Source organism: Photobacterium ganghwense, from assembly GCF_003025595.1.
Lineage (GTDB): Bacteria > Pseudomonadota > Gammaproteobacteria > Enterobacterales > Vibrionaceae > Photobacterium > Photobacterium ganghwense.
Window position 1 is genome coordinate 171364 of sequence record NZ_PYMI01000005.1, and the last position, 57472, is coordinate 228835.

Consider the following 57472-nt stretch of genomic DNA (forward strand, 5'->3'; position numbering starts at 1 on the left):
GTCAATGCGGACCCGGGGTTCATGAGCCAGTTTGAAACACAGTGGCCTAACGCCAGCAATACAAATATGCGCCTGCACGCGTTCGGAATGGATGCGTACAAGATGATCACTGAACTGCCTCAGATGCGGGTAGTTGAACACTACTCCATTACCGGTCATACCGGCCAGCTGAGCCTGAATGATCAGTGTGTCGTCCAGCGCGAGCTGAGCTGGGGCGTCTTCTCTGGCGAAGGCATTGAACCTGTTCAATAAACGCCAGCAAGGCAAAACCTACGAGGTCATGGCTGAGACGCATCTGCGTCGCCATGGCCTCGTTGCCGTTGCCCGGAATTTCCAGTGCCGGGGCGGTGAAATCGATCTGATCATGCGCGATCGTCACTGCTGGGTCTTCATTGAAGTCAAATTCCGGCAACACAACCATTACGGTTCGGCCGCAGAAGCGGTAAACTGGCGCAAGCAACAGCGAATCAAACGCGCCGCGCTGTTCTGGCTCCAACAACAGGGCCATGCCATTGAGCATACTGAGTTTCGGTTTGACGTGGTGTCATTGGAAGGAACCCCACCGCAAATCGAATGGTTTACCAACATCCTAGTTGAAGGTTGATCCATGCTAGAAAGCATCAAAGAAAGTTTTACCGAAAGCATCCAAACCCAGATTGCCGCCGCCGAGGCTCTGCCCGACGCGCTGTCTCAAGCGGCCCAGCTCATGGTCCAGAGCCTGCTTAACGGTAACAAAATCCTCTGCTGTGGCAACGGCGGGTCAGCAGCGAACGCCCAGCATTTTGCTTCTTGCCTGATCAACCGTTTTGAAACTGAGCGTCCGAGTTTGCCAGCCCTTGCCCTGACCGCAGATACCACAACCCTGACCGCTGTCGCAAACGACTACCACCAGGATGAAATCTTCTCCAAACAGGTACGTGCACTGGGACAAGGCGGCGACATCCTGCTGGTGATTTCTACCAGCGGTAACAGCAAAAACATCATCAAAGCGATGGAAGCGGCCCTGACCCGTGACATGACCATTGTAGCCCTCACCGGTATGGACGGCGGTGAAATGGCCGGCTTGCTAGGCCCGCAGGATGTTGAAATCCGCATTCCTTCCCAGCGTACCGCACGTATCCAGGAAGGCCACTTACTGGCCGTACACTGCCTGTGCGATCTGATTGATAAAGTCCTGTTCCCTCATCACGAAGCCTAATGAGGGGAGATATATTCATGAAGCGTCGCCTCCTGTTCATTGCGTGTTTGTCACTGGCTCTTCAGGCGTGCGCCCTGACTAACCCGGCAGATACCCGTACCACCACGCAACAATGGTATGACCAACAGATTGAGATGGAAATCGGCGGACTGGTTAACAAGCCGCCGTTTCGCGAGCAAGTACGAGCCAATGCCATCGCGGTAGATGGCAAGGTACTGTTGATTGGTCAGGCCGCGGATCAGGCCACCAGCCAGCAACTAGAAAGTAAGGTTCGCGAATTCAAACGGGTGAAAACCGTCTTTAACCAGTTGCAAATTCGTCCGCCTGCCGCTCTGAGCGAAGTCAGCCAAGACAGTTGGCTGACCACCAAAGTCAAAACGCAGCTCATTGGCAGCAAGAAACTTCGCGATGCAACCATCCAGGTGTATACCGCGGGGCAGGAAGTGTACCTACTGGGTTATGTCACCCCAGAGCAGGGAAATGTGGCCGCCGAAATCGCGCGCAATGTATCTGGCGTGAAAAAGGTCGTGAAAGTCTTTGAGTACCCGCCGCAATAAACCGCGGATATTCGCCCTGCCCGGCAGTTTGGTTCAGCGCCCATCCCAAAATACATATATAAAAAAACGCAGCCTGGGCTGCGTTTTTTGTGGATTGGTTTCGCGTTATTTGACGACACGAAGGCTTGGGCGACCACGAGGTCGAGGCGGCTCGTCATTAGAATCTGACTCACTCACCAGTTCAGGCTCTTCATCAACCTCAACAGAACTTAATACCATCGGCGCATCATCTTCAAGCTCGATGTCATCCAGCTCTTCAATGTCAGCCATATAAGCCGGTTCTGGCTCGAACATCGTCCCTGCACCATTTTCACGGGCATAGATTGCCAGTGCTGCGTACAGTGGAACAATGACCGAATGAGGACGACCGCTGAAACGAGCATTGAAGCTGATCGCCTCGTTGCCCAGTTCCAGATTGCCTACCGCACGCGGGGCAATATTCAGCACGATCTGACCATCGCTCACGAATTCCATCGGAACTTGCACGCCAGGCTGGGTCGCATCAACCACCAAATGCGGGGTCAAATCGTTATCCACCAACCAGTCGTAAAACGCCCGAAGAATATACGGACGGCGTGGCGTCATGCGATCCATATCCATTATTTACCAGCCAGGCGCATTTCACGCTCAACTTCGGTAAGAGAAGCCAGGAATGAATCACGTTCAAACACACGGGTCATGTACGCTTTCACTTCCTTCGCACCGGCACCAGCCAGTTCGATGCCCATTTCAGGCAGACGCCACAATAGTGGAGCCAGGTAGCAATCGACCAGGCTGAACTCTTCGCTCATGAAGTACGGGAATTCAGCAAACACTGGTGCCAGAGCCAGAAGCTCTTCGCGCAGCTGCTTACGAGCTTTGTCAGCTTCGTCGGCAGAGCCGCCCTTGATCTTGTCAGCCAGGCTGTACCAGTTACGCTCGATACGGTACATCATCAAGCGGCTGTTACCTCGGGCAACCGGATATACAGGCATCAGCGGCGGATGAGGGAAACGCTCATCCAGATACTCCATAATGATACTTGCCTGATACAGAGCAAGCTCACGATCAACCAGGGTCGGCACGGAGTTGTACGGATTCAGGTCAAGCAGATCTTCCGGCAGGTTGTTTGGATCAACCAGCTCAATTTCAACACTCACACCTTTTTCCGCGAGTACGATACGCACCTGATGGCTGTAGATGTCAGAAGCATCAGAATACAGAGTCATCACAGAGCGTTTATTGGCAGCAACAGCCATTAACCCCTCCAGTATTATAGCAATACACAAAAAGCAACGGGGGCCTCTGCCCCCATTGCGAGATTCTAACCCACTAGATTACCCGATCAGTGGACATCACGCCAATATTCTTTCTTCAACAGTAAGGTTAGTACAAAGAATACGACGATGAAGCCCATCACCCAGTAACCCATACGCTGACGTTCCAGTTTCATCGGTTCAGCAGAGTACGCCAGGAAGTTCACCAGATCGCGAACCACTGCATCATACTCTTCTTTATTCAGTTCACCGCTGCCATCAGCCTCAATACCAACGAATTCCTGAACTTCTTTACCGTCAACCAGACGCGTCTCGTAAACCTTGCTTGGCACACCCTGCAGCTCTTCAAGAACGTGCGGCATACCAACACTTGGGAAGACAACGTTGTTCACGCCAAACGGACGGCTTGGGTCCGCGTAGAATGAACGCAGGTAGGTGTAGATCCAATCAGCGCCACGGACACGGGCAACCATTGTCAGGTCTGGTGCCGGCGCACCGAATGATGCCGCCGCATATTCCGTTGGAATCGCGTTGGTCATCAGATCACCGATCTTCGCATTAGGATCGAAGATCAGGTTCTCTTTCATCAACTCTGCCGGAATACCCAGATCGGTCGCGACACGCTCATAACGCTGGTACTGCGTGGCGTGACAGCCAAAACAATAGTTCATGAACGTACGAGCCCCGTTCTGCAGCGATGCTTTATCGCTCAGATCGTTATTGGCTGCATCCAGTGGTACTGCAGGACCCGCTGCCATAGCCAGAGATGGCAGCAGGGCAAATAACATGACAATCAACTTTTTCATTTGAATGTTACCCTCTCTGGTAATGGCTTAGTTGCTTCGTTCTTGCTGTAGAAGAACAGCAGGACGAAGAACATGAAGTAGCCGAAGCTGAAGATCTGTGCCATCAGTGTGTACACCGGCGTGGCAGGCAGAGCACCCAGAATTCCCAGAGCAATGAAACAGATGGTGAACTGAACAATGTTCCCCAGGTGCAGCTTGCTACGGTAACGGTACGAACGAACTTTACAGCGATCCAGCCATGGCAACAGGAACAGCGCAACAATCGACGCACCCATTGCGATAACACCCAGCAGCTTATCCGGAACCGCACGCAGGATGGCGTAGAACGGTGTGAAGTACCAAACCGGAGCAATGTGCTCAGGAGTCTTCAGCGGGTTCGCAGCTTCAAAGTTAGGTGGCTCAAGGAAGTAGCCGCCCATTTCCGGGTTGAAGAAGATCACGTAGCTGAACAGGAATGCAAACACCGCCACACCAACCAGATCTTTCACCGTACCATAAGGGTGGAACGGGATAGAGTCGATGATGTCGTATTTCTTGGTGTAGTACTCGTGGAACTTGAACTGCGTTTTGTAATCTTCGCCTTTGCTGCCTTTCGGCAGTTTGGTCTCGATACCGTCCGGGTTGTTCGAACCAACTTCGTGCAGAGCCAGAATGTGCAGCACAATCAGAAGCAGCAGAACAATCGGCAGAGCGATCACGTGCAAGGCAAAGAAGCGGTTCAGTGTAGCGCCCGAGATAACGTAGTCACCACGGATCCACAATGTCAGGTCATCACCAATAACAGGAATCGCACCAAACAGCGAGATGATTACCTGAGCACCCCAGTATGACATCTGACCCCATGGCAGCAGGTAGCCCATGAAGGCTTCAGCCATCAGTACCAAGAAGATCAGCATACCGAACAACCACAGCAGCTCACGTGGTTTCTGGTAAGAACCGTAGATCAGCCCACGGAACATGTGCAGGTACACCACGATGAAGAATGCAGACGCACCGGTAGAGTGCATATAACGCAGCAACCAGCCATATTCCACATCACGCATGATGTATTCAACAGAGGCAAACGCACCATCGCCGGAAGGTACGTAGTTCATGGTTAGCCAGATACCCGTCAGTAGCTGGTTAACCAGTACCAGCATTGCCAACGAACCGAAGATATACCAGAAGTTAAAGTTCTTCGGCATCGGGTATTCAGACATATGCTTGCGATAAGCATTCATCGCAGGCAGACGTTTTTCAATCCAACCGAGTAAGGCTTCCATTAGGCAGTCTCCCCATCTTCACCAACCAGAATGGTGTTGTCGTCCAGGAACGTGTGAGGCGGCACAACCAGGTTTAGTGGTGCCGGAACCCCAGCAAAGACACGACCCGCCATGTCAAACTTCGAGCCGTGACACGGGCAGAAGAAACCTGCCGACACACCACTGACCTGCTCACTGAAGCTGTCTGGCAGATAGGTAGGGGAACAGCCAAGGTGGGTACAGATACCTACGGCTATAAAAATTTCAGGCTTAACAGAACGATATTCATTCTGGGCATACATCGGCTGCTGTGGCTCTTCTGATGAAGGGTCACGCAGCTGGCCGTCATGGCCACCCAATTCTTTCAAAATCGCATCGCTACGGCGGACAACCCAGACAGGTTTACCACGCCACTCGACGCGAACCATCTGGCCTACTTCCAACTTGCTGATATCAACTTCAACTGGCGCACCGGCGGCTTTTGCTTTCGCGCTCGGGTTCCATGATTTGATAAAAGGCACGGCTACAGCGACTGCACCTAAGCCTCCAACAACCGAAGTCGTCGCAGTCAGGAAGCGGCGTCGGCCGTTACTTACTGGCGCATTGCTCATCCAACATTCTCCCATGTGCTCCCGCTCTGGATTATTATTATGTCCTTTTGCGTCCCTGGAGCTTACGGCTAACTTTCAACGGAAAGAAACAACAGTTACTCCTGCCCAAGCGGCAGAATTAATTCATTTTAAAGCTGTTGCTTATCACGCCAAATGATAAAGAAAACCCTACTTTATGACAAGATAAAGCTACCTTTTCGCAACAAATGTGAGAGGTATGTTCTTTTTGTTACTTGCCATCATGCAAATTGCTGTTATATGGGAAATTTCCGGGTTTCAACCAAACAAAAAACTAGGTTGATAATTATCTGATTCAGATAAGTTTGTTGCTTAGGTGTGACCAAGCTAACACATTCCTAAAACAAATATCTGGTTATTACTGATAAGAGTGACAGCGGAGGCGGGAAAGCTTTGAGATATAAAAAAAGCCCAACCCGAAGGCTGAGCTTTTTGACCACAGAAACCAGATAAAATCTGGAGCGTTGAAATTAACGCTTAGAGAACTGTGGACGGCGACGTGCTTTACGCAGACCAACTTTCTTACGTTCAACGCGACGTGCGTCACGAGTAACGTAACCAGCTGCACGTAGAGCAGGACGTAGAGTCTCATCGTATTCCATCAGAGCGCGAGTGATACCGTGACGGATCGCACCTGATTGACCAGTGATACCACCACCTTTAACAGTGATGTACAGGTCAAGTTTCTCTGTCATTTCAACAAGCTCAAGTGGCTGACGAACAACCATGCGAGCAGTTTCGCGACCGAAGTATTCTTCGATGCTACGCTTGTTGATTACGATGTTACCAGTACCCGGCTTAATGAAAACGCGAGCAGCTGAGCTTTTGCGACGGCCAGTGCCGTAGTATTGATTCTCTGCCATTGTCATCTTCCCCAATTAGATGTCTAGAACTTTAGGCTGCTGTGCAGCGTGGTTGTGCTCAGCACCAGCGTAAACTTTCAGCTTACGGTACATTGCACGGCCTAGAGGACCCTTAGGAAGCATGCCTTTAACAGCAATTTCGATAACCATTTCTGGTTTCTTAGCGATCAGCTTGTCGAAGCTGATTGACTTCAGACCACCGATGTAGCCAGTGTGGTGGTGGTACATCTTGTCAGTGCGCTTAGCACCAGTTACCGCAACTTTCTCAGCATTGATAACTACGATGTAGTCACCAGTGTCAACGTGTGGAGTGTACTCAGGCTTGTGCTTGCCACGTAGACGAGATGCGATTTCAGTTGCAAGACGGCCTAGTGTTTTACCTTCAGCGTCTACAACATACCAGTCACGTTTTACAGTTTCTGGTTTAGCAACGAAAGTTTTCATGCTAATTCTTACCCAAAATTAAATAGTTTCACTTCACTGGAGCATATTGCTCCATCTCTGTACAGAGCCCAGTCATCACCCCTTCGAGTGGTTGGCACTCCCGGCTTTTGCCGTTACAGGTACGGTGGGTCGCAAGATTATAGGGAAGGGTGGAGAAAAAATCACCTTTTTTTGAAAAAAAATTGCGATTTTTTCTCTCTGAGCATTTTTGCCTCAAATTCACCATTTTACTTCGGGATTTCCCCTGTTTTACGGCAGGAAAAGCCCCACATCAGGCTAGGTGAGGACGAGCCAGATAGTCGTGACTCTGCATCTCGACAAGCCGTGAGCAACAGCGTTTATACTCAAATGCAAGGCGTTGTCCCTGATACAGGTTTTCCCAGTTTACTTCGGCAGAAATGATCAATTTGACGTTACGTTCATAGAACTCGTCGACCAGGGCGATAAAGCGCCGTGCGGCATCACTTTCTGCCTCACCCATTTGTTTTACCTCAGACAGTAAAACCGTATGGTAAAGCCGGGCCAATTCCATGTAATCGGCCTGGCTGCGCGCGGTCTGGCACAGAGTGGCAAAATTAAAATGCACTACCCCTTCCGCCTCATGCAGCGTCGGCAACGTCCGATGATTAATCTCAATGTTTTTGCCACTGAAACGTGGTGCCACACTCAGCTGTTCGAAATACCTCAGCATATTCTGCTCGGCCGCCGCATCAAGCGGAGCATGGTAGATTTCGGCCTGCTCCAGGGTACGTAACCGATAATCCACCCCGGAATCGACATTCACCACCTCGCAGTTCGCTTTGATCAGGGCGATGGCCGGCAGGAAACGCGCACGCTGCAAGCCATTTCGGTACAGCTCATCAGGTGGAATGTTAGAGGTGGCCACCAGCGTAATACCGCGTTTAAACAGGGCTTCAAACAGCGTGCCAAGCAACATGGCATCGGTAATATCTGAGACGAAGAATTCGTCAAAGCAAATCAGGTCAGCTTCTCGCTTGAACCGATCGGCCACAACCTGCAGCGGGTCGGCCTGCTGCTCCAGGGTTCTCAATTCATCATGAACCCGCTGCATAAAGCGATGGAAGTGGACCCGCATCTTGCGTTGTGTCGGCAGACAGTCATAAAACGTGTCCACCAGATAGGTTTTACCACGACCGACCCCACCCCAGAAATAAAGCCCTTTTTCAGGCGGCGGAGGCGGCGGTGAGCGGCGCAGCACCCGATCCATCATGGTTCGTTCTGCGACCGGTTTCGGCTTAAGCAGCCGGTGATAAAGATCATCAAGGTGACGAACGGCCATTGCCTGAGCCGGGTCAGCCATAAAGTCGTCCCGTTTAAGATCTTCCTGGTATTTTTGTAGCGGCGTCATCCTTCTAACTAGACCTAATCATCTCCCTTCAGTGACCGAGATAGTACCATGCCAGCGCGTGACCATGTATAGTATCTATACGAATCTGATTAACTTGGTCACGATTCAGCGCCAATTAATCTTTTTGTTATACAACGGCCAGTTATAAACGGTGTCACGATGTTCCAAGACTGCAGGAACAATGTAACCTGCCAGACCCGTCGCGGCCCTGCTACTTAAGTCAAAAGGAGTACTTCATGGCTTGGATTTACGCGCTTCTTATCTTTATCGCCGGTGCGGCAGTCGGGGCTTTTGCGGCTCGCCTGGGCACCAAGAGTCTTAAAAATCAGAAGGAGCTGAAAAAAGAGCTCGACAAATCAAAATACGAACTCGAGCAGTTTCGTCAGGAGCTGGTTGATCACTTCGCCCAAAGCTCTGAGTTGCTGGATAACCTGGCGAAAGACTACAGCAAGCTGTACGAGCATATGGCGAAAACCTCGACAGAGCTAATGCCGAACCTGCCGGAGCAGGATAATCCGTTTGCCCGCCGCATCAGCACGCTGGAAGCCGTAAAAAACGTGGAGGCTCCGCAAGATCAGCCTCGCGATTACGCCAACGGTGCGAGTGGCCTATTGAAAGACATCCCTGAACCAGTGGTTGAGGCGCCAAAAGCCGGCTAATCATTTTCTCAGGAACTAAACACTGATTTTCAAGTCTGAGATAAAGCAGGCATATCAACATAATAGGCCCATGCCTGCCATTGGACTTGAAAATCGGAGTTTAGTGATAATGAAAAAACCTTTGCTTGTATTAAATGCTCTGGCACTAGGCATCAGTTCTGTTCTTTCTCCTGTAACTGCGTCTGCCGCCCTTCCTCAATCGGTGAATAGCCAACAATTGCCAAGCCTCGCCCCGATGCTTGAGCAAGTGACCCCTGCCGTTGTCAGTATTGCTGTCGAAGGCAAGCAGGTTTCGAAGCAACGCCTTCCGGAAACATTCCGCTTCTTCTTTGGCCCGGACTTTCCGGAAGAGCAAATTCGTGAGCGTCCGTTCCGCGGCCTGGGCTCCGGGGTCATTATTAATGCGGATAAAGGCTATGTGGTCACGAACCACCATGTGATCGGCGGTGCCGATAAAATCATGGTGCAGCTGCATGATGGCCGCGAAGTGGCTGCCGAACTGATTGGCAGTGACGAAATGTCTGACATTGCCCTGTTGAAACTCAAGAAAACCGACGACCTGACTGAAATCAAACTGGCGGATTCCGACAAACTGCGGGTCGGTGACTTTGCTGTTGCGATCGGTAACCCGTTCGGCCTCGGCCAGACGGTCACCTCCGGTATTATTTCAGCGTTGGGCCGCAGTGGTCTGAATATCGAAAACTTCGAAAACTTCATTCAGACCGATGCCGCCATTAACAGCGGTAACTCCGGTGGCGCACTGGTCAACCTGAACGGCGAACTGGTGGGTATCAACACCGCCATTCTAGGCCCTAACGGCGGCAACGTCGGGATTGGCTTTGCCATTCCGGTCAACATGGTCAAGAACCTGACCCAGCAAATTCTTGAATACGGCGAAGTCAAACGTGGTGTTCTGGGGGTTCAGGGGGGCGAACTGACCGCTGAGCTGGCCGAAGCGTTCGGCTATGACACAAATTACGGCGCCTTCGTGAATCAGGTAATGCCGGATTCTGCGGCGGCCAAAGCCGGACTCAAAGCCGGGGATATCATCACTACGGTCAACGGTAAGAAGATCCGCAGCTTTGCCGAGCTGAGAGCAAAAATTGCAACCTTGGGCGCAGGTAAAGAAGTGAGCCTGGGTATCGTGCGCGACGGTAAAGAACAAAGCGTCAACGTGACCCTTCAGGAAGCGTCACTGAATAAAGTGAAGGCGGACAACCTGCACCAGAATCTTGCCGGGGCTGAATTTGCCAACACCACCGCCGACGATGGTGTGAAAGGCGTGAAAGTTACCAGCCTGCAGGCCAATTCGCTGGCGGCACGTTACGGTCTGAAGGAAGGGGATATTATCCTGGGCGTGAATCGTCAGGCCATCCGTAACCTGGGTGAACTGCGTAAAGCGCTTGACCGCAGCGCTGGTGTCATGGCGCTTGAAGTCAAACGCGGTGACAACATCCTGTATCTGATCATCCGCTGATTCCCTCCCCTCGCAACATCCCAAGCAGCCGGCAGTGTCCGGCTGCTTTGCGCCTACGGCAATTACCGCTATATTCAACAAAATAACATCGAAATTTGGTATCTCACTGAGGTAGTGATACTCTCATCGGCTACGTTTGCCGTTTCGTGTTCAGGGGAGCATACATGCTGGCTTTTTTTAGCCGATCCATTCTGCTTGGTGTGGTCACGGCCGCAGCTCTGCTGGCCGTTTTTCCTGATCTTCGAACCCAGATGCTGGAAACCCCTCAGGTTCTGGTTCCGGCACAGCATGATCAAACTCAGGTATCCTTCAACTACGCTGTCCGGCGAGCATCTCCTGCTGTCGTCAATATTTACAACCGCCGGTATAACGCCAACGATCGCCTTCAGCTCAGCACGCAGGGACTGGGTTCCGGCGTCATCATGAGCGATAAAGGCTATATCGTGACGAACTATCATGTCGTCGCGGAAGCCGATCAGGTAATTGTAGCCCTTCAGGACGGACGCATTCTGACTGCCCAGCTCATTGGTAAAGACAAGCGCACAGATCTGGCGGTACTGAAAATTCAGGCCGAGAATCTACCGGTCATTCCGCTCAGCACCGATTACCAACCCGCGGTAGGGGATGTGGTTCTGGCTATCGGTAACCCTTACAACCTCGGCCAGACCACCACCTACGGCATCATTTCTGCCACCGGGCGTTCCGGCATGAGCTTCTATGGTCGGCAGGACTTCCTGCAAACGGATGCCGCCATCAACGAGGGGAACTCCGGCGGCGCGCTGGTCAATACGCGCGGCGAGCTGGTTGGTATTAATACCGCCTCTTTCCAACAGGCGACCGATATCGAAACCTATGGGATCTCTTTCGCGATTCCGTATGAGCTGACCCATAAAATCATGAATAAGCTGATTGCGGATGGCCGGGTAATTCGCGGTTATATCGGCCTAGAAGCCAGAGATATCAACCCAGTGATGGCACGCCTGTACGATGCAGACCAGATTAGCGGCATCATTGTAATGGGCATGGACCCGAATGGCCCGGCAGCCAAAGCCGGCTTCCAGGTGCAAGATATTTTGGTGGAGATAGACGGCAAGCCGGTGACTGACCGCCGTAATGTGCTGGATATCGTGACCGAGTTACGCCCAGGAACCCGAGTGGAAATGACCGTGCTGCGAAATGGTCAACCAACCAAGCTCAGTGTACTGATTGGGGATGACCCGCAGGATTACTGATCTGGTCGCCACTAAAAGCATTCCCCATAAAAAAAGCGAGAGCCTTGGCTCTCGCTTTTTGTTGGGTCACTTTCAGAGAGATTACTCGCTGAAGCGCTCGATATTCATACCCAGCGCGCGGAACTTATCTTCGATATGCTCGTAGCCGCGGTCGATATGGTAGATACGATCCACAATCGTCTCACCTTTCGCGATGCTGCCGGCAATCACCAGACTGGCTGATGCGCGCAGGTCAGTCGCCATCACCTGAGCGCCGCTCAGACCTTTGGTATCGCCGCAAATCACGGTGTTACCTTCGATTTCCGCTTTTGCTCCCATACGGATCAGTTCCGGGATGTGCATGAAACGGTTTTCGAAAATGGTCTCAGTGATGATCCCGGTACCTTTGGCAACCAGATTCAACAGTGAGAACTGAGCCTGCATATCTGTCGGGAAGCCCGGGTGCGGCGCAGTACGGATATTCACGGCTTTCAGCTCACGGTCGGTCATATCCAGACTGATCCAGTCGTCACCGGTTTCAATGGCGGCTCCCGCCTCTTCCAGCTTCGCCAGTGCCGCTTCCAGCAACGCAGGCTTAGTGTTACGACACACAATTTTGCCACCGGAAACCGCTGCTGCTACCAGGAATGTCCCGGTTTCAATACGGTCAGCCACAACTTTGTGATAGCCCCCGCCCAGACGTTCCACACCTTCGATGGTGATGGTGTCAGAGCCGGCACCAGTGATTTTCGCACCCAGTGTATTCAGGAACATCGCCGTATCGACAATTTCTGGCTCACGGGCTGCGTTTTCAATCACGGTCGTCCCTTCAGCCAGCGTCGCCGCAGACATGATAGTCACGGTCGCGCCAACACTGACTTTATCCATGACAATGTGAGCACCTTTCAGGCGACCGTCAACCGACGCCTTCACGTACCCTTCTTCCAGCGCGATGGTTGCACCCAGTTGCTCCAGACCGTGGATATGCAAATCCACAGGACGGGCACCAATGGCACAACCGCCCGGCAAGGAAACCTGTCCCTGACCAAAGCGAGCGACCAGCGGGCCCAATGCCCAGATAGATGCGCGCATGGTTTTCACCAGATCATAAGGCGCGCAAAATTCGTTTACCGGACCGGCATCAACATGGACAGAACCATTGCGGGTGACTTTCGCACCCAGTCGGCTCAGCAGCTCCATGGTAGTATCAATATCACGCAGTTTTGGCACATTCGCCACTTCTACCGGCTCTTCGGCCAGCAGGGAGGCGAACAAAATAGGCAATGCTGCATTCTTAGCACCAGAAATGGAGACTTCGCCGCTCAGTGGGCCACCGCCCTGGATTCGAAACTTCTGCATCATTTACCTCTTAGGACAGCGACATTAACTTTTTGTCTCGCGCCCACTCTTCCGGTGTGTACGTTTTAATACTCAGGGCGTGAATTGCATTGGTCGCGATATGTCCCATCAGCGGACCATAAATAGTCTGCTGTTTTTTCACTCGGCTCATGCCTTCGAACAGGGCGCCAACTGCAATCACTTCATAGTGGCTGCCATCGCCTTTCACGATGACTTCATCCAGCTCTACGGCATTTTCCAGGATGTTTTTGATTTCAGAGATTTCCACAAGCTATCCTCTTTACTACTCACGCCAAGCAAGCAGCGAACATTGATTCAACGTGGCTCAGGCGCAACAGCGTCATCAGCTGTTCCGGCACATTTAATAGTTTTAGCTCAGTCCCTTTCTGGCTGAGCACTTGATTGACATGCAACAGCATAACCATGCCTGCGGAGTCCACCCGGCTGACCGCTTTCAGATCGATAGTGACCGAGCCATCACGCGGCATCCACTCTTGTCTTCGCTGCCAAAAGGCGGGAACTGTGTCACGTTCCAACGCCCCTGACAAGCAGTAATACCCATTTTCCTGAACTCGCCACTCAATCTTGGGCTTACTCATTGTTTTTCGGCCTCGCGGCGAATTGGCTTGGCAGCCAGGTCACGCAGTGATTTAGTGACGGCCTCTACCCCTTCGCTGCGCAGCTGTCCGCTCCACTCGCTCTGCTTGGTTGAGATCATGCTGACCCCTTCGGCCACCATGTCATAGCCCTGCCACTCACCGGTTTTATTGTTTTTACGCAGTTTAAAATCCAGGCGGATTGGTGGACGTTTGGTGTCCAGAATATCGACGCGAACCGATACGATATTACGGTTAGCCGGTACTGACTTGGCCGATTCAACCTGAATATCCTGATTAGTGTACTGAGTCAGTACTTGCGCGTAAGACGCAACCAGGTAGTCAGAGAACGCAGACACAAAGCTGTCACGCTGTGACGGTGACGTTTGTTTCAGGTGCGGACCTAGCACTTTGTATGCTGCATAACGGGTATTCACGTATGGCAGTAATTCCTCGCGCACCACTCGGCGCAGCAACTCCGGGTTGCGCTGAATTTGGTTTTGCTCCGACTTCAGTCGGCTAAATGTCTTCTGTGAGACCTGATCAATCATGCGGTACGGATCTTTCAGATCCACGGCTGCCTGGCTGACCATTGGCAAGCTCACCAGCAAAAAGAATGCGTATTTCAACCATTTCATTAGCCTGTCCTCTTATTTACTGTCACCGCCGATGCTGTACAGCACCTGGCCGATCATATCTTCCAGTACCAGTGCAGACTTGGTGTCTTCAATCAGATCACCGTCCTGCAGCATGGCAACGTCGTCATCCACAAACCCAGGAGAAATCCCCAGATATTGCTCACCCAGCAAACCGGATGTCAAAATTGACGCCGAACTGGTCTCCGGAAAGTAGCCGTATTTTTTCTCAATCGCCATTGTCACTACCGGCAGGTAACTCTCGGTATCCAGCGTGATGCTGGTAATCTTACCTACGGTCACACCGCCCACTTTGATCGGTGAGCGGACTTTCAGCCCGCCGATATTGTCAAAATTCGCCTTCAGGGTGTAAGTCTCATTGCCGCCGATGTTCTGCACATCCGCGACTTTAAAAATCAGCACCAGGATGGCAGCAATGCCCGCCAGGACAAAGCTACCTACCCATAATTCTAGTTTTCTTGTTTGCTGCATCAGAAATTTCCCGTTTCGCCCTAGCTACCGAACATCAGAGCCGTCAATACAAAATCCAATCCAAGTACCGCCAGTGATGAATTCACCACAGTGCGGGTCGTGGCCCGGCTGATTCCCGCCGAAGTAGGTACGGCATCGTACCCGTTAAATACCGCTATCCAGGTCACTGTGATCGCGAACACCAGTGATTTGATCAGGCTGTTACCAATGTCGTAGCCCAAATCCACTGACGATTGCATGACCGACCAGAAGCTGCCGTGGTCGATCCCTTTCCAGTCGACCCCTACCAGCTGGCCGCCCCAGATGCCCACGGCACAGAACAGCATCGCCAGCAGCGGCATTGAGATCACCCCAGCCCAGAAGCGCGGCGCAATCACCCGGCGCAGCGGGTCAACGGCCATCATTTCCATGCTGGACAACTGCTCGGTGGCTTTCATCAGGCCAATTTCCGCCGTCAGCGCCGATCCCGCCCGGCCCGCGAACAGCAAGGCTGTCACTACCGGCCCGAGTTCCCGCAACAGCGACAGTGCCACCATTTGCCCCAGATTGGTCTCTGCCCCGAAATCCACCAGGACAATGTAGCCCTGCAGGCTCAGTACCATCCCGATAAACAGGCCGGAAACCAGAATAATCGCGACCGACAGCACCCCAACGGAGTACAGCTGGCGCAGCAGCAGCGGAAACATTTTCCCCGGCTGCGGCTGGCTGACCAGCGCCCCGTACAGAATGAGCGAGGCTCGTCCCAGGGTCTGGCATTTATCCAGTGCGAGACGCCCCTGACGCGCGACAAAATCCGCAATCATGTGTTAGCGCCCCTTACTATTAACATCAAACAATTCATCTTCTATTGCACCCGCCGGGAACTTAAACGGCACCGGACCATCCGCCTTGCCGTCCAGGAACTGGCGAATCCTAGGATCAGCATTGTGCTGCAGTTCGGAAGGCGAGCCCTGACCAATAATCTTACCGCCCGACAGCAGGTAAACATGGTCAGCGATCCCCATCACTTCATGGACATCGTGAGTCACAATCACCGAGGTGATATCCAGCGCCTGATTCAGATCTCGAATCAGCTTCACCAGCACCCCCATGTTGATAGGGTCCTGGCCGACAAAAGGCTCATCATACATGATCAGGTCGGGATCCAGCGCGATCGCTCTTGCCAGTGCGGCACGCCGTGCCATCCCGCCAGACAGCTCTGCCGGCATCAGCTGTGCCGCGCCCCGCAGGCCCACGGCCTCGAGTTTCAGCAGCACCAGCGTACGCAGCAGGTCATCCGGCAAATCCGTGTGTTCACGCAGCGGGAACGCCACATTATCAAACACCGTCATATCCGTGAACAGCGCACCGGACTGAAACAGCATGCTCATCTTGTTTCGTGCCTGGTACAGTTCCTGACGACCCAGCGTCGGGATATTCCAGCCTTCAAACCAGATATCCCCGCTATCTGGCAGAATTTGGCCGCCAATCAGGCGCAACAGGGTGGTTTTACCGATCCCCGACGGCCCCATGATCGCCGTTATTTTTCCCTTGGGTACATCCAGCGAGACATCGTCAAAAATCTTTCGCTCGCCGCGGGAAAAAGTCATATGCCGGATTGATACCAGCGATTCAGTTTGCTTCATAGCTACCCTAATTTGGCGCAAAAGCCATACTGGTCTGCCGCCCTATTCGCCGCAAACCGATGTATTTGTATAGAATGAAATATTTAAGATATTACCTGAATGTTGCCTTGATGATAGGAAGATTATGCAACCAACTCAAGGAAATAACTGTTAGAAGTCTGTTATTTCTCGCTCCTTTAGGACGCAATAATAACGGAAAACCGTCTATTTTCCGCCCTATTTTGTGTCGAATTTGTCAGCTTTTGTCACGTACGGATAGTCCCCGTCCAATTCCGCCAAGTCAGACTAATTTATCTCGCCTTTTGCTTTCTTTTTACAGCCTGAACCGTCAAAATTAGCCCTTTAAACAATTCACACTATTACACTTCCGTCGTTGCCAGCCCGACATGGTACGGCGGTTAAATCCACTATCTGAAGATAAAAGGGATAACAATGCTCGAAGCCATCGTGTTGCTCTGTATTGGTCTGGCGTTACTGGTATGGAGTGCAGATCGACTTGTTTTTGGCGCTGCGGCGCTTGCAAAAAATCTGGGGGTTACCCCTTTGGTCATTGGTATGACAATCCTGGCCATGGGTTCATCCGCCCCGGAAATGATGGTTTCAGCAACTGCGGCACTGGAAGGCAAAACCGATACCGCGGTCGGTAACGTACTGGGTTCCAATATTGCCAACATCGCTCTGATTCTGGGTCTGACCGCCCTCATCAAGCCGCTGTCGATCAGTTCGGCGATCATTCGTCGTGAACTGCCGCTGATGATGGGTGTCACACTAGTAGCGGGCCTGCTGTTGTGGGACAGCCACCTGGGCTTCATGGAAGGTGTACTGCTGATCGCGCTGTTCGTGATTTTCCTGCTGGCGATGCTGAAAATCAGCCGCAGCGCCAAAGAAACGGGCGATCCGCTGGTTGATGAGCAAGAATCCGAAATCCCGCAGGGCGTCAGTAACATGGCAGCCGGGATCTGGACCGTGGTCGGTCTGCTGCTGCTGCCTTACGCCGCCAGCATGCTGGTTGATTCCGCCGTCATCATTGCCAAGCACTTCGGCATGAGTGATCTGGTGATCGGCCTGACGATCATTGCCGTGGGTACCAGCCTGCCGGAGCTGGCCGCCTCTATTGCCAGCCTGTTTAAAGGCGAAGATGACATGGCGGTCGGTAACATCATCGGCTCCAACGTGTTTAACATCCTGGCGGTCATGGGTCTGCCGGGCCTGCTGAACCCGTCGCAGCTCAGCCCGCTGGCGATGGGGCGTGACTATTACGTCATGCTGGGTATTTCTGTATTACTGGTTGTGATGGCTCTTGGAAAACGCCGTCGAATCAATCGTGTGGAAGGATTGATTCTGCTGGTATGCTTTGTCGCCTATCAAGGTTATCTATTTTATAATCTGGGGGCTTAACGGAGAGCCAAGATATGTCTGAAACGTTTGATTACTGCGCCATTGGCCGCAGAGTAATAGAAATTGAAGCCGACGCCCTGCACACACTGACCCAATATATTAATGGGGATTTCACCCGCGCCTGCGAACTGATCGCCGCCGCCAGCGGGAAAGTGATTGTGATGGGGATGGGCAAATCCGGCCACATCGGGAACAAAATTGCCGCCACGCTGGCGAGCACGGGAACCCCGGCCTTTTTTGTGCACCCAGGGGAAGCCAGTCATGGCGATCTGGGGATGATCGAAAAAGGGGATGTGGTGCTGGCCATTTCCAACTCCGGTGAAGCGCAGGAAATTCTGACGCTGCTGCCGGTAATCAAACGTCTGGGCATCCCGCTGATCAGCATGACCGGGAAACCGAAATCCAGTATGGCCAAACTGTCTCAGATCCATCTGCAGATCACGGTGGCCAAAGAGGCCTGTCCGCTGAATCTGGCTCCCACATCCAGCACCACCGCCACACTGGCGATGGGCGACGCACTGGCTATTTCCCTGATGGAAGCCCGTGGTTTTACGGCTGATGACTTTGCCCTCTCCCACCCGGGTGGCGCTCTGGGCCGTAAACTGCTGATGCGAATCAGCGATGTCATGCACACCGGGGATCTGCTGCCGATGGTGTATGAGGAAGCCAGCATCAAAGACGCCCTGCTGGAAGTCTCTCGCAAGGGGCTGGGAATGACGGCTATCATTGATAGTAATCAGCAGCTAAGCGGCATTTTCACCGATGGTGACCTGCGCCGTCTTCTGGATAAGCGCATTGACATCCATAACACCGCCATTGGCGATGTGATGACCCGAAATCCGGCCACCATTTCCGCCGACGTGCTGGCAGCCGAAGGGCTGAAAATGATGGAAGACAGAAAAATCAATGGCCTGCTGGTAACAGATGCAGGTAAATTAGTGGGAGCGCTCAACATGCACGACCTGCTAAAAGCCGGGGTGATGTGATGCAGGTAGATACCCTTTACGGCCCGGTGGACGCCGGCCTGTTTGAGCGTGCACAGCACATCCGGTTGCTGATTTGTGATGTGGACGGGGTCTTTTCCGACGGCCGCATTTATATGGGCAACGACGGCGAAGAGCTAAAAACATTCCATACCCGAGATGGCTATGGCATTAAATCCTTGATGAATGCCGGGATTGAAGTGGCCATTATCACCGGCCGCAAATCAGCCATTGTGGAAAACCGTATGCGGGCGCTGGGTATCCACCATGTCTATCAGGGGCAGGATAACAAACTGGCGGCGTACGAGGATATCCACGCCAACCTTGGCATTGACCCGGCTCACACCGCCTATATCGGTGACGATCTGATCGACTGGCCGGTCATGGAAAAAGTCGGCTTGTCCGTCTGTGTGGCTGATGGCCACCCGCTGCTGGCCCGCCGCGCAGATTTTGTCACCCGCATCCCGGGTGGCTATGGGGCCGTACGGGAAGTGTGCGACCTTATCCTTGAAGCCAAAGGGGAATTAGATAAACATAAAGGCTTGAGTATATGACCTTACAACGGCTGCTGTATGTAGCACTGCTGGTTGTTTGCGGCTGGGCCGGCTACTACCTGCTGGATAAACACTGGCAGGAAGACGTACAGGTTACTCCGGATGCCGAAAAGCCGCTGTTCACCGGCAGCGCAGTGGTAAACACCACCTATAACGAGTCCGGCCAGCGCAGTTACCAGATTGATGCCAGCTACCTGGAGCATTTCAGCCAGAGCGGTAATACCAATTTTGTCGAACCGGTACTTTGGGTCTATCGTGAAGGCACAGAGACCGAGTGGCGGATCAGCGCCAGCGAGGCCCGTCTGGACAAAGACCACGTCTTGCAAATGACCGGCAACGTACGCATTTTTAACCTGCTGCCCGCATCCGCGATCAAGGTGATCCAGACAGAGACCCTGCGCCTGGATTTGGTCAGCAAAGATTTCGATACCCCAGACCATGTCACCATTACCGGTGACGCCTTCCAGAATGAAGGAACGGGTTTGCAAGGTAACATGGACCGTAGCATCGCCACCTTACTGAAGAACGTAAAAGGTAGATATGAAGCTTTATAAATTGACGACTTTGCTATGTCTCTGCCTCAGCAGCCCAAGCTGGGCCCTGAGCAACGATACAGAGCAGCCAATCTATATCAACTCTGAAAAACAAGAGCTTGATATACAAAAGAATATCGTCACCTTTACCGGCAGTGTGGTCCTTCGCCAGGGCAGCATTGATATCCGTGCGGACCGAATTGTTGTGACCCGGCCAAACGGTCAGGAAGGTAAAGAGACCATCGATGCCTACGGCAATCCGGCCACGTTCCACCAGTTGATGGACAACGGTAAACCGATTGACGGCGCGGCGAAAAAAATGCGCTATGAAACTGACACCGAATACCTGAGGATGACTGACGACGCCGTTCTGGTTCAGGAAGGCAGCGAGATTCAGGGCAAGATGATCAGCTACAAGATTGACGAGCAGAAGCTGGTCGCAGAAAGTGGCGAGAAGAAACGTGTCACCACCATTTTGCAGCCTAACCAGCTGAACAAGAGTAAGAAGTAAGCCCGATATGGCAGTATTGAAAGCAGAGCATCTGGCAAAAAGTTATAACGGCCGCAAAGTGGTCTCGGACGTCAGCCTGCAAGTAGAGTCCGGCAAGATCGTCGGCCTGCTTGGGCCAAATGGTGCCGGTAAAACCACCTCGTTTTACATGATTGTGGGCCTGGTGGCCCGTGATGAAGGCAGTATTACCATTGACGGGACGGATATCAGCCTGCAGCCGATGCACAACCGCTCCCGAATGGGTATCGGTTACCTGCCGCAGGAAGCCTCGATTTTCCGCCGCCTTTCTGTCCATGACAACCTGATGGCGGTTCTGCAAACCCGCGCCGATCTCAACAAGGCAGAGCGTCAGGACAAGCTGGAAGAACTGCTGGATGAATTCAATATCCAGCATATTCGCAACAGCCTTGGCATGGCCCTGTCCGGGGGGGAACGCCGCCGGGTCGAAATCGCCCGGGCACTGGCGGCCAACCCGAAGTTCATCCTGCTGGATGAACCGTTTGCCGGGGTCGATCCGATTTCAGTGATCGACATCAAAAAGATTATTGAACACCTGCGGGATCGCGGGCTTGGGGTACTGATCACCGACCATAATGTCCGGGAAACCCTGGATGTGTGTGAGCAGGCTTATATCGTTAGTCAGGGGCGTTTGATTGCCCATGGCACCCCGACACAAGTACTCAACGATGAACATGTGAAACGGGTCTATCTGGGCGACCAGTTCCGTCTATAGTTAGAAGTAAGGACGTACCAGACGCGAGCGCCACGGTGAAAGAGGACGTTTCTCACCCGGCGCCTTAAAGCGAACACCAACGATAACAACAAGGTACATATGAATCTATGAAAACCTCGCTCCAGCTAAAACTCGGCCAACAATTGGCAATGACGCCGCAACTTCAGCAAGCGATTCGCCTGCTGCAGTTATCCACCCTGGATCTCCAGCAGGAAATCCAAGAGGCACTGGATGCCAACCCGCTGCTGGAGCTGGATGAGACCGGACATGATTCCCTCAATGGCGACACGGAGCCAAAGGACATGGACGGCAACAGCAAAACGGACGCCTCAGAGAGTGCAGACAGCGACAATGAGCTGGGCGAGCACGATGCGGACGCATATGATACCTCCGATGTCATTGAACAACGGGAAATGCCGGAAGATCTGCCGGTTGATACCACCTGGGACGATGTCTACAGCGCCAGCACCGGCAACACCGGCCTGGCTATGGATGATGACATGCCGGTTTACCAGGGCGAAACCACCGAAAGCCTGCAGGACTACCTGATGTGGCAGGTTCAGCTGACGCCATTTAGCGAAACGGACCGGACTATCGCCACCGCGATCATTGATGCCATTGACGAGAAAGGCTACCTGACCTGCTCTACCGAAGAAATTCTGGAAAGTCTGGGCGACGAAGAAGTCGAGCTGGACGAGGTCGAAGCCGTGCTCAAGCGCATCCAGCAATTTGACCCGCTGGGTGTGGCCTCCCGTAACCTGCAGGAATGCCTGATGCTGCAGCTGGCAACCTTCGATCCGGCCACCCCATGGCTCAAAGAAGCGCGCATGCTGCTGACCGACTATATCGATTTGCTGGCCAACCGCGATTTTCGCCAGTTGATGCGCGACACCAAGCTGAAGGAAGCCGAACTCAAGCAGGTAATGCAACTGATCCACGGGCTAGACCCGCGTCCGGGCAACCGCGTAGTGGCCTCCGAAACCGAATACGTGGTGCCGGATGTCTCGGTCTTCAAAGACAGCGGCAAATGGATCGTGACCATCAACCCGGACAGTGTCCCGCGCATCCGCGTCAACGAACAATATGCCGCGCTGAGCAAAAGTGCGCGCAATACGGCAGACAGCCAGTTTATCCGTACCCATTTGCAAGACGCCAAGTGGCTGATCAAAAGCCTCGAAAGCCGGAACGAAACGTTATTGAAAGTCGCTCGTTGCATTGTGGAACACCAGCAGGACTTCTTTGAATATGGCGAAGAAGCCATGAAGCCAATGGTGCTCAATGACATTGCATTGGCGGTTGATATGCACGAATCGACAATCTCTCGGGTAACCACCCAAAAGTACATGCATACCCCTCGCGGGATTTTCGAACTGAAATACTTCTTCTCCAGTCACGTCAGTACCGATAACGGTGGCGAATGTTCGTCCACTGCAATTCGCGCTCTGGTGAAAAAGCTGGTCGCGGCCGAAAACCAGGCCAAGCCGCTGAGTGACAGTAAAATAGCGACATTATTGGCGGAACAAGGCATCATGGTGGCGAGACGGACTATCGCCAAATACCGTGAGTCACTGGGTATTCCGCCTTCTAATCAGCGAAAACGTCTGCTCTAACAGGCGACAACAGAAGGAAGATGTCTATGCAAATTAATCTAACTGGGCACCATGTTGAAATTACTCCAGCCATGCGTGATTACGTGGAGACGAAGTTCGATAAGCTAGAGCGGTTTTTCGATAAAATTAATAATGTGCATGTGGTCTTGAATGTCGAAAAGCTTCAGCAAATCGCCGAAGCAACGTTGCACATTAACGCGGGGGAAATCCACGCTAAAGCGGATTCGGAAAATATGTATGCCGCTATCGATGCATTAACTGATAAACTGGTGCGTCAACTAAACAAACACAAAGATAAACTCAATAGCCACTGAATCATGCAACTGAGTAACGTATTGAGCCTGGACTGCACTAAAAGTGCAGTCCCTTGCTCCAGCAAGAAACGCGCTCTGGAAATCATCAGTGAAATCGCTGCCCGTCATCTGGATCAGAACCCGCAACCACTTTTTGAGTGTATGCTAAACCGGGAAAAAATGGGCAGTACCGGGATAGGTAACGGAATCGCCATCCCTCACGGTCGAATCAGCAATAGCGATCAAGCCATCGCTGTCCTGATCCAATGCCAGGACGCCATCCAATTTGATGCCATCGACAATCAGCCGGTCGATTTGCTATTTGCCCTGTTGGTCCCTGATGCCCAGTGTAAAGAGCACCTCAAAACCCTTTCCTGTATTGCAGAAAAACTGAGCGACAAGCAGATTTGTAAGCAGCTTCGTACCGCAAAAAGCGACGAAGAGCTTTATCAAATCCTTACCCGTGATTCATAATGAGGATCACACTCACCCAGACTGTTAAGGAATGCCAGCCATGATGCTAATGGTCGTCAGTGGCCGTTCGGGCTCAGGTAAATCCATCGCCCTTCGGGTACTGGAAGATCTCGGGTACTACTGTGTCGATAACCTGCCGGTCAGCCTGTTGCCGCAATTTGTGGAAACGCTGGAAGGCCGTCAGCAGAATGTCGCGGTCAGTATCGATGTCCGTAACCTGCCCGCCGAGCCGGAAGATATCCGCAATACCCTCGACTCGCTGAGTGAAGATGTCGACATCAATGTCATCTTTCTGGATGCGGACGATAAGGCGCTGGTCAAACGGTACAGCGAGACCCGCCGCCTGCATCCGCTTTCGCGCGATAACATGAGTCTGGAACAAGCGATTCAGTCAGAAAGCGCTCTGCTGACCCCCATCAAAGAACGGGCCGACCTGGTGATAGATACCACCAGCAAGTCCATTCATGACCTGAGTGAAACGGTACGCTCCCGGGTGCTGGGTCGCGATGCCCGCGAGCTCATCATGGTGTTCGAGTCGTTTGGCTTCAAGCACGGCCTGCCGACTGATGCCGACTTCGTCTTCGACGTTCGTTTTCTGCCAAATCCTCACTGGATTCCGGAGCTGAAACCACTGACCGGTCTGGATCAGGGCGTCAAGGAATACCTTGCCAGTCATCCCGAAGTGAATCAGCTGATCAACCAGATCCGCAATTTCATTGAAACCTGGCTGCCAATGCTGGAAAAGAATAACCGCAGCTACCTCACCGTGGCCATCGGCTGTACCGGCGGTCAGCACCGCTCAGTCTATGTGGCGCAGAAACTGGCCGAGCATTTCCGCTACGAAGGCCATCAGGTGCAGGTTCGCCACCGAACACTGGAAAGTAAGTCATGAGCTTACTGTCACGGGAACTCTTTATCAAAAACCGCCTGGGCCTTCATGCCCGGGCGGCCATCAAACTGGTTGAGCTGGCTCAGAGCTTTGAATCCGTAATTACCATCAGCAACGGCGAGAAAGACGCCACGGCCGACAGTGTCATGGGGTTACTGATGTTGGAATCGGCTCAGGGACAAAGAGTGCAGGTCAGCGCTGAAGGAGCCGATGCCGAGCAGGCATTAACGGCGGTCAGCGAACTGATTGAGTCCGGATTTGACGAAGAAAGCTGACCTTGTGCTGATTTATCAGATCTGATGAGACAACGGCCCGTCTATTGCGTTAAAATTCAACTTATTGCATCGTGTTATACCTCACAGTAATACATACGTACGACTAGCGACGGTATTTCGCATCTGAGTCATTAGAGGTATCGCAAGTAATGGCCGATGTCATAGAACAAGACAACACGCACCAAACTCTTCAGGAAGTCAATCAGGCCCTCGAAAACGGCATGTTTGTCCATGTCCGCCGTCTGCTGCAGGACATGGAGCCGGAAGACATCGCTCACCTGCTGGAAGCCTCTCCCCCCAAAGAACGTCAGGTCCTCTGGCAACTGACCGACCCGGAAGATCAAGGGGAAATCCTCGACGAGCTGTCTGAGGACGTCAAAGACGGGATCGTCGCCCAGATGGCACCAGATAAACTGGCCGCCGTGACAGAGGGCATGGAGAGCGATGACGTCGCCTACGTCCTGCGTAGCCTACCTGATGACAAATACCAAAAAGTACTGGCCCAGATGGACGCGATGGATCGTCATCGGGTCGAGAAAGCCCTGGCTTATCCGGAAGAAACCGCCGGCGGCATGATGAGTACCGACTTCATCACCATCCGCGGCGATGTCACGGCTGACGTGGTACTGCGTTACCTGCGCATGAAAGGTGAGCTGCCGGAAGCTACCGACGCCCTGTACGTTGTTGACCAGGATGACAAACTGATTGGTCACTTGTCGCTTGCCACCCTGATCACCACACAGCCGGATATCGAAATCCACGATGTGATGGACGATGCCGACGAAGCGATCCCGGTCGACATGGACGATGGCGAAGTCGCGAACCTGTTTGAGCGCCGTAACTGGCTGTCAGCGCCGGTTGTGGATAGTAACAATCAGCTGGTCGGGCGGATTACCATCGATGACGTGGTCGATATCATCCGAGAAGATGCCGAGCACTCGATGATGAGCATGGCCGGTATGGATGATGACGAAGATACCTTTGCCCCGGTCATTAAATCCGCCAAACGCCGCAGCATCTGGCTGGGTGTCAATGTTCTCGCAGCGCTGGCTGCCGCCTCTGTTTCCAACATGTTTGAAGATACCCTTGAACAGATGGCTGCCATTGCGATTTTGATGACCATCGTGCCGTCCATGGGCGGTGTTGCGGGCAATCAGACCGTGGCACTGGTGATCCGTGGTCTGGCCGTAGGGCACATCGGTGACACCAACACCCGCTGGCTGCTCAGTAAAGAAGCCCGGGTTGGCCTGCTGAACGGGATTCTCTGGGCCCTGATCATCGGCGGCGTGGTCGTACTGTGGAAAGGCAACTTATTACTCGGCGCCATTATCGCCAGTGCGATGATGACCAACCTGCTGGTTGCCGGGATTGCCGGCGTGTGTATCCCCATCATGCTAAAGAAGATGAAAATCGACCCGGCACTGGCGGGCGGGATGGCGCTGACGACCATCACCGATATTGTCGGCCTGTCCGTGTTCCTGGGGCTGGCCACGGTTTTTCTGGTGTAATCAAAGCAGTAACCATTTCACGTTCACGCTACCTCTCACCAAAGAAAACAGGCACACTCACACACAAAAAAGCGAGAGCCAGGCTCTCGCTTTTTTTTCAGACGCAATCATCAGTGACGTGATTACTCACCGGCAATCTTTATGGTATCCAGCAGAATCGATCCCGTCTGGATCTGGCTGCGGGTTTCTGTATCCGTACCAATCGCCACCATGTTCATCATCATGTCTTTAAGGTTACCGGCGATCGTGATCTCACTGACCGGATACTGGATTTGTCCATTCTCCACCCAGAAACCGGCGGCACCGCGGGAATAGTCCCCAGTCACCACATTCACTCCCTGACCCATCAGCTCAGTCACCAGCAGGCCGCGATCCATCTTTTTAAGCAGTGCTTCAAAACTCTCGCCGGTCGAGTTAACCAGCCAGTTGTGGATCCCGCCGGCATGGCCGGTTGGCTGACGTCCCAGTTTGCGGGCAGCATAGCTGGTCATCAGGTACGTTTTTAAAATACCTTGCTCGATGATTTCACGGTCATACGTCGCCAGGCCTTCACTGTCGAACGGGGTACTCGCCATACCACGTAGGATATGCGGGCGCTCGCTGATAGACAGCCACTCCGGAAAAATCTGCTCGTCCAGCTTATCCAGCAGGAAAGAAGACTTGCGGTACAGGTTCGAGCCACTGATCGCCATCACCAGATGACCAAACAGCCCCGTCGCAACATCGGCAGCAAACATCACCGGTGCTTCGCGGGTCGACAGCTTACGCGGGTCAACACGCTCAACCGTCCGCTTGGCTGCCAGCTCTCCGACTTTTTCGGGTGTCCACAGGTCACTGACCCGGCGAGATGTGGTATAGCTGTAATCGCGCTCCATATCGCCGTTTTTACCCTGGGCAATCACGCAGCAGCTGGTGCTATGGCGGCTGGAGGCATAGCTTGCCAGCATACCGTGGCTGTTCCCGTAAACCCGGATACCGTAATGGCTGTCATAACTGGCCCCATCACTCTGTTTGATGCGAGGATCAAAATCCAGCGCGGCCTGCTCGGCACGGGCGGCGATTTCCGCGGCATGATCCGGCTCCGGCTCATCCGGGTGGAACAGATCCAAATCAGGAATGTTCTTGGCCATCAGCTCGACCGGCCCCGGACCTGCATACGGGTCTTCCGAGGTATAGCGCGCAATATCCAGTGCAGCAGCCACAGTCTGGGCAATCGCTTTTTCACTCAGATCCGAAGTCGACGCACTGCCCTTACGCTGGCCGCGATACACTGTGATCCCCAGAGCGCCGTCGCTGTTGAACTCAACGTTTTCAACTTCACACAAACGGGTCGAGACACTGATCCCGGTCGTCTTATTGATCGCGACTTCTGCCGCGTCAGCCTGCTGGCCAGCCAGCTCCAAGGCCCTGGCAACAGCGGCTTCCAGCTCAACGCGCTGTTGAGCCACCTGTTCTTTCACGTCCATCATTGTTATCGTCTCGATACTGGCTGCCCCGGCCATCACTGCCCGCCGCCAGACGTCTGTCATCATTTTATGGAGAAGCTCCGCCGCCTTTCCCGTCACCAATTTGCCGCCCCAGAACTGCGGTCCGGCAAATCACACCAAGAGAGCCAGTGAAGATTCGTGATAATCGTATTACTCTTAGGATAACACTGGCACGCGCGAATTTGCGCCCCAAATCATGATTAAACTGGTAAAATAAATCCCAAATGAATTGATGATGAGCCTGTTATGAGCCGTAAAAATCAAAAAGCCCCATGGGAAGAGGAAGAAGAAATCATCTGGGTTAGCAAAACCGAGATGAAACGCGACATGGAAGCGCTGCAAAAGCTCGGGGAAGAGCTGGTTGACCTGAAACCAAACGCGCTGGCCAAAATCCCGTTGGATGATGACATGCGTGCTGCTGTGAAAGATGCCCAGCGCTTCAAAAACGAAGCCCGCCGTCGTCAGCTGCAGTTCATCGGTAAAATGATGCGTCAGGTTGACATCGAACCGATCCAAATTGCTCTGGATAAACTGCGTAACAAGCACGCGCAGTCGACTGCCCAGCTACATAAGCTAGAGAACAGACGCGACGATCTGATTGCTCAGGGCGACAGCATGATCAATGAAATCATGGCCGATCACCCGAATGCGGACCGCCAGCGTCTGCGTCAGCTGGTTCGCCAGGCGAAGAAGGAAAAAGAGCAGGAAAAGCCAGCCAAAGCTTACCGCGAAATTTTCCAGTACCTGAAAGAGCTGTACCTTAAAGACTGATCAGGCGCTGCCCGTCCTCCTGACCGGAGCGGGAAGAACCAAAAAAATGCCAGCATCATGCTGGCATTTTTCTTTCTGTCGCCACCCGGTTTTACTGAGTACCGCCGACAGTCATGGACTCCAGTTTCAGGGTTGGCTGGCCCACGCCAACCGGCACACTCTGTCCGGCTTTGCCGCACACGCCTACCCCGCGGTCAATCTCAAGATCATTCCCCACCATTGACACCTGCTGCATCGCTTCAATGCCGCTGCCAATCAGGGTTGCGCCCTTGATAGGTCGGGTTATTTTACCGTTTTCAATCAGATATGCTTCTGAAGCCGAGAACACAAACTTCCCGGAAGTAATGTCTACCTGGCCACCGCCAAAATTCGGGGCATAAATGCCTTTCTTAACGCTGGCAATGATTTCTTCCGGCGAGTGTTCACCCGGCAGCATGTAAGTGTTCGTCATTCGCGGCATCGGCAGATGCGCATAGGACTCACGACGGCCGTTACCGGTTGGTGCCACCCCCATCAGGCGGGCGTTGAGCTTATCCTGCATGTAGCCTTTGAGCTTGCCGTTTTCCACCAGCACGTTGTACTGACTGGCGACACCTTCATCGTCAATATTCAGGGAACCACGGCGGTTTTCCAATGTGCCGTCATCCACAATCGTACACAAGCTGGAGGTCACCTGTTGCCCCATCTGACCGGAGAACATGGACGAGCCTTTACGGTTAAAATCACCTTCCAGGCCATGTCCCACGGCTTCATGCAGCAGCACGCCCGGCCAGCCCGCACCCAGTACGACCGGCATGGTGCCAGCCGGTGCCGGATCAGCGTCCACGTTGATCAGCGCCTGGCGAATGGCTTCATCAGCATATTGCAGCGCAATGGATTTGCCGTCCTGTTCGGTCAGAAAATACTCATAGCCAAAGCGGCCACCGCCACCAGCGCTGCCATGCTCACGCTTGCCGTCTTTTTCAATCAGCACGCTGATCGACAGACGTACCAACGGACGAACATCTGCGGCATAAGTACCGTCCAGCGCGGCAACCAGTACCTGCTCGTACACGCCGTTGATACTGACAGACACTTCTTTGACCAGTGGCTCTTTGTGACGAATGTAAGTGTCGATTTCTTTCAGCAGGGCAATTTTCTGGTGTTTATCCAGGCTGTCCAGCGGGTTAATCGGGGCATAAATGCCGGAGGCTGACATTGGTGAAAACGCCTGCACTTTCCCGTTGCCGCCATTGCGGGTAATGCCACGGGCTGCCTTAGCGCTCTGCTTCAGCGCAATCTCGTCAATCTGGTCAGCATAAGCGAAACCGGTTTTCTCACCCGATACCGCCCGGACACCGACCCCGCGGTCAATGTTAAAGGAGCCGTCCTTGATAATGCTGTCTTCAAGGATCAGGGATTCATGCCAGCATGACTGGAAAAAAATATCGGCATAATCCACATCACGGGTGGCAATCAGCCCCAGTGTGCGGTTGAGATCGTCACGGCTTAGCCCGGACTGGGCCAGCATGGTGTTTTCTACAATTTCCAGCGTCATTTACTCTGCTCTTGTCTTCGTTACCGACCGGCCGTTACCGATCAGTTGTCACGCGGCTGAACACTGAATCTGGCATGTTCAGCCAGCGGCATGTTTGTTCTTACGGTCTGATTCAGGGACAGATCAATTTCTGTCAGCAAGACCCCGGTTCCCTCAGGCTGGCAGGCAACCACTTGCCCCCAGGGATCCACAACCATGGAATGGCCCCAGGTTTCCCGTGACTCATTGTGCTCTCCCCATTGCGCCGGTGCAACTACCCAACACTGGGTCTCAATCGCCCGGGCACGCAGCAACAGTTCCCAGTGGGCCCTGCCTGTCACCTTGGTGAACGCTGCCGGCACGACAATAATGTCGGCCCCCTGCTCACGCAAGGCACTGTAAAGCTGCGGAAACCGGATATCATAACAGATCGACATACCGATGTTACCAAACGGGGTCGCTATCACTTTCACGTCCTGACCGGGACGAAACGTGGCGGATTCACGGTAGCTGTGGTGCGAATCCGCGACTTCCACATCAAACATATGCAGCTTGTCATAATGGCCGCGAATCTCACCCTGATCATCAAACAGAATTGCGGTGGTGGTAATCGCGCCGTCCGACTGGCGAACCGGCATAGAGCCAATCAGTACCCATAGTCCCAGTCGCTTGGCCAGCGCCGCGACCGTCTCTTGTATCGGGCCTTGCCCGAGTGGCTCTGCATGGCGGTGATAATCCTCACGTGTGCCGAAAACAAGGCAGTTCTCCGGTGTCACCACCAGCTTGGCTCCCTGCAGTTGCAGCCCCTTGAGTTTGCGTTCCAGATGTTTGAGGTTCTGCTCGGGATCCGCTCCCGAGTTCATCTGTACCACGCCAATCTTTGCCATCATTTTCTCCTTCCTGACACCAGAGCCCAACGTTTCCGGCTCTGCCGCTTTTCCATTGCTGATTATTGGTTTTCCTGGCTTTTTACTGCCTCCGGCACTTTATATTCGCCGGTAAAACGAGACTTCTCTGTCACCAGTGGTGCATCAATTGGTCCCTGAACGACATAGTTCACCTGGGTAAAGACATCCAGAACCGGTGAGAGAGCCGTGGATATGGCAAAAACATACAGCGCTGTCTGTGGGGCGACCGCAAAGGCAGTCAGCACCGGAATGCCTGAGGTGAAGTCCGGAATAAACTTCACTTTGGCATCAACGGTCTCTTTGACAAGATTAGCACTTCCTTGAATAAACATATCCCCGGCCAACGCTTCCATTCTGATGTCTGACGTCGTAAACAGGCCATTTTCGATGCGACCGGTACCGCGAATATAGTTAAAGGCCAGCCCGTCATCGAAAATGCCGGAGAAGTCCAATTTCATCTTGCGGATGATGGAATCTAAGCTGAACAGGCCGAGTAACCGACCGGCACCGCCGATATCACTGATCACCCCTTGCCCGGTTTCTGATTTCACTTCCCCGCTCAGGGTCTCCCGGTGCATGGACCACGGCGCGCCCTGCCACTGAATCGAGGCATAGGTGCTGAACTCCGCCCCCTGAATACCGCCGGAGATCCCGAAGCGCCCCATCAGATCCGAACTGTTCTTGCCATCAATATCAAAAGCCAGCTGGGTTTCATTGCGGGCTCCCCGCAAGCTCCAGTGGCCATCCAGATTCAGGGTCGTGGTACCGGAATCAATGGTGAAATTCACCAGCTCCAGCATGTTTTTTCCGCGGCGCAGCTGGCCGGACACTTTGCCCAAACGGTACCCCTGCAGCCAGCCATCACGCAGAGTCAAGTCGACTTCCGGAATACTGGCCATCAGACGGCGATCCAACGCCGTTGCCGTCGGAATCACCGGCTGCGGCTGATAAGGTTGCCGGGGCTTCACTGTCGCTGGCGCGCTTGCGGACGCGGTCAGTGGCTCTCCGGACGAAGGCGCTTCGCTCGAAGCAGCATCTTCAGCCAGTATCGGCAGATTCAGGTGGAATTCATCCAGATCCAGCCGGATTGGTTGGTCTGTCGGCCACACGGCCTTCCCTTTCAGCTCTCGGCTGTCGACCGTCACCTGCCACTCATTCATCGCCGCCCCTCGAGCCGACGGTTTCGCTGGCGATTGACCCGACTGTTTACTTAACGCTTGAGCCGCTTGCTGACGCAGCGCCGTCAGGCTAACCCGGTTCCAGTCCAGCGTGCCGAGCGTAAGCTGTTTAATCTCTGCCGTTACTCGATTTGGCACCGGCAGCTCAGGCATCCCATTGTCAGACGCCGCACTTGCGGTGGCAGTCTTTACAGGCACCTTATTGACCGGCGTAGCGACACTGGCAGTCTGATTGCTGGGTGGGGCCGTGGCCGTGCCGGTGGCGAGGCTTGTAGCAGCATTGGTTGTCTCAGCAATGGTTGTCCCAGTTGTGGTTTTCGCAGTAGTTGCGGCAGTGGCTGACACAGCCGGTTTTGAGCTGCCCGAAGTGGACGCCGTATCCAGCAGGGCAATCCAGCGGTCAGCATCAAAGTGATCGGCCATCACTGTGACGCCATGTTCGCCATTTTTTAGCGGTGGCATCGGCGCGCGGCCCACCACCAGCTCGCTGGCCGCAATACTCACTTTCTGCGGTTGCAGTTTGATGCGCGCCTGATAAGCGGCGTCTTGCATTTTCAGCGTCCCGGTCAGGCTTTGCTGATTCCCCCGAGCGCTCAGGGTCAGATTTTTCTGAGACGGATTTTTCTGAGACGGGCTTTTCAAGAACGGGTGACCAAGCGGGTACGGAAGCGTACTGGTGATTCGACCCAGCCCGGCGGTCAGGCCCACCTGATAATCAAACCCGGTGTCATGCAAATCGACACCGACTTTTCCGTCCCAGCGGCTGGTGCCGGATACCTGGTCGAGCAACGGATGAGGAACGGCTTTACGCAGCGATGCTATGTCCCAGTCACCGCCAAAACTCACATCAACCCGATATCCTTTGGCTACACTATGGCCGTCAAAGCCCAGCGTCACCGGTTGGCCCAGCATGGTCGCGGTCAGGTTTTTGCCCTGCACGACGTCATTGTCAAACTGAACATCCCCGCTGACCCGCTCGAGCGGAATAGGCGGCGCATCCAGCATGACCTGATTGTCAGCCAGCGATGCCTTACCCCAGGCGCGCACATCACTGCCATCAAAGGGGATATCGAGCTGAAAACTCGACGTTACCGGCCCGCTCACCTGTACCGTGGCCAACGCCGCCCCCACGGAATCCACCAGCGGAGTGGCCAGCATATAATCCCGGACCTGCTCACCATCAGCCGCCACATCAATGGCCAGCGTCAGGTGTCCCTTGTCACTCAGCTCTGCCGCGCCGCTGACCCGGGAGGCTTTCGCTCCCATGGTGTGGGCCTGGCTGGCATCAAGGTACATCCAGTCATTTTCAAACAGTAAATCCAGCGTCAGATCTGTCAGCTCCGGCCAGGCGGTGTCAAAACTGAATTTGCCGTTGCGCAGCGGAACCTTGGCCTGAAACACCCCGTTATGATCGGCATACGGGAAATCTGCCAGCTCGCCATACCAGAGCAGCTGCGCATCTTTTGCCTGCCCACCCCGGATCGCGGCTGACAGGTAATCGGTCAGGGCATCGCCCAGTGCCAGCGTAGGCAGGTAGCGCCAGGTTTCGCCAGCCCGCTTAGCCGTCGCTTCCCCGTAAAATGACAACCAAGCCGGCGCATTGGCCGGAAAGTCCAACCGGAATTGACCCGCGGCTTCAAGATGCGGGTTCGAAACCTTCAGATGGTCACTCCACAAACGCCAGCCGTCTTTGCCCACTTGCCAATAGGCGGTTACCTCTCCCTGCCCGATGTTCAACGGTGCCTGAAAGACATTCCCGTATGGCAGGTCATCATCTTGCAGTGACAGCACGGCTTTTCCGCCGCCCAAATCCCCGGCCACATCAGCGTGAAGGTTATGGACACCCGGAAGCAACTCCCACTGGTTCATGGTGTAATCGGTCAGCGAGAAAGAAAAACGGGGGGAATTCTGGGCTGTCGCAGCAATACGCAGGTTTTGCACCAGACCACCGGGTTGCAGCGCAGTGAGCACTTCGGTACCGGCAAAATCCGGCGGCAGAAAGTCCAGGAAAGGCCGCAGCTGGGTGAGTGACAGTTGGTTCAGTGCCAGTTGCCAGCCGTCAGGCTGCCAGATTGCGGCAAGGTCAAAGGCTGGCCATTGCTGCTTATCCGTCTGGAACACAAATTGGTCGGTATCAAGGCGCCAGCCAGCCCGGCCATCAGCCTGAGGATAAGGTTTCAGATCCACCAGTCCTTTGCGCACCCGGAAACGGTGTTTCGTGTCACCTTTTTGCCAGCGCAGGTAGCTGTCGTCCAGTTTTACCCGAGCCTGTTTCAGCTGCCCTTCCTGCAGCGTCAGCCAGGCCTGGGTATTTAAATTACTGCTGAGAATTTTGCCTTCCTGCAACAGCACCTTGTTGAGCCAAGGCGTCATCGACAGGTTGCGGGTCTGTACATACACCTGACCAGTCAGATCGCGCAGCGAGTGGGCTGCTGACAGGTTAGCCATCACTTGCATCTGGCTGAAATGGGTGTCACGCACACTGACAATGCCTTCGGCACGGCGCTCTTTGCTGTTCGCCACCCACTTGAGCTCCTGGATAGCCAGCGTCATTCGCTCATCGGCCGGAGACATGATGGTGATGTCAGAATTGCGCAGTGAAAACTGCCCCAGCTGCACGAAGAGAATGTCTTCTAGCCGGGAAATGGTGGCCAGTTTGCTGTTGTCGCCCGCAGCGGGCGCAGACAGATTGCCCAGAGCGGTCAGATCCAGGCTCATGCGGTCAATGCGCATGTCACTGAATACCGGGCTCAATGCCATGACCGAGCCCAGCATATCCAGCTGAAGGGAAATGTCGCCCATTTTCACAACGGAATCGGGCTCATCAGGTAAGTTAACACTAACCTTCTGCAACACCAGCGACGGTGCTAGGCTCCGCCATTGCCCTTCAACGTGGTCAAACTCGATCCGCATGCCGGCCTGGGCTGACACCCATTGCCGAATGGGCTCGCGATACTCATTCAAATGAGGCAGCACAAAACGCAGGCCACTGATAGCAAAAGCGGCCAGCACCAGTATTACCAGCACCAGCCACATGATACTCCGCGCCAAGCGAACAGAAAGCGGGATCACTCAAACGCCTCGTTTACATCATGACGACGTCAAATTGCTCTTGGACATACAGTGGTTCCGCCTTGATCTTCACCTGTTTGCCAATGAACACTTCCAGCTCAGCCAGTGCGTGATATTCATCCCCCGCCAGCGCTTCGGCGACCGCCGGAGACACATACACCACAAAGCGATCGGCGTCGTAGGCACGGTTGACCCGGGTGATTTCACGCAGGATCTCGTAACACACGCTTTCGACCGTTTTCACCGTGCCGCGTCCTTCGCAGGTCGGGCAGGTATCGCACAGCACATGCTCGATACTCTCACGGGTCCGCTTACGGGTCATCTCCACCAGCCCCAACTGCGTGAAGCCGTTGATATTGGTTTTCACCCGGTCATAGGACAACGCCTGCTCCAACGCCACCAGGACTCGGCGGCGATGGTCTTCCAGCGCCATATCGATAAAGTCGATGATAATAATTCCGCCCAGGTTGCGCAGGCGCAGCTGACGGGCAATCGCTTTGGTCGCTTCAATGTTGGTATTGAAAATGGTCTCTTCCAGATTACGACGCCCTACAAACGCACCGGTATTGATATCGATGGTAGTCATGGCTTCGGTCTGGTCGATAATCAGGTAGCCGCCTGATTTCAGCTCTACCTTGCGGTCCAGCGAGCGCTGAATCTCGTTTTCAGTGTCATACAGATCGAAAATCGGCTGCTCACCGGCATAGTATTCCAGCTTGTCGCTCAGCTCAGGCACGAACTCGTCGGTAAACTCCTTCAGCTTTTCATAGCCAAGGCGGGAATCCACCAGAATCGAGTCCAGCTCCGTGCCGACAAAGTCACGCAGGATACGCTGAGCCAGTCCCAGCTCACCGTAGAGCATGGATTTCGGCTTGTACTTGGCCCGGCGTTCCAGCACTTTACGCCACAGATGCTTAAGGAAGGCCGCATCCTGAGCCATCTCTTCATTGGTGGCCCCTTCGGCGGCGGTACGGATGATAAAGCCGCCCAGCTCATCACAATATTCGCTGACAATCGACTTCAGGCGCTCGCGCTCATCTTCACTTTCGATACGCTGCGAAACACCAACGTGGCTGGCCCCCGGCATAAACACCAGGTAACGGGAAGGCAAGGTGACATCGGTGGTCAGGCGGGCGCCTTTGGTGCCCAGCGGATCTTTCACCACCTGCACCACCAGATCCTGGCCCTGACGGACCAGTTCAGAAATATCACGCACCTGAAACTGCTGCTTTTCGTTTTCCGCGACACACTCAGTATGCGGCACAATGTCGGAGGCATGCAGGAACGCGGCTTTATCCAGCCCGATATCCACAAAAGCCGCCTGCATCCCGGGCAGAACCCGGCTGACTCGGCCTTTATAAATATTACCGACAATTCCGCGCTTGGATTCACGCTCGATATGGACTTCCTGCAGGACGCCCGCCTCAATCATTGCCACGCGGGTTTCGCTGGGCGTGACGTTAATCAGCAGCTCTGTGCTCATGGTTGCCTCTACAATGCTAAGCTTAAAAACTCTTGAACCATGATGTCGGTTTCCATCAAGGGTAACCCCACCACAGCGTAATAACTGCCATCGATGCGTTCGACAAATTTGCCGCCAATTCCCTGAATGCCATAACTTCCTGCTTTATCCTGTGGCTCACCGCTGGCCCAATAGGCCTCTATTTCCTGCTCCGACAATGGCTTGAACCAGACGTCCGTCACCACCAGACGGGTTTGCTGACGCATCGCGGTTGCCAGTGTCACCGCAGTCATGACCTGATGCTTGCGGCCTGACAACAGTGCCAGCATCCGCTTTGCGTCGTCAACATCACGCGGCTTTTCCAGAATGGTGTCATCCACCACCACAATCGTATCCGCCCCCAGTACCGGCAAAGGTTGGGCGGCTTCTGCAACGCCAGCCATCGCCTTGTCCAGCGACAAACGGCAGACATACTCAGCGGGTGATTCCCCGGATTGGTGCTGCTCTTCCACATCAACAATCACACGCTCAAAGCGGTAGCCCAGTTGAGTGAGAAGTTCCTGACGGCGAGGTGAGCCGGAAGCTAAATACAGTTGCGGTGTCGACATGTTAGCAATCTTTTTTGATTTTTCGGTCTTTCGTTTCGGTCTATGGTTTAGTCAGATAAATCAATGCGATCTGTTCAGGCAGGCTCGATGGATATGGTTACACACTAGCACTGAACAGATCGTAATGGGAAACTAAATCAACGAATTGAGAGCTTACGACGCATGCGTCGCAGCAATAAGAACAGCCATGGCCACAGCAGGAAGTTCAGCAACACAGACCAGAGCCGATCCGGTTCAAACGCCACTACAGAGACCAGATATTCGGCCCAGAATTCCACCAGTTTCCCGCCCAGTGTCAGCAGCGCCACCACCATCGCCTGTTGCCAGAGCGACAGGTTACGCAGAACCTGAAAATTCAGCGCCACGATATAGCACAGCACGGCCATCATCAGGCCACGAACCCCGAGCGTGGAGCCCAGCATCAGATCCCATAGCAAACCCAGCACCAGTGCAGTGCCGACATTGACCCGGTGCGGCAACGCCAGTACCCAGTAAAAGGTAATCAGGATCACCCAGGACGGACGAAACGGCTCCAGCTCCCCCGGCCACGGTGCAGCCTGCAAGATCAGGGCAACGATAAAAGACAGCCATATCCACAGCCGGCCATTGGCTCTACTGTTTACCAATGTCGAATTCTCCTTCAGTCAAGGTTTCGCGCGGCGTCGGCCAGACCAGCAGTAAGTAACGCAGGCGATCAAACTGCACCGTCGGGCGGGCTTTGATCTGCGCAAACGGCCGTTTGTTGTCGAATGAGAATTCCGTGACACGGCCAACCGGATACCCTTCCGGATAGCGACCGCCCAGCCCGGAGCTGACCAGCAGATCCCCGACCTCGATGTCGGTGCTGCTCGGCACATGTTCCAACTGGATTTGATCGATTTGGCCACTGCCGGAGGCAATAACCCGAATGTCGTTGCGCACCACCTGAACCGGAATGGCGTGAGTGGGGTCAATCAGCAGCAGCACCCGGCTGTTATGGGCACCTACGTATGCAACCTGACCGACGATCCCTTTTTCGTTGATCACCGGCTGGCCTTCATATACGCCGTCCACCCGGCCTTTATCAATCATCACCTGATGACTGTAAGGATCCGAGTCAACCGCCATCACTTCGGCAATCAGCTTCTTTTCATCACGAACAAATGGCGAGCCAAGCAACTCCCGCAAACGCTGGTTTTCTTGCTTCAGTTGCTCGAGCAGCAGTACATCACTTTGCTGAACCAGCAGATCCCGCTGTAACGCTTTGTTTTCTGCCAGCAAACGCTGATGAGAGCTCAGTTGGCCTGACAGCCCACCCAACAGCTCTCTGGGCAGATTGGCCGCGTATTGCAGCGGTGCAATCGCAGAGTTAAGCAAATAGCGGACATTGGCAAAAGCATCAAGACGACTGTCGGCCAGCATTAAGCCAACCGACAGTAAAATGGCAAGAAACAGGCGCAGTTGCAGGGAAGGCCCCCTGCCAAAGATAGGTTTCATGTAACGCTATAACCTGTTTGTTGACATGCCCGAACGGGCATTAATCTTCGCTGAAGAGATCGCCACCGTGCATGTCGATCATTTCAAGAGCCTTACCGCCCCCACGGGCAACACATGTTAACGGCTCATCGGCAACCACAACAGGAATACCGGTTTCTTCAGTCAGCAGACGGTCCAGGTCACGCAGCAGCGCACCACCACCAGTCAGTACCATACCGCGCTCAGAAATGTCTGAAGCCAGTTCCGGCGGACATTGCTCAAGGGCAACCATCACCGCAGAAACGATACCTGTAAGAGGCTCTTGCAGGGCTTCCAGAATTTCATTCGAGTTCAGCGTAAAGCTGCGAGGTACACCTTCAGCTAGGTTACGACCGCGCACTTCAATTTCACGCACTTCATCACCCGGGTACGCCGAGCCGATTTCGTGTTTGATACGCTCAGCCGTTGCTTCACCAATCAGGCTACCGTAGTTACGGCGCACATAATTGATAATGGCTTCATCGAAACGGTCACCACCGATGCGGACAGACGATGAGTAAACCACACCGTTCAGCGAGATAACGGCCACTTCTGTAGTACCGCCACCGATATCGATCACCATCGAACCGGTTGCTTCAGATACAGGCATACCCGCACCGATTGCCGCCGCCATTGGCTCGTCAATCAGGTACACTTCACGAGCACCGGCACCTTGCGCCGATTCACGGATAGCACGACGCTCCACCTGAGTAGAACCGCAAGGAACAGCAACAAGAACTCGTGGGCTTGGACGTAACAGACTGTTGTCGTGAACCTGCTTGATGAAATGCTGCAGCATTTTCTCAGTGACGTAGAAATCTGCGATAACCCCGTCTTTCATTGGACGGATTGCCGCGATATTTCCCGGAGTCCTGCCCAGCATCTGCTTGGCTTCATGACCGACAGCGGCCACACTTTTAGTTGCTCCGGCACGATCCTGACGGATCGCAACCACTGATGGTTCATCAAGAACGATGCCCTGGCCTTTAACATAAATCAGGGTATTGGCGGTACCCAAGTCAATGGACAGGTCATTAGAAAACATGCCACGAAGTTTTTTAAACATAGTCTCCGGCTAATCCTGCAAGCTCACAAATTCGTTAAATTGCGCTAAATGTATCAGGGGGCACGGATCGAGACAAGGCAAGGATTGTCAAACCTGCTTCAGAACCGCATTTTATTTAATTGAGCATTGTATTAATACCTTTCTCGCCCCGGTAGATGACGCGATCGTTCCCGCGATACACCCCGAACGTCACCAAAGCTGACGGGTTTTCATCGCCCAAGCCGCGCCAGTCATAGGTCAGCCAGGGTTGCTCATTGCTTCCGCTAAACCCATTCTCACAGTGAATATCGCCATCGTCGGACACAGCTTGAGACGGCTTATCTGCGATCAATTTTTGCCAAAAACGTACCTGCTCCCGATAGTTAACCCCCGGCGTCGGCCGTGCAATAAAGTCACCGGAGCGGGTCTCTCCATCCTTAACGTGACCTTCTCCCTGAGTGTCACTTGTACTGATTACGGAAGTATCAGACTGCGTCACCACTTGGCGGCAGTAATATTGGCCGTCAAACCAAGACACACTGTCGTCTTTGTTAGTGATAAAACGCGCGCCATCCCAATATTCCACCCTCAGCGGAATCGCAATCGGCGAGTCATTTCTCCCCGCCGCGTCCTCTAAGGTCATCCGGCCATAGCGCAGCTCAGGCGTATTGGCAAACGGGACAATTTCCTCAGTCAGCGCACTGCCATTTACAGGCAAAGCCGTTGCCCCGTTTTGCGCTTTCAGCCCGGTAGGATCAACCCCTTCCGCAATATAAAGCCCCCAATGACTGTTGCTTTCATGCCAAGGCGCTTCCGGTATCGTGGTTAGGGGAGCCGAGTTAAAACCGGCACGTTCCAGCTTCCATGGCATCTCAGTTGTCGTATTGCTCCAGTCACGCCAGGTACTAAGCGGTTTACGGCGATCACCAAAACTGATGCCTTTCTTATCAATGGCATCCAGCCCAAGTCTCACCTGCAGGCTTTCACTAAACTTGGCGTAATTCTGCACAAGCGAGCCATCTTGTGATTTGGGCAGTACCGAAAAACGGGCATCAAATTCCTGCCCCAGATAGGCAAAACCACGTTGTCCTGATGGATAGGCGTAGCTGTTGCCATTTTGGATTTCAACATACGCTGGGTAGAAACGGCCAACCTCGCGGTACCCTGCGTTGACATCCATATCAAGGTAATTCCCCGCGGTATCGGCATATAATCGAATACTTCCGACTTCACTCCAGCTTAGTGAAACGGGATCACTTAACTGAGTATGGGCGAGCTCTGTCATACCGCTCAACACTCCCTGCTCCCCTGCAGCCGGTGTTGCTAATTGGTGAGTCAGTCGTACCAATGTCTTAGGAGCATCAGGGTGATAGAAGTTGCGAGTTTCCTGACGCTGACACATAGCGCTACTATCAACATCTGTGAGGGCATTCATGCTGCTGTTTACCGTTGCAAAACCATCACTCGCCATCCAGATTACCGGTCTGATCTGCGTTTGAAACTCGCGGCCGGCAGCAGTAAATGCCGCACCTTGCGCCGAAGTACCGCTGGCCTCTTCGATGCTTCGCTGTCCGGCAACCTTACACAACGCAAACGTATAGGGCCGAGCCCAGATCTCTCGTTTGCCCTCAAGGCGCTTCCAGTCACCTAAGTCAGATTTAGCAGCCTTGAAAGTAGCCGGAAGGAGTTCACAGCCTTTTTCAACGGTGCAGTTTTCATCCGCTATTGTCAGCTCGGTTTTGCCTGCTTCTTCATATTTCAGCTTGGCATGAGCCACTCCTTCGCTGAAGCGCAAATCAATTCGGTCACCTTTCCAATCTTCTGCATCATCACACGCACTGGTCGAGCACGAGGAAAGCTGAATTGCGGGCTGTTGACCATTTTCAGGAGCCAGGTAACGGGTATTAAGGGTAAGTGTTCGCTTACCTTGATAACCTTTAGCCACATCTGACCGGATACTGCTTTTACACGAGTGGGCCGTGATGACTATCGGTTTCGGCCTTCCGGCGACCACATTGACATTGGCATTTTCAATATCAAACTTGAACGGCACAAAGGTGTAAGCAGCTGTCGCGGGTTCGGCATCGTCATTAACAATTTCACCTTGCACATTGATAGTGCCGACATAGTCACTCTTCAGCCAGAGTGTCACCTGACCATTTTTGGGAGTCGTTGTGTAGCTTAATGAGGCATCAGAGCCCGCGCCTGTTCCGCCGGCATTTTCATGCCAGGCAGCCAACCCTTGCTTGGTTAAACTGGTGGAGATCCGTACCTGACCATCGAAGTTTTCTGCCACACTGCCGTCATTAGTCACAGTAAATGTCACTTCTTGTGCATCACAGGTCAGGGAGAAATCAACGTCTGGTGTCACGGAAATCTGGTAGTCTTCAACAGAAGAAAAACAGGCACTTTCACCATGAATGATCGAGTTGTTATGCATGTCCAGGCTGAGAGTCGTAATAGCCCCATAGACATGTACGTTGTTGCTCAACGCAGTCTCTATTTCGCTATAGATTAACCCTCGAAATACAGCATTATTGTTGAAATCAACACGGCGATGAATTCTAGACCAAGAAGTACTGAAAGGTTTGTCATGGACATAAATAAGTAAATTATCCAGCGATGAATCATCATCCATCATGACCACACTGTTATTATTCACAGCCATTGCTTTGGTATGAATAATAACTTTCTGCCCTTTTCTAATACGTATGTCGCCCCTGACATCCAAGCTATCAAACCAGTATGTGCCAGAGTTTAAATACAGCGTCGCATGCTTATTCACGGATACCGCGCCCAACACTCCGTGTTCGGCTTGAGTAAACGTCATATTGCCATCAACCGGATACAAAGCATTGGGTAGCGCCGGGAATGTACCTAATTCAGTCGCAGAGACGATCAAACCGTCATTTAACGTACACTCACTCCCATCACACCCTGACGCAACACCTTGGCCTGAAATGCTTTCAAAGCCAAGAACACGCTCATTGTTAACCTTTCTGGCCCCCAGAATTTGCGCATTGTTTGCAATATAAACCCCTCGCGCAGGTGCTATATATTTCAGAGATTGCTTGTGACGCCAGGTTTGTGCCGGTCCTGGGAACAAATCACAGTAAGGGGCTTGCTTACTGCCTTCAAAAATGAAAACGCCAGTTAACTCCGAAGCATGTTTTCTTTCAGAGTCGCGATCCAAATCTTCTTCAATTTGAACCGTTACTTTATCTTTAGTTAGCTGACATCGGCGAATCCAGCCTCCATTGGGCCCTTTGCGGGAGTTTTTCCCGATCAGTACGACGGGTGCTGACGGGAAGTCTTCAACGAAGTCCAGACTATTGTATTTACATGCAATCGTAGTCGGTTTTTGCACATTATCCTGAGGCGTATTAGTGAGGTCTTTATAGCCATTCTCGGGATCTTTATGCGTATTTTTCGTTTCGATGCTCCCCATCCAAAACTTTTTACCGTTAACAAAACCGCTCCCTTCAGCAGCCACAAAGGCAATCGTCTCAGGCACCTGAGGACGAAAAGCCAAAGGTGGTTTTGCCGTCTGCTTATTGGTATGTACCTCTGAGGTATCCATCGCTATTTTGATTTTTTGGCGATTTCCTGACGTTTCTAAATGCCACCCCAATGACGTCAGCCAAATCGGCTCCCCCTCATGGTAAAAAGGCAAAAGTGACTGTTGATAAGTGTTATTGGTAGACTGGATTTGCGTCAAAATTCCCGGCTGATTATCAAACCGGCTATTGAAGCCAAAGTCGGAGTAATTTATCGCTGGTACGCCATAGTCATTATTGTCTTTATTGATGTCATTCCACTTCACGCCCTGCCAATAAAAACCGGTAGTATTGACCTCACCTGCGACAATTTTACCGGCAGTACCCAGATCAATGACCCCTTTTTCAATCGCCAGATAATGGAAGCCAGTCATTTTGGTGGGCTTAATTGAACGGTAGTGACCATTCGAGGAGTTATGAACCGCTCTGTATGGCGCAATAAACTGTTTGAATGAAGCTTCTGTTTGGGTTCGGCTCATGATTCGAACCGATGAAGGTGCGCTTTGCCAATCGTTCATGCCAATCGTCGGCATGACAAAGATATAAGGAACCGTTTTAAAATCCGTTTTAAACTTGATGGTACAAGATTGAGTTAAACAGTCTTGGAAATCCAGTTTACCGAATTCAAACTGTGGTGATGCCTGTACCGATACACTAAAAAAGCCTGCAAGCAGAAACAAAACAACGAAAATATGTCTGAACATTACTGTATTTCCTTCGCCCAGGCTTCCTGAGTACGGCTTACTTGGTTTTCGCCACTGCCACACGTGGCGGTACTGACAAGATAAAAGGTGTTGATTGTGCCTTCGGCACCAGATACTGCGTGCAGCGTGCAGGCCACGTCTGCGCTGCAATGAAAATTATTTGCCGGTGCAAAATGGGTATTTGTACACGCTGCCGTATTAGGCGGTTGATTTAACGGGAACAGCTCGCTCAACGTTACTTCATTGGCGGAGTGCGCAGTGAACCAAGCGCGGGTACCCAACACTTCTTTGGTGGTGATATCTTGATTGGCCCAGTCAACTCGAATCATGGCGGCGGCCAATAAAGACATCACAACAATCACAAACAGCGACACAATAAGTGCGCTGCCATGTTGTTTCTGTCGAGGGGAATTACTGAACATTGATCACCTGTACGCTGTGATTGTAATGCGCCCTTTCGCCACTGCGCGGATCGGTAAACGTCATTTCTAAATGCACCAACCCATTACTGTTTAGCGCCGCGCCTTCTGATACCGCTGCAAATTGAGTCAGCTTTTTACTGATTACGTAGGTATCGCTTCCCTGCACCTGACGCGTCAGCGACACACCATCAAAACAAAACGCCACTTGTTTTCCAACCAGATAAAGGCGCTTTCCCGGAGACTGCGTCGTCAGTGAATGCTTATAGGTTAGCGTTCCCAGGCCATTGGCTATCATTGCCCGCTCAGCTCGCGGTAATAAAACGTCCTGATACTGAGCGGGATTCATCAAGCCCACGGCCACCCCCAGATTTTTAATCGCTGGCTGGCCACCCGCTTCTGCTGTCCACATTGAAACGTCCTGCTGCCGCGGTATGAACCCAATCGAATGGCTTGATGCGGTAGGTTGCTGCAGATAAAAGCTACTCAGGTAAATAGGGAAAAACGACAGGCAACCATCCTTGACCGCGACACTGTTGGGAGCGGCATGACGGATTTCACGGCTCAGGCGTTCCGTGACAAATCGAGCCTCGGACTGTAACCGTTCACGCTCAACCGTACTGACATAACCATCAGCGCCAAAGCGCAGAAAACTGCCTATCCCCAGTGAAATGATGGCCAGTATCACCAGTGCTATCAGTAACTCAATGAGCGTAAACCCTTTCATTGCCCGCATCAGTAGTTACTCCTGTAGGCAATGAAAACATATTCCCCATAGCGTGTTGTCTTGATGGAGACAGTGATTCGCTTGTGAGCAGTTACCTGCTCATGCGGCGTTCCGACAAAGCCTTCATCATAAAAAACATCGACTTCAGCCCAGATATTGGCATATTCATCACCAGGCACGAATTGGCTGAGCGAACCACGCCAGACTTTTCCTTTGCATTGAGATCTCGTGCCCCAACATCCTTTAAAGTCATCCACATCATCAGCAAGGGCGGTATTCAGGCTACCCTTGGGGTCTGTTTCACCACTTTCAGCCCCCAGCAGCTCCGGCGCCGTACATTCGATAAATGTGTCTATGACCGGCAATTTTTCCCCGCACCGAATCAGGCTGTCACCATTCGGATCTGAGCGACTGTCAAATTTCCGGGCCAGAATTTCATTAAGCATGGCATGGCCAATAGCTGCGGCCCGGGCCTGATATTGCGGAATCGCAGACCGTTCCACCTGAGGAAACAGGAAGCTGGTTAACGTGACCATGGCGATTCCCATTACCACAATGGCAATGATCCCCTCAATCAGCGAAAAGCCTTTGGCGCGTTGATACGGGATCATTGACAAGCTCCTTCGCTCAGGCTTCCCTTGCCGATAAATCCTTCACGATTAATACAAAAACTCAGTTGAGTGTTATCCCTGGCCGTCAGCGAAATTTCGCACCCCAGCTCGCAGACAATACGCCCCAGACTGTCGACAGGACGGCCCAGCAGGTCAAAATACAAAACTGAAGGGGCCGGATGCGGGCTCGTTACCGTGAATCGGGTCTGGCTGGTTGTTCCTAACAGTACGTCACTGTTGAGGCTGGACGCTGTAGGACAGACGGTGTCCACCATTCGCCCCAGACAAGAATCTTTCTCACTGCTCCCTGCAATGATGCGCAGCGGATAACGGATACGCTGGATTTCCGAGTCTTGCGCCTGCATCGCACTTAACTGGATTTGACGGGTAATGGTCATGGCCTGATCGCGGGCGACAAAGGCATCAAAATGGCTGCGACCAAAGAGGCGAGAAGCCGCTGTGGCACCAAGGATGCCGACCAGCAGAATCACCACAATAAGTTCAATTAAGGTAAAGCCACGTTGACTGGCGGGCATAAGTGCACCCTGAAAATGTAACTGGGAAGGACAGGCTATTTACTCAGGACATATATTCGAGAATGCCCTGAGTAAATAGAGCTCCGAAGAGCTCTATATAAAATATTATTTACAAGCGTCAGTTAATAGCGTGATTGTCGGCTCGCTATTGTTATTTTTCGCTTCTGTGTATTGGATGTAACATTTACGGTTGTTATCGTCTAAATCTTTCTGATTTTGATCTTTGTACTCAGAGAAAGTCAGCAGAATGGAGTTATCTTTAGCGCTGTCTTTCACGATAACCCAGTCACCGTTATCTTCAAAACCAGTCAGCGCAGCAACAATACCTTTATCTGTCGCTTTCGGGTAGCCGAATGCGATTTCAACAGTTGTACCTGACGCTGTTACTGACTTGTTCGCTGTACCAGCTTCTGACTCCAGGCCTTGAATGGCCGCTTTGCCGTAAACAATGCCCGCAGCGCCTTTCATTGCACCTTCCAGACCGGTTAGCGCAGAGTGACGAGCATCACCTTGCAGGTTCAGAAAACGAGGGGCTGCAGTAACGGCCAGGATACCCAGAATCACGATAACCACAACCAGCTCAATCAGCGTAAAACCGCCTTGACGTTTCATAAGTTTCTCCTAATTTTTATGTTTCTATACGCTTAGCGTATTACAGTCTGCACCAGACCTTTGGCAGGCTGGTAAGTGAAGTAGTGACCGGAGGTCACATCTGAGTTACCACCGCCGTTACTGCTGGCAGAGGCCAGTTGATAATAGCGGCAAGCATTCTGGTTATTTTCCTGAGTCAGTGATGCAAAGAACAGGTATTTACCGCCCTGCGCTTCGCTGCTGTCACTGGTCACTTTCGGTGGATTCTGTAACAGGTTATCCATCAAAGCGACGCAGTCGGTTGCTGACAAAGCGGCAACCGCTTTATTTGTCAGGGCAATCGGGTATCCCACACTCGGGTTGTTCGCATCTTCGGCCTGAGTCAGGTAAATGTCAGTACCGTCATAGTTAACCATGTTACGGTTATCGCTTTTTGGTCGACCATACGCTTCCCATTGTGCACGTACTGACAGCACGGCGGTGGCATAACCACCGGCAACCCCTTCAATGGACGCTTTCTTCGCTTCGTCGGTCACGTTAAGAAAACGTGGTAATGCAGCAACAGCCAACAAACCGACAACGATAATTACGATGACTAATTCCACCAGGGAAAATCCGGTTTGCTTTTTCATCTTGGGATTTACCTTTTATTATTTTTTGTCAAATCAACGTCATCACTTTTCGTAATGCGTCAAAAAACCGTTAATTCGTATTGTCTCATTTTCATAAAATAATGCCACCCATTTTCCATGGCTAATTTGATAAAAACACGAGTCATAAGAATATGATGTAACAGTACTTTTACGTTCGAAATTTAAATATTCCAATTCAGAATTTCTCGAAGACAGCAAATTCCACGTTTGGGAGCAATCAATTCCCTTTTCAGAACGAATAATAGGCCAGCCATATTGAGTAAAGCCGTAATTTATTCCGTTAATTGAACTGTATTCAGGTCGGTTTTCAAGCTCCCATTTTTGACGAATGGAGGCCGCACTTTTCACCATAGTTTGAGTCAAAACTTTGACTTGGATCTCTTCCGCCCGATCAACAAAATGTTCACCCTGCACCATTAATATGGTGACCGTCAGCAGCAACAAACTCCCCCACAAAAAGACATAGAGCCGCCGCTGCTGAAGCCACTTATACACCTCTGGCCACATCGAGCAGACTCCACATCGGCAGGAAGATGCCGAGTGCCAGCAACAGCACCATGGCTGCCACAATTAACAACAAGATAGGCTCAATACGCGCCGTTAAAGTTTTCAGGTCGTAGTCCACTTCGCGATCATAAAATTCCGACGCTTCAAACAGCAGTTCGTCAACCTGACCAGTTTCTTCCCCTACCGCAATCATCTGTAGGACAAGTGGGGTAAAGACCCCTGACTGGCTGGCTGTGGCCGCAATACTGTTACCGGATTCAATCCCCATTTTCATGTCAATCAGCCGGGTTTCCAGGTAGCGGTTGCCCAGCGCTTCCGCGGACATCTGAATCGCCTGATTAAGCGGCACCCCCGCCCGAATCATTAATGAGAAAGTACGGGAAAAACGGGACAACTGGGCGCGATTAACGATATCGCCCACAATAGGCACTTTCAGACGCCACAGATCCCACTTTTCACTGCCCGCCGGTGTTTGCCGCCACAGGCGCACCCCCATCCAAGCCACCACCAATCCCCCAAGCATCAACGGCCAGTAACCGACAAAAAAGTTCGAGCTGGCAATCAGGATGCGGGTCGGCAACGGCAACTCCACGCCAAACCGGCTGAACATAGACGCAAACTGCGGGATCACTTTGATATTCAGGATCACCATCGCCAGCATAATGGCACTCATGACAAACATCGGATAACGCATCGCGGATTTAATACGGCGACGGGTTTCCATTTCCTGCTCGTAGTAATGCGCCAGCTGCAGCAAGGTGTCATCCAGCCGACCGGTGTTTTCCCCGACCTGAATCATCGAGACAAACAAGGTATTGAAGACCCGTGGATGCTGCTTCATCGCCACCGACAGCGGCTTACCATTGGTCATTTCCGCCACAACGGATTCCAGTGTGCTTTTCATCAAGGGATGCGTCGCACTCTGTCCCAATCCTTTCATGGATCGCAGCAATGGCACCCCGGCTTTCGTCAGGCTGTACAGTTGACGACAAAAGATCACCAGCATTTCCAGCGGGATGGTGCTCTTAAACAACTGGTTCAGATCCAGCCCGTTGCTACGGGCATTCGACTGACGGAGTTCCAGCGGGATGATTCCCTGTCTCAGCAGCAGATCGGCCGCCGCATCCTGACTGGCCGCTTCAATATGTCCGCGCCGTAGTTCGCCCTGAGCGCCACGACCGCGGTAGTTAAATACAGGCATACCCGGATCCTTTTATTCACAGCACCAGTGCCGGTTACAGTACAAAACCGTCGTGGTCATCACCTTCACCCAGCATCAGCACTTCCTCCAGGCTGGTGACCCCGTCCTGAGCCAGCGCCATCGCAGATTCAATCAGAGGCTGGTATCCCGGTGTCTGACGGGCGATCTGGGCAAACAGCACCGCATCTCCGGCACGCAGGGCATCCATCATGTCCGTATTCATTTCCAGCAGTTCGAAGACGCCAACCCGGCCTTTGTAGCCGGTAAAGTTACAGCTCTGACAGCCCCGCCCCTGACGGAACGGCACCCCGGCATGCTGCGGGAATCGAGCCATCAGCCATTGCTGTTTAGCCGCATCCGGCATCACACTTTCAGCGCAATCCTGACACACCCGGCGAACCAGACGCTGTGCGAGCACGGCGCGCACAGCACTGGCAACCAGATAGCCCGGCGCGTCCATGTCCATCATGCGCAGCGCACTGTCAATCGCGTCGTTGGTGTGCAGGGTCGACAAGACTAGGTGACCGGTCAGGGCCGAACGCAAACCAATTTCCACCGTTTCCTGATCACGCATCTCACCCACAAGAATAATATCCGGGTCCTGGCGCAGGAACGTCCGCAGAATCGACGAGAACGTCAGGCCAATCTTGGTGTTCACCTGCACCTGATTGACCCGCGGCAGGCGGTATTCCACCGGGTCTTCCGCCGTGATCAGCTTCTTGCCCGGCTTATTGAGTTCACTCAGCGCGCCGTACAGCGTGGTGGTTTTCCCTGAGCCTGTTGGCCCGGTAACCAGAATCATGCCGTACGGGCGCTTCAGCTGACGGCGGAAGCGATGCAGGATCGCCTCCGGCATCCCGATTTGATCTAGACTCAGAATACCCGCCGACTGGTTGAGCAAACGCATCACCACCGATTCACCATGCTGGACCGGCATGGTCGAGACCCGCACATCGACGGAGTTGCCACGCACTTTCACATTAAAACGGCCATCCTGAGGCAAGCGTTTCTCGGAAATGTCCAGCCCGCTCATCAGTTTCAGGCGCAGCACCAGTGCCGAAGCCACGCTGGTTTCGTTCAACAGAGTTTCATGCAGCACCCCGTCGATACGTTGACGGATACGCAGCACATCGCTGTCCGGCTCAATGTGAATATCGGATGCGCCGACCTGAATCGCGTCTTCAAACAGGGAATTGATCAGTTTGACGACCGTGACTTCATCGTTATCGGCATCATCAAACCCGAACCGGAAATCCGATTCCTGCTGATGCTCGGCTTTCAGCTGCTCAGCAAAAGAAACAATTTCCTGAGTCCGGCGGTAGTAACGGTCGAACGCCGCAATCAGCTGGCGCTCCGGCGCAATCACCAGCTCCACCCGATATTGCGCCAGCTGGTTGTAGACCGCTTCCTGTGCTGCCAGATCTGCCGGGTCACTCATCGCCACCCGAACCGTGTCGTCCCGGCGGCCAATAACCAGTGCCCGCAGCCGACGGGCATGCACTTCTGACAGCAAAGTGACGGATTCCATCTCGACCGTCACCCGGTTGAGATCCACCAGCGGGATATCCAGCTGACGGGACAGGAATTGCAGCATCTGCTGCTCGGTCAGGAACCCCATGCTGATCAGGGTGGCGCCCAGCTTGCGGCCGGTCGCTTGCTGCTGATCCAGTGCCTGCTCAAGCTGGCTCTGATCCACAATGCCTTCTTCGACCAGCAGGTCACCCAGGCGTTTTCGAAGTCTGATCGGCATGGTTAACCCTCTGCTTGGCTCAGCACGGTTAAGCGCTGCTGAATAAACTGTTGCGAGGTCGCGGAGATCCGCCCCATCAGCAATGCCTGCTGATAGGCCTCACGTGCTTGCTCGGCGTCATGACTGCGCTCAAGCGCAATGGCCAGTCCCAGCCACCAGCGTCCGTCATACGGCTCTGTCTGGCTCAAGCGCTGGTAACTGCTTTTCGCCATCGCATTGTTCTGTAACTGCTGGGCCAGCGCCCCGCGCATGGCCAGATAACCACTGTGATCTTTTTCCGGCATCGCAGACAGCACATTCAGTGCGGCCTGGGGTTGCGACTCATTCATTAGCAGCTTGGCCAGCGTCAGACGCAGGTCCGGCTGGGTATGGTTGAATTCCAGCCCCTTTTGCAGCGTGTTGAGGGCATGGCGCGCATCGCCTCGGCCATAGTACAGCGCCGCCAGTTTCTGACGGGCCGACACCCATTCCGGCTGGTATTTCAGGGCCGCTTCGTAATAGCCGATGGCTTTGCGGGTATTCCCTTCTTTCATGGCCTTCTGGGCACGGTTGTATTCCACCTGTGCCAGTTGACCAGCATCCAGCTCAACGGTTTCAATCTCCAACTCGGCTGGTTGTTCGTCCGTGTCCTGCATGTCGTCATAAGACTCAAACGCGTCAACGTCTTCGTCATCATACGCACTGGCCACCGTCACAGGCTCGTCGTTCACCTGTCGAGACACCGGTGCTTGGCGCACGGCCATCTGTGGGGTCGGCTTTGTCTGGACTTCCGGCTCAGGCGTCACCGCCGAACGGCCAGCGGCAACACGGGAGTTCATGACTTGCGCCACGGTCGCCGAATCCTCGGCCTGAGCAGTGCTCTTGCTCGTGGTTTTTGCTATGGCGCTATCTTTCGCCGCCATTTTCTGTGCAGCTATTTTTCCGCCAGCGGTTTCCCCGACGGCTATTTCCTCGATGGCCTCGTCCTCGGTCGCTGTTACCGTTACTTTGCCCGCCGGGGCTTTAGTTTCTGGGACTTTAGCTTCCGGGGCTTTAACTGCCGCTGTTTTCGCTGTCGTTTCAGTAGCCGTGGCAACCGTATCATCAACCGTTGCGTCGGTGGCAGCGATGCCCGTGGCTGTTTTATCGGTAACAGTTTGTACCTGACCGCTTCCCAGCCACCAACCAACACCACCGGCTGCCAGCAGGCAGCAAACACCGACCACGCCCCAGCGCCAAGGTTTCGGCTGCGGCAACGGAGTCACAGCGGCAGGTTGCAGCGTTGCCGCAGCGGATGTCTGTTGCGCCTGTTGCTGGTGCAACGCACTTAATTTTTTATTCAGTTCACTCATGGGTGTTATTGCCATCCCCACAATACCGGAAACGTCCAGCGAGGCTGGCGCGCGCCCAAAGTATCTCGGATTGCCAGCAGCACGTCCTGACGATCAATGTGCTGGCGTTGTTCACTACAGGCTGCGAGTAAAGACTTATGACACAACTGGTTAATCAGCCGCGGAATCCCCCGACTGGCAGACCAGATCGCTTTTATCTCGGCCAGATGAAAAAGTTCCGTCTCACAGCCTGAAGCGGCAAGACGGTGGATGATATAGGCTGCGGTTTCAGACAGATCCAGCGGCCGCAGACAACTGCGGAACGTGATTCGCTGGCGGAACTGACGCAGGTGGTGCTGCGCCAACCGGGTATCCAGCTCAGGCTGCCCCAGCAGAATGATGTGCAGCAGCTTTTCCTGCTCGGTCTCCAGGTTACCCAGCAAGCGGACCACTTCCAGCGCATCGTCCGGCAGGGCCTGCGCCTCGTCTATCAGCACTACCACGGTTTTCCCGGCCGCTTTTCGGGCCAGCAGCGCCTGCTGCAGACCATCAGCCAGCAATGCCTCGTCACCATCGGTCTCGAGCGCCAGCTCCCGGGCCAGTGCGATTCGCAGCTCTTTGCCGCTTCGAGCCGGTGTCGGCAGATAGGCCAGCTCAAACTGCGTCGGCAGCTGGTTAATCAGCATCCGACACACCAGCGTTTTTCCCGTCCCGACCTCACCGGAGATCTGGATGATACCTTCTCCCATCGCCAGCGCCGCCAGAGTCGTTTCAATTGCCTCCAGGTGCGGAGGCAAAGCATGAAAAAGCCGGGTATTGGGAGTCAGCGCAAACGGCGCTGACGTGAGACCAAAATGGGACTGGTACATGATTATCCCTCTTCAGGAAACCACTCGTTAACCAGGGCACGCGAACGCTCAATTTCCTTCTGCCACGTCTGCTCACCCACCACGGTTGGTTTAAGCAAAATCACCAGCTCGGTTTTAGTCTGTAGCTGATTCACGTTACGGAACAGATGGCCCAGCATCGGGATATCTCCCAGTAACGGCACTTTGCTAACCTGATCGTGCACCGATGATTTCATCAGGCCGCCGATCACGACCACATCGCCGGAGCGGGCGTGGATGACAGAATCTGACTCACGTACCGAGCTCTTTGCCAATGGCAATCTGTAGGTGCCGAATGTATCGCCCAGGGCGATGTCTTTGATCTCGGTACTTACATCCACCACGGTCGGATGCACGTGCAACAGCACGCCGCCCTCATCATCAATCTGCGGCGTCACGTCCAGGGAAATACCCGAGAAGAATGGGGTCAGTTCGATATCCGGCGATGCCGTACCGCCATCGCTGTTTACTTCGCCGCCGGAGATATCGGTAACAAAGTACTGATCACCGCCGACTTTAATCACGGCTTTCTGGTTGTTAGCCGCCGTTACCCGAGGGCTGGACAGCACATTCAGATCGCCCTGAGTATCAAGGAAGCTCAGTACCGCATCAAAGTTACCGTCTGAGATCGTCACGTTAGTCTGACCGTTCAGCAGGTTAGAGATTTCATTTCCGCCCGGCAGCAGCTGAGGCACAATGTTGCCCGCCAGATCTCTGACCACCTGACCGGTGCCAAACGTAATGTCGGTCCCGCCGATACTCTTGGTGATGTTGCTCCAGTTGATACCCTGCTGATAACCGTCACTCAGGGTCACTTCCATGATTTTGGCTTCCAGCACCACCTGACGCTTCAGGCGCTGCTGCGACACCCCGAGGAACTCCTTCACTTCACGCAACTCATTCGGGTACGCACGCACCGAAATCAGGCTGGCCTGCGGTGACACCACAATGCTGCGTCCCTGGCCACTGCCGATCATCGCCTGCACGGCACGCTCCAGCTGCTGCCAGAAATCACTTTCCGACAGGGTTTCAATCTGTGTCCCGCCGGTCGCTTTACTGGAACTGGAGCTGCTGTTGTTCTGCTCGGAATCGTTATTGTTATTACGATTGCTGCTTGAGCGGTTATTCCGGGAGCTATCGCTGCCGGTATCCGAAATCGAGCCGGTTGTCAGAGAAGTCAGCGAGATCCCACGGCGTTTCAGCTGCAGGTAATCGACCGGCATCACTTCAGTGCGCAGGGTCGCCGGCAAAATCTGAATGATATTGCCCTTGCGGGTCGTGCTGTATCCATAAATGTCAGAGACCACTTCCAGCACTTCATCCAGCGTGACATCCTGCAGCGTCAGCGAAATACGGCCCTGCACGTTAGGGTGGATCACCATGTTAAACGGCGTCCCTTTAACCAGACTGCCAAAAAAGGCTTTGGCATCGACATTGCGGGCACTGACCCGGAATCGCTTCTCCACCGCCACCGGACTGACATAATCACTGCCGTCCAGGCTTGGCATCAGATCCGCATTCACCGACGCCGGCAAATCCATCAACGGTCGGCTGTTAGCCTGATTGGCCGCCTCGTTTAACGCCCCTTTAACCTCAACCGGGTCACGGTGCCCCATGTTGGTCGAGCATCCGACCAGGGAGGCAATGACCGCTGCTACAACTAATCCACGCATCTTAACCACTTATTTAAAAATCTGACTTGATGTTGTCGGCAAACATTTCCAGCCGCCACTGCCGACCGCCGCGTTTTACGATAACCGCATCATCGTAAATAGCCGCGACCTGATAACCATTAACACTGCCACCCTGGCTGACCATTTTGCCGCTCAGAACCACAGTGCAATCCTGGCTGGCTTTGTCACAGAAGATGCCTTCCAGGCTCGGTAACCGGCTCTGCGATACAGACGGTTTGGCCGCCGGTGCCTGCCACCCCAGCGGAGCGGTCGGATCCTGAGTGGCGTTGGCCGCACCGGCCAGAACCATCAGACCCAGAGCAATAAATAGAGATTTAGCCACCAATAAAGTCCTTACTCTCGCCCAGGGTATAAACGTCCAACTGAATGTCCGCCCATGGATAGGTATCGACCTGATAATTCAGGCTGCGCCAGTAATATTTCACCGGCAACGCCTCCAGCTGCTGCAGATACGCCACCACATCGAAGTAACGTCCACGCAGGGTCAGGCTCACCGGATGAATGTAGTACCCCTGATCGTTACCGCTGATCAGTTGAACCGGCGGCTGCGAGGTCAGCGCCACCAGCTTAAGCTGCTTGGTGCGCTGCAGAACCTGCTCCATCAGCGCCGACATCTGCACCGGGCTGACCAGGCTCGCCACACGCTCGCCCAGCTCATCGTCCAGCGCCCGGTTTTCACGGGTCAGGCGCGCAATTTCCTCATCAATTTCCTGGTCCGGATCGGTCCGGAGCTTGCGCTCAATCACCTGAATCTGGTCCATACTGGCGGTCAGTACATTACTGATTGATGCTCGCTGCCGCTGCAGTGATTCCTGTTTCATCAGAACCGGCTCAACCACCAGCAAATAACCGGCAAAGCTCAAGGCCACCCAGCCGGAAATCGCGATCAGCCATTTCTCACGCTCGGTCAGCACCGCAAATTTATCGCACAACGTGTACCAGCGATTCATGATTGATTCCCCTGCTTCACGGATGGTGCCACGGCGCCGGGCTGGCTCCGCTCTGCCAGCAGTTTGAACGTCACAATGTTGTCTTCGGTGCGGCCCAACGACATCAGCTCGAAGCGACGGTCAGACAGCGCCGGATAGGTTTTGAAAGCCTGCAGCCAGCTCGGCACGGAGTCCGGTGAACGAGCCAGACCCTCCAGATCCAAGCGACGGCCAGCAACACTGATCCGCTGCAGGGAAATATCCCCGCTGGCGGCATCCGACAGTTGCTGGAGCATACCGGCGTAGCCTACCTTCAGGCTGTCATCATGCTGGGCAATCGCTGCCAGCGTCGCTTGCTTGGCTGCCAGGTGCTGCTCCAGTCCGTCTGCGGATTCCACTTTCAGGACGCTCGGCAGATGCCGTGCCAACGCGGCTTTCGCCCGATCCAGTTGCTGGCGCTTTTCATCCAGCTGACGTTGTTCCGCCTGCAGGGCCAGTTGCTGCTGGTGATTCTGCCAGCTGCACCAACCGCTGAAAGCCCCCAGCAGAATGGCAATTGCCAACCAGCTGGCCGCAATATTCGGCAGGGTAAGCAATTCAGTTTTGGGTTTGAGGGTCTCGTTGTAAAGGTTGATCGCCCCGGTTCCGTAAGCGGCACCGGCCTGAGCGACCCGCAGTGCGTTACTAAGCAGAGCGGGTTGTGCCGGTGTCAATGCCACTACCGGCACACTCAAACGTTCACCCAGCGCCTGCGCCAATCGACTATCGTCATCATCATCACAGGACACCAGCATCTGAGTCACGGGGGTTTCACGCAGCTGCGCACTCAGAAAATCCAGCGAGCGCTGTAACTCCAACGCCAGGCCGTCCAGTTGCAAGCCGGAGGACAAATCATCCGCCTGCCCGACCAGTAAAGGGGCAGCGAAACCACGCAGCTGGCGCTGAAAACACAACACCTGCTCTTTGAACGCCGTTAACTGTAAATTCCCCTGGCTGCGACGATGCAGAATCACCTGGCTCTGCGTCGCCGCCGTCAACTGACCCCAGACCACGTCTTCCGCGGATACCACAGTCAGGTCACAACCGGCATCGCGGCAGGCCGCCGCCAGTTTTTCAAGTAAACGCCGATTAGCGACAAACACCTGCAAACGCTGCTTCAGCGGTGCCAGAAATCCATCCGCCACCAGCTCCTGCGGAGATTCATTGACCAATTCTTTGACCAGGAAAGGCAGCGCGGTCGGGTATTCCTCCTGCGGCAACTCCGGCTTTTCGATCATCATGCTCTGGTAGTAGCCGTGTCCGAGTACCAGACGCAGGGCCGCTCCCTTAAGTGGGTTGCGACTGATCAGCGCCTTGATGGCATCGCCCCACTGATGGCTGTCAGCGACAGGGTGCTCATCGGTATGCCATTGATTTTCGAATTGGTAAGCGAGGGCTAGCGTGTCAGAAAACAGCGCAATGCAGGCTGTCTGGCGCTGGCTTTTCTTTTTAAAAAATTGGGTAACTAACATATTCAATGTCTATGGCCGTAATAAACGGCCCCAAAAAAAACGGCAAATTTTGCGACTTGCATAAATTTGCCTTACCTGCGTCAATTATTTGACCATTATAAATAAATTATATTGATTTAATAGTGTTTTTTAATTAATAGAAACACTTTTATTAAGTCTTTTGTCT

General features: G+C 53.4%; 61 protein-coding genes (2 of these 61 running past the window's edge). 20 read left to right on the plus strand and 41 right to left on the minus strand.

The annotated features are described in order from the left end of the window. The 4 genes in view from C9I92_RS18700 to C9I92_RS18715 are tightly spaced (at most 17 nt apart) and all read left to right on the plus strand, a layout consistent with a single transcriptional unit that may run on beyond the window. Positions 1-252 carry the 3' portion of a penicillin-binding protein activator gene (locus C9I92_RS18700; RefSeq protein ID WP_047886965.1) on the plus strand. The gene continues 1578 nt to the left of window position 1, outside the view, so the window shows 252 of its 1830 coding nt (coding positions 1579-1830); its start codon lies off the left edge, out of view; its stop codon occupies positions 250-252. Next, complete coding sequence (locus tag C9I92_RS18705; protein ID WP_047886966.1) at positions 236-604, plus strand: YraN family protein; 369 nt, start codon at positions 236-238, stop codon at positions 602-604. Before C9I92_RS18700 ends, C9I92_RS18705 begins: the two co-directional genes overlap by 17 nt. A gap of 3 nt (positions 605-607) precedes the next feature. Next, positions 608-1198, plus strand: a complete 591-nt coding sequence (locus C9I92_RS18710; RefSeq protein WP_047886967.1) for a phosphoheptose isomerase — start codon at positions 608-610, stop codon at positions 1196-1198. 17 nt (positions 1199-1215) lie between these two features. Beyond that, positions 1216-1755, plus strand: coding sequence for a BON domain-containing protein (locus tag C9I92_RS18715; protein WP_047886968.1), 540 nt, complete (start codon positions 1216-1218; stop codon positions 1753-1755). 105 nt (positions 1756-1860) lie between these two features. On the opposite strand, the gene sspB is transcribed toward C9I92_RS18715, so the two are convergent. From sspB to zapE, 8 genes are all read right to left on the minus strand, one after another. After that, positions 1861-2355: a ClpXP protease specificity-enhancing factor gene (sspB, locus tag C9I92_RS18720; protein WP_047886969.1), complete on the minus strand. Its 495-nt coding sequence runs from the start codon at positions 2353-2355 to the stop codon at positions 1861-1863. Next, positions 2355-2993 (minus strand): stringent starvation protein SspA, encoded by a 639-nt coding sequence (gene sspA / locus C9I92_RS18725; RefSeq protein WP_047886970.1) that lies wholly within the window; start codon positions 2991-2993, stop codon positions 2355-2357. Before sspA ends, sspB begins: the two co-directional genes overlap by 1 nt. Before the next feature lie 86 nt (positions 2994-3079). Continuing rightward, positions 3080-3817 (minus strand): cytochrome c1, encoded by a 738-nt coding sequence (locus tag C9I92_RS18730; protein WP_047886971.1) that lies wholly within the window; start codon positions 3815-3817, stop codon positions 3080-3082. Further along, positions 3814-5079 carry a cytochrome b gene (locus tag C9I92_RS18735; protein WP_047886972.1) on the minus strand — a complete coding sequence of 422 codons (1266 nt, stop codon included), beginning with the start codon at positions 5077-5079 and terminating at the stop codon, positions 3814-3816. Before C9I92_RS18735 ends, C9I92_RS18730 begins: the two co-directional genes overlap by 4 nt. Next, positions 5079-5669, minus strand: a complete 591-nt coding sequence (gene petA / locus C9I92_RS18740) for a ubiquinol-cytochrome c reductase iron-sulfur subunit (RefSeq protein WP_047886973.1) — start codon at positions 5667-5669, stop codon at positions 5079-5081. Before petA ends, C9I92_RS18735 begins: the two co-directional genes overlap by 1 nt. Before the next feature lie 488 nt (positions 5670-6157). Next, positions 6158-6550 carry a 30S ribosomal protein S9 gene (gene rpsI, locus C9I92_RS18745; protein ID WP_007464367.1) on the minus strand — a complete coding sequence of 131 codons (393 nt, stop codon included), beginning with the start codon at positions 6548-6550 and terminating at the stop codon, positions 6158-6160. A 15-nt stretch (positions 6551-6565) separates the two neighbouring features. Then, entirely contained in the window at positions 6566-6994 is a 429-nt protein-coding gene (rplM, locus tag C9I92_RS18750) for a 50S ribosomal protein L13 (RefSeq protein ID WP_047886974.1), read from the minus strand. A 271-nt stretch (positions 6995-7265) separates the two neighbouring features. Next, positions 7266-8363: a cell division protein ZapE gene (gene zapE, locus C9I92_RS18755; RefSeq protein ID WP_047886975.1), complete on the minus strand. Its 1098-nt coding sequence runs from the start codon at positions 8361-8363 to the stop codon at positions 7266-7268. A 236-nt stretch (positions 8364-8599) separates the two neighbouring features. On the opposite strand from zapE, the gene zapG reads away from it, so the two are divergent. From zapG to degS, 3 genes are all read left to right on the plus strand, one after another. Next, complete coding sequence (zapG, locus tag C9I92_RS18760) at positions 8600-9022, plus strand: Z-ring associated protein ZapG (protein ID WP_047886976.1); 423 nt, start codon at positions 8600-8602, stop codon at positions 9020-9022. A gap of 109 nt (positions 9023-9131) precedes the next feature. Further along, entirely contained in the window at positions 9132-10499 is a 1368-nt protein-coding gene (locus tag C9I92_RS18765) for a Do family serine endopeptidase (RefSeq protein ID WP_047886977.1), read from the plus strand. A 164-nt stretch (positions 10500-10663) separates the two neighbouring features. After that, positions 10664-11731: an outer membrane-stress sensor serine endopeptidase DegS gene (gene degS / locus C9I92_RS18770; protein ID WP_047886978.1), complete on the plus strand. Its 1068-nt coding sequence runs from the start codon at positions 10664-10666 to the stop codon at positions 11729-11731. 81 nt (positions 11732-11812) lie between these two features. Here degS and murA read toward each other — a convergent pair whose 3' ends face one another. Genes murA through mlaF form a run of 7 tightly spaced genes read right to left on the minus strand, consistent with a single transcriptional unit; the run spans position 11813 to position 16417 of the window. Next, entirely contained in the window at positions 11813-13069 is a 1257-nt protein-coding gene (murA, locus tag C9I92_RS18775; protein ID WP_047886979.1) for a UDP-N-acetylglucosamine 1-carboxyvinyltransferase, read from the minus strand. A gap of 10 nt (positions 13070-13079) precedes the next feature. Then, positions 13080-13337, minus strand: coding sequence for a BolA family iron metabolism protein IbaG (gene ibaG / locus C9I92_RS18780; protein ID WP_047886980.1), 258 nt, complete (start codon positions 13335-13337; stop codon positions 13080-13082). Between the two features lie 19 nt (positions 13338-13356). Continuing rightward, entirely contained in the window at positions 13357-13668 is a 312-nt protein-coding gene (locus C9I92_RS18785) for an STAS domain-containing protein (RefSeq protein ID WP_047886981.1), read from the minus strand. Further along, a complete protein-coding gene (gene mlaC / locus C9I92_RS18790) occupies positions 13665-14303 on the minus strand; it encodes a phospholipid-binding protein MlaC (RefSeq protein ID WP_047886982.1) in 639 nt (212 codons plus the stop codon). Before mlaC ends, C9I92_RS18785 begins: the two co-directional genes overlap by 4 nt. Before the next feature lie 12 nt (positions 14304-14315). Then, positions 14316-14792, minus strand: a complete 477-nt coding sequence (gene mlaD, locus C9I92_RS18795) for an outer membrane lipid asymmetry maintenance protein MlaD (RefSeq protein WP_047886983.1) — start codon at positions 14790-14792, stop codon at positions 14316-14318. A 20-nt stretch (positions 14793-14812) separates the two neighbouring features. After that, a complete protein-coding gene (gene mlaE / locus C9I92_RS18800; protein WP_047886984.1) occupies positions 14813-15595 on the minus strand; it encodes a lipid asymmetry maintenance ABC transporter permease subunit MlaE in 783 nt (260 codons plus the stop codon). A 3-nt stretch (positions 15596-15598) separates the two neighbouring features. After that, the gene (gene mlaF / locus C9I92_RS18805; protein ID WP_047886985.1) at positions 15599-16417 is read right to left on the minus strand and encodes a phospholipid ABC transporter ATP-binding protein MlaF; all 819 of its coding nucleotides are present in this window, start codon (positions 16415-16417) and stop codon (positions 15599-15601) included. 432 nt (positions 16418-16849) lie between these two features. Between mlaF and C9I92_RS18810 the strand changes: the two genes are divergently transcribed. The 12 genes from C9I92_RS18810 (at position 16850) to mgtE (ending at position 26178) form a co-directional block, all read left to right on the plus strand. Continuing rightward, on the plus strand, positions 16850-17815 hold the full coding sequence (locus C9I92_RS18810; protein WP_047886986.1) for a calcium/sodium antiporter: 966 nt from the start codon (positions 16850-16852) through the stop codon (positions 17813-17815). Positions 17816-17829: 14 nt separating this feature from the next. Beyond that, positions 17830-18801, plus strand: a complete 972-nt coding sequence (locus tag C9I92_RS18815; protein ID WP_047886987.1) for a KpsF/GutQ family sugar-phosphate isomerase — start codon at positions 17830-17832, stop codon at positions 18799-18801. Further along, a complete protein-coding gene (gene kdsC, locus C9I92_RS18820; protein ID WP_047886988.1) occupies positions 18801-19352 on the plus strand; it encodes a 3-deoxy-manno-octulosonate-8-phosphatase KdsC in 552 nt (183 codons plus the stop codon). The genes C9I92_RS18815 and kdsC overlap by 1 nt, the downstream gene beginning before the upstream one ends. After that, complete coding sequence (lptC, locus tag C9I92_RS18825) at positions 19349-19906, plus strand: LPS export ABC transporter periplasmic protein LptC (RefSeq protein ID WP_047886989.1); 558 nt, start codon at positions 19349-19351, stop codon at positions 19904-19906. Before kdsC ends, lptC begins: the two co-directional genes overlap by 4 nt. Continuing rightward, a complete protein-coding gene (gene lptA / locus C9I92_RS18830) occupies positions 19893-20396 on the plus strand; it encodes a lipopolysaccharide transport periplasmic protein LptA (RefSeq protein ID WP_047886990.1) in 504 nt (167 codons plus the stop codon). The genes lptC and lptA overlap by 14 nt, the downstream gene beginning before the upstream one ends. A gap of 7 nt (positions 20397-20403) precedes the next feature. Next, on the plus strand, positions 20404-21129 hold the full coding sequence (gene lptB, locus C9I92_RS18835; RefSeq protein WP_047886991.1) for an LPS export ABC transporter ATP-binding protein: 726 nt from the start codon (positions 20404-20406) through the stop codon (positions 21127-21129). Between the two features lie 107 nt (positions 21130-21236). Further along, the gene (locus C9I92_RS18840; RefSeq protein ID WP_047886992.1) at positions 21237-22739 is read left to right on the plus strand and encodes an RNA polymerase factor sigma-54; all 1503 of its coding nucleotides are present in this window, start codon (positions 21237-21239) and stop codon (positions 22737-22739) included. Positions 22740-22765: 26 nt separating this feature from the next. Continuing rightward, on the plus strand, positions 22766-23053 hold the full coding sequence (hpf, locus tag C9I92_RS18845; protein WP_047886993.1) for a ribosome hibernation promoting factor: 288 nt from the start codon (positions 22766-22768) through the stop codon (positions 23051-23053). A gap of 3 nt (positions 23054-23056) precedes the next feature. Beyond that, entirely contained in the window at positions 23057-23506 is a 450-nt protein-coding gene (gene ptsN / locus C9I92_RS18850; RefSeq protein WP_047886994.1) for a PTS IIA-like nitrogen regulatory protein PtsN, read from the plus strand. A gap of 40 nt (positions 23507-23546) precedes the next feature. After that, positions 23547-24398 carry an RNase adapter RapZ gene (gene rapZ, locus C9I92_RS18855; protein WP_047886995.1) on the plus strand — a complete coding sequence of 284 codons (852 nt, stop codon included), beginning with the start codon at positions 23547-23549 and terminating at the stop codon, positions 24396-24398. Continuing rightward, a complete protein-coding gene (locus C9I92_RS18860) occupies positions 24395-24670 on the plus strand; it encodes an HPr family phosphocarrier protein (protein WP_047886996.1) in 276 nt (91 codons plus the stop codon). Before rapZ ends, C9I92_RS18860 begins: the two co-directional genes overlap by 4 nt. A gap of 149 nt (positions 24671-24819) precedes the next feature. Beyond that, positions 24820-26178 carry a magnesium transporter gene (gene mgtE, locus C9I92_RS18865; RefSeq protein ID WP_047886997.1) on the plus strand — a complete coding sequence of 453 codons (1359 nt, stop codon included), beginning with the start codon at positions 24820-24822 and terminating at the stop codon, positions 26176-26178. Positions 26179-26300: 122 nt separating this feature from the next. Here the strand turns inward: mgtE and pmbA are convergent, their stop codons facing one another. After that, the gene (pmbA, locus tag C9I92_RS18870) at positions 26301-27644 is read right to left on the minus strand and encodes a metalloprotease PmbA (protein WP_047887029.1); all 1344 of its coding nucleotides are present in this window, start codon (positions 27642-27644) and stop codon (positions 26301-26303) included. 267 nt (positions 27645-27911) lie between these two features. Between pmbA and yjgA the strand changes: the two genes are divergently transcribed. Further along, the gene (yjgA, locus tag C9I92_RS18875; RefSeq protein ID WP_047886998.1) at positions 27912-28436 is read left to right on the plus strand and encodes a ribosome biogenesis factor YjgA; all 525 of its coding nucleotides are present in this window, start codon (positions 27912-27914) and stop codon (positions 28434-28436) included. A gap of 91 nt (positions 28437-28527) precedes the next feature. On the opposite strand, the gene tldD is transcribed toward yjgA, so the two are convergent. The 25 genes from tldD to csrD all read right to left on the minus strand — a co-directional run. Continuing rightward, positions 28528-29973, minus strand: a complete 1446-nt coding sequence (tldD, locus tag C9I92_RS18880) for a metalloprotease TldD (protein WP_047886999.1) — start codon at positions 29971-29973, stop codon at positions 28528-28530. Positions 29974-30014: 41 nt separating this feature from the next. Further along, entirely contained in the window at positions 30015-30839 is an 825-nt protein-coding gene (locus tag C9I92_RS18885; RefSeq protein WP_047887000.1) for a carbon-nitrogen hydrolase family protein, read from the minus strand. Positions 30840-30901: 62 nt separating this feature from the next. Then, complete coding sequence (locus C9I92_RS18890; protein WP_282955774.1) at positions 30902-35110, minus strand: YhdP family protein; 4209 nt, start codon at positions 35108-35110, stop codon at positions 30902-30904. A 13-nt stretch (positions 35111-35123) separates the two neighbouring features. Further along, the gene (gene rng / locus C9I92_RS18895) at positions 35124-36593 is read right to left on the minus strand and encodes a ribonuclease G (protein WP_047887002.1); all 1470 of its coding nucleotides are present in this window, start codon (positions 36591-36593) and stop codon (positions 35124-35126) included. An 8-nt stretch (positions 36594-36601) separates the two neighbouring features. Beyond that, entirely contained in the window at positions 36602-37180 is a 579-nt protein-coding gene (locus C9I92_RS18900; RefSeq protein WP_047887003.1) for a Maf family protein, read from the minus strand. A gap of 137 nt (positions 37181-37317) precedes the next feature. After that, a complete protein-coding gene (mreD, locus tag C9I92_RS18905) occupies positions 37318-37806 on the minus strand; it encodes a rod shape-determining protein MreD (RefSeq protein ID WP_047887004.1) in 489 nt (162 codons plus the stop codon). Further along, on the minus strand, positions 37793-38656 hold the full coding sequence (gene mreC / locus C9I92_RS18910; protein WP_047887005.1) for a rod shape-determining protein MreC: 864 nt from the start codon (positions 38654-38656) through the stop codon (positions 37793-37795). Before mreC ends, mreD begins: the two co-directional genes overlap by 14 nt. A 40-nt stretch (positions 38657-38696) precedes the next feature. Beyond that, positions 38697-39740 carry a rod shape-determining protein gene (locus tag C9I92_RS18915; protein WP_047887006.1) on the minus strand — a complete coding sequence of 348 codons (1044 nt, stop codon included), beginning with the start codon at positions 39738-39740 and terminating at the stop codon, positions 38697-38699. Between the two features lie 115 nt (positions 39741-39855). Further along, positions 39856-43980 carry a DUF6701 domain-containing protein gene (locus C9I92_RS18920; protein WP_047887007.1) on the minus strand — a complete coding sequence of 1375 codons (4125 nt, stop codon included), beginning with the start codon at positions 43978-43980 and terminating at the stop codon, positions 39856-39858. After that, positions 43980-44402, minus strand: coding sequence for a type II secretion system protein (locus C9I92_RS18925; RefSeq protein ID WP_047887008.1), 423 nt, complete (start codon positions 44400-44402; stop codon positions 43980-43982). The genes C9I92_RS18920 and C9I92_RS18925 overlap by 1 nt, the downstream gene beginning before the upstream one ends. Continuing rightward, a complete protein-coding gene (locus tag C9I92_RS18930; RefSeq protein ID WP_047887009.1) occupies positions 44392-45135 on the minus strand; it encodes a PilW family protein in 744 nt (247 codons plus the stop codon). The genes C9I92_RS18925 and C9I92_RS18930 overlap by 11 nt, the downstream gene beginning before the upstream one ends. Then, positions 45135-45737: a type IV pilus modification PilV family protein gene (locus C9I92_RS18935; protein WP_047887010.1), complete on the minus strand. Its 603-nt coding sequence runs from the start codon at positions 45735-45737 to the stop codon at positions 45135-45137. Before C9I92_RS18935 ends, C9I92_RS18930 begins: the two co-directional genes overlap by 1 nt. Then, positions 45734-46273 carry a type II secretion system protein gene (locus C9I92_RS18940; RefSeq protein WP_047887011.1) on the minus strand — a complete coding sequence of 180 codons (540 nt, stop codon included), beginning with the start codon at positions 46271-46273 and terminating at the stop codon, positions 45734-45736. Before C9I92_RS18940 ends, C9I92_RS18935 begins: the two co-directional genes overlap by 4 nt. A 105-nt stretch (positions 46274-46378) precedes the next feature. Continuing rightward, positions 46379-46885 (minus strand): type II secretion system protein, encoded by a 507-nt coding sequence (locus C9I92_RS18945; RefSeq protein ID WP_047887012.1) that lies wholly within the window; start codon positions 46883-46885, stop codon positions 46379-46381. A 32-nt stretch (positions 46886-46917) separates the two neighbouring features. Continuing rightward, on the minus strand, positions 46918-47496 hold the full coding sequence (locus C9I92_RS18950; protein WP_047887013.1) for a prepilin-type N-terminal cleavage/methylation domain-containing protein: 579 nt from the start codon (positions 47494-47496) through the stop codon (positions 46918-46920). 42 nt (positions 47497-47538) lie between these two features. Further along, positions 47539-48024: a hypothetical protein gene (locus tag C9I92_RS18955; RefSeq protein ID WP_053061924.1), complete on the minus strand. Its 486-nt coding sequence runs from the start codon at positions 48022-48024 to the stop codon at positions 47539-47541. Then, positions 48005-49225 carry a type II secretion system F family protein gene (locus C9I92_RS18960; protein WP_047887014.1) on the minus strand — a complete coding sequence of 407 codons (1221 nt, stop codon included), beginning with the start codon at positions 49223-49225 and terminating at the stop codon, positions 48005-48007. The genes C9I92_RS18955 and C9I92_RS18960 overlap by 20 nt, the downstream gene beginning before the upstream one ends. Before the next feature lie 34 nt (positions 49226-49259). Further along, on the minus strand, positions 49260-50975 hold the full coding sequence (locus tag C9I92_RS18965; protein ID WP_047887015.1) for a GspE/PulE family protein: 1716 nt from the start codon (positions 50973-50975) through the stop codon (positions 49260-49262). 2 nt (positions 50976-50977) lie between these two features. After that, complete coding sequence (locus tag C9I92_RS18970; RefSeq protein ID WP_047887016.1) at positions 50978-52306, minus strand: tetratricopeptide repeat protein; 1329 nt, start codon at positions 52304-52306, stop codon at positions 50978-50980. Positions 52307-52311: 5 nt separating this feature from the next. Then, positions 52312-53154, minus strand: coding sequence for an ExeA family protein (locus C9I92_RS18975; protein WP_047887017.1), 843 nt, complete (start codon positions 53152-53154; stop codon positions 52312-52314). A 2-nt stretch (positions 53155-53156) separates the two neighbouring features. Beyond that, positions 53157-54845, minus strand: a complete 1689-nt coding sequence (gene mshL / locus C9I92_RS18980; protein WP_047887018.1) for a pilus (MSHA type) biogenesis protein MshL — start codon at positions 54843-54845, stop codon at positions 53157-53159. 13 nt (positions 54846-54858) lie between these two features. Next, a complete protein-coding gene (locus C9I92_RS18985; protein ID WP_047887019.1) occupies positions 54859-55188 on the minus strand; it encodes a hypothetical protein in 330 nt (109 codons plus the stop codon). Beyond that, a complete protein-coding gene (locus tag C9I92_RS18990; protein WP_047887020.1) occupies positions 55181-55816 on the minus strand; it encodes a type II secretion system protein M in 636 nt (211 codons plus the stop codon). Before C9I92_RS18990 ends, C9I92_RS18985 begins: the two co-directional genes overlap by 8 nt. Beyond that, on the minus strand, positions 55813-57306 hold the full coding sequence (locus tag C9I92_RS18995) for a PilN domain-containing protein (protein ID WP_047887021.1): 1494 nt from the start codon (positions 57304-57306) through the stop codon (positions 55813-55815). The genes C9I92_RS18990 and C9I92_RS18995 overlap by 4 nt, the downstream gene beginning before the upstream one ends. A gap of 164 nt (positions 57307-57470) precedes the next feature. Further along, positions 57471-57472, minus strand: a 2-nt sliver of a protein-coding gene (csrD, locus tag C9I92_RS19000; RefSeq protein ID WP_047887031.1) for an RNase E specificity factor CsrD. The gene runs 1942 nt beyond the window's last position; a 2-nt sliver of its 1944-nt coding sequence is all that appears in the window; its start codon lies off the right edge, out of view — the gene reads right to left on this strand; only part of the stop codon is in view: it crosses the right edge, with 2 bases visible at positions 57471-57472.

Coding starts and splice junctions, on each gene's coding strand:
- sspA (WP_047886970.1), bottom strand. CDS start 2,993: ATGGCTGTTGCTGCCAATAAACGCTCTGTGATGACTCTGTATTCTGAT.
- C9I92_RS18965 (WP_047887015.1), bottom strand. CDS start 50,975: ATGCCGATCAGACTTCGAAAACGCCTGGGTGACCTGCTGGTCGAAGAA.
- tldD (WP_047886999.1), bottom strand. CDS start 29,973: ATGACGCTGGAAATTGTAGAAAACACCATGCTGGCCCAGTCCGGGCTA.
- C9I92_RS18860 (WP_047886996.1), top strand. CDS start 24,395: ATGAGCTTACTGTCACGGGAACTCTTTATCAAAAACCGCCTGGGCCTT.
- C9I92_RS18970 (WP_047887016.1), bottom strand. CDS start 52,306: ATGAGTGAACTGAATAAAAAATTAAGTGCGTTGCACCAGCAACAGGCG.
- murA (WP_047886979.1), bottom strand. CDS start 13,069: ATGCAGAAGTTTCGAATCCAGGGCGGTGGCCCACTGAGCGGCGAAGTC.
- C9I92_RS18945 (WP_047887012.1), bottom strand. CDS start 46,885: ATGAAACGTCAAGGCGGTTTTACGCTGATTGAGCTGGTTGTGGTTATC.
- pmbA (WP_047887029.1), bottom strand. CDS start 27,644: ATGGACGTGAAAGAACAGGTGGCTCAACAGCGCGTTGAGCTGGAAGCC.
- degS (WP_047886978.1), top strand. CDS start 10,664: ATGCTGGCTTTTTTTAGCCGATCCATTCTGCTTGGTGTGGTCACGGCC.
- C9I92_RS18900 (WP_047887003.1), bottom strand. CDS start 37,180: ATGTCGACACCGCAACTGTATTTAGCTTCCGGCTCACCTCGCCGTCAG.
- yjgA (WP_047886998.1), top strand. CDS start 27,912: ATGAGCCGTAAAAATCAAAAAGCCCCATGGGAAGAGGAAGAAGAAATC.
- hpf (WP_047886993.1), top strand. CDS start 22,766: ATGCAAATTAATCTAACTGGGCACCATGTTGAAATTACTCCAGCCATG.
- rplM (WP_047886974.1), bottom strand. CDS start 6,994: ATGAAAACTTTCGTTGCTAAACCAGAAACTGTAAAACGTGACTGGTAT.
- C9I92_RS18915 (WP_047887006.1), bottom strand. CDS start 39,740: ATGTTTAAAAAACTTCGTGGCATGTTTTCTAATGACCTGTCCATTGAC.
- mlaD (WP_047886983.1), bottom strand. CDS start 14,792: ATGCAGCAAACAAGAAAACTAGAATTATGGGTAGGTAGCTTTGTCCTG.
- C9I92_RS18710 (WP_047886967.1), top strand. CDS start 608: ATGCTAGAAAGCATCAAAGAAAGTTTTACCGAAAGCATCCAAACCCAG.
- lptB (WP_047886991.1), top strand. CDS start 20,404: ATGGCAGTATTGAAAGCAGAGCATCTGGCAAAAAGTTATAACGGCCGC.
- C9I92_RS18765 (WP_047886977.1), top strand. CDS start 9,132: ATGAAAAAACCTTTGCTTGTATTAAATGCTCTGGCACTAGGCATCAGT.
- kdsC (WP_047886988.1), top strand. CDS start 18,801: ATGCAGGTAGATACCCTTTACGGCCCGGTGGACGCCGGCCTGTTTGAG.
- C9I92_RS18950 (WP_047887013.1), bottom strand. CDS start 47,496: ATGAAAAAGCAAACCGGATTTTCCCTGGTGGAATTAGTCATCGTAATT.
- sspB (WP_047886969.1), bottom strand. CDS start 2,355: ATGGATATGGATCGCATGACGCCACGCCGTCCGTATATTCTTCGGGCG.
- C9I92_RS18735 (WP_047886972.1), bottom strand. CDS start 5,079: ATGGAAGCCTTACTCGGTTGGATTGAAAAACGTCTGCCTGCGATGAAT.
- C9I92_RS18920 (WP_047887007.1), bottom strand. CDS start 43,980: ATGTTCAGACATATTTTCGTTGTTTTGTTTCTGCTTGCAGGCTTTTTT.
- lptA (WP_047886990.1), top strand. CDS start 19,893: ATGAAGCTTTATAAATTGACGACTTTGCTATGTCTCTGCCTCAGCAGC.
- mlaC (WP_047886982.1), bottom strand. CDS start 14,303: ATGAAATGGTTGAAATACGCATTCTTTTTGCTGGTGAGCTTGCCAATG.
- C9I92_RS18730 (WP_047886971.1), bottom strand. CDS start 3,817: ATGAAAAAGTTGATTGTCATGTTATTTGCCCTGCTGCCATCTCTGGCT.
- mreC (WP_047887005.1), bottom strand. CDS start 38,656: ATGAAACCTATCTTTGGCAGGGGGCCTTCCCTGCAACTGCGCCTGTTT.
- mshL (WP_047887018.1), bottom strand. CDS start 54,845: ATGCGTGGATTAGTTGTAGCAGCGGTCATTGCCTCCCTGGTCGGATGC.
- C9I92_RS18925 (WP_047887008.1), bottom strand. CDS start 44,402: ATGTTCAGTAATTCCCCTCGACAGAAACAACATGGCAGCGCACTTATT.
- C9I92_RS18960 (WP_047887014.1), bottom strand. CDS start 49,225: ATGCCTGTATTTAACTACCGCGGTCGTGGCGCTCAGGGCGAACTACGG.
- C9I92_RS18840 (WP_047886992.1), top strand. CDS start 21,237: ATGAAAACCTCGCTCCAGCTAAAACTCGGCCAACAATTGGCAATGACG.
- zapG (WP_047886976.1), top strand. CDS start 8,600: ATGGCTTGGATTTACGCGCTTCTTATCTTTATCGCCGGTGCGGCAGTC.
- C9I92_RS18940 (WP_047887011.1), bottom strand. CDS start 46,273: ATGCCCGCCAGTCAACGTGGCTTTACCTTAATTGAACTTATTGTGGTG.
- zapE (WP_047886975.1), bottom strand. CDS start 8,363: ATGACGCCGCTACAAAAATACCAGGAAGATCTTAAACGGGACGACTTT.
- mgtE (WP_047886997.1), top strand. CDS start 24,820: ATGGCCGATGTCATAGAACAAGACAACACGCACCAAACTCTTCAGGAA.
- C9I92_RS18955 (WP_053061924.1), bottom strand. CDS start 48,024: ATGTGGCCAGAGGTGTATAAGTGGCTTCAGCAGCGGCGGCTCTATGTC.
- C9I92_RS18930 (WP_047887009.1), bottom strand. CDS start 45,135: ATGCGGGCAATGAAAGGGTTTACGCTCATTGAGTTACTGATAGCACTG.
- C9I92_RS18975 (WP_047887017.1), bottom strand. CDS start 53,154: ATGTACCAGTCCCATTTTGGTCTCACGTCAGCGCCGTTTGCGCTGACT.
- C9I92_RS18810 (WP_047886986.1), top strand. CDS start 16,850: ATGCTCGAAGCCATCGTGTTGCTCTGTATTGGTCTGGCGTTACTGGTA.
- C9I92_RS18785 (WP_047886981.1), bottom strand. CDS start 13,668: ATGAGTAAGCCCAAGATTGAGTGGCGAGTTCAGGAAAATGGGTATTAC.
- rpsI (WP_007464367.1), bottom strand. CDS start 6,550: ATGGCAGAGAATCAATACTACGGCACTGGCCGTCGCAAAAGCTCAGCT.
- mlaF (WP_047886985.1), bottom strand. CDS start 16,417: ATGAAGCAAACTGAATCGCTGGTATCAATCCGGCATATGACTTTTTCC.
- mlaE (WP_047886984.1), bottom strand. CDS start 15,595: ATGATTGCGGATTTTGTCGCGCGTCAGGGGCGTCTCGCACTGGATAAA.
- ptsN (WP_047886994.1), top strand. CDS start 23,057: ATGCAACTGAGTAACGTATTGAGCCTGGACTGCACTAAAAGTGCAGTC.
- rapZ (WP_047886995.1), top strand. CDS start 23,547: ATGATGCTAATGGTCGTCAGTGGCCGTTCGGGCTCAGGTAAATCCATC.
- C9I92_RS18990 (WP_047887020.1), bottom strand. CDS start 55,816: ATGAATCGCTGGTACACGTTGTGCGATAAATTTGCGGTGCTGACCGAG.
- petA (WP_047886973.1), bottom strand. CDS start 5,669: ATGAGCAATGCGCCAGTAAGTAACGGCCGACGCCGCTTCCTGACTGCG.
- C9I92_RS18995 (WP_047887021.1), bottom strand. CDS start 57,306: ATGTTAGTTACCCAATTTTTTAAAAAGAAAAGCCAGCGCCAGACAGCC.
- rng (WP_047887002.1), bottom strand. CDS start 36,593: ATGAGCACAGAGCTGCTGATTAACGTCACGCCCAGCGAAACCCGCGTG.
- lptC (WP_047886989.1), top strand. CDS start 19,349: ATGACCTTACAACGGCTGCTGTATGTAGCACTGCTGGTTGTTTGCGGC.
- C9I92_RS18935 (WP_047887010.1), bottom strand. CDS start 45,737: ATGATCCCGTATCAACGCGCCAAAGGCTTTTCGCTGATTGAGGGGATC.
- C9I92_RS18715 (WP_047886968.1), top strand. CDS start 1,216: ATGAAGCGTCGCCTCCTGTTCATTGCGTGTTTGTCACTGGCTCTTCAG.
- C9I92_RS18885 (WP_047887000.1), bottom strand. CDS start 30,839: ATGGCAAAGATTGGCGTGGTACAGATGAACTCGGGAGCGGATCCCGAG.
- C9I92_RS18815 (WP_047886987.1), top strand. CDS start 17,830: ATGTCTGAAACGTTTGATTACTGCGCCATTGGCCGCAGAGTAATAGAA.